Genomic DNA, 57,671 nt, shown 5'->3' with positions numbered 1-57,671 from the left:
AACTGTAAACCCCGCGTCGAGAGCACGGTGTGCACGCCGTCGGGCTAATAGGGTTGCACTTTATGACCACTCCTGCTGCCGATCCTGCGCCGCGTACCTCGAACATCGATGTCCGTCGCGGCGAGCCGCTCGTCGTCGTCTCGAACGTGCAGAAGCATTACGGCGACTTCCAGGCGCTCACGGACATCGATCTCACGGTCAACCGCGGCGAGGTGGTCGTGGTCGTCGGTCCGTCCGGCTCGGGCAAGTCGACGCTGTGCCGCACGATCAACCGTCTCGAGACGATCACCAGCGGATCGATCACGATCGACGGCGCGGAGCTGCCCAAGGAGGGCAAGGCGCTGGCCGACTTGCGCGCGGACGTCGGCATGGTCTTCCAGTCGTTCAACCTGTTCTCCCACCTGACGATCCTCGAGAACGTCACGCTGGGTCCGATCAAGGTCAAGGGCATGAAGAAGGCGGATGCCGAGAAGCTCGCGGGCGAGCTGCTCGACCGCGTCGGGGTCGGGCACCAGGCCTCGAAGCTGCCCGCCCAGCTCTCCGGCGGTCAGCAGCAGCGCGTCGCCATCGCCCGCGCGCTGGCGATGAAGCCGAAGGTCATGCTCTTCGACGAGCCGACGTCGGCGCTCGACCCCGAGATGATCAACGAGGTGCTCGATGTCATGGTCGGTCTCGCCCAGGAGGGCATGACGATGATCGTCGTCACCCACGAGATGGGCTTCGCTCGGAAGGCCGCCGATCGCGTGGTGTTCATGGCCGACGGGCAGATCGTCGAGCAGGCCGCTCCCGGCGAGTTCTTCACCAACCCGAAGAGCGACCGGGCCAAGGACTTCCTCTCCAAGCTCATCACTCACTGAGATGTCCGCGCCTGCACCGGCGCGGCGAACGAAGACAGATACGACACCAGGAGGATCACATGCGTATGACACGAGTGGCCGGCACGTTCGCCGGTATCGCGATCGCAGCGCTTGCGCTCGCGGGCTGCAACAGCGGGAGCCCCGCCAACCCCGGCGGCGACGGCGAAGACGGTGACGCGCTCTGGGAGGTCGCGAGCGACGTCTCCCTCGAGGGCAGCCCCACCTTCGACGACATGACCGAGCGCGATGGCGTGGTCGTCGGCGTGAAGAACGACCAGCCCGGCCTCGGTTACGAGGACGCCGCTTCCGGTGAGCGCACCGGTTTCGACGTCGACATCGCACGTTGGATCGCGGCATCCCTCGGGTTCGAAGAGGGAGACATCGAATACAAGACGATCCCCTCGGCGAACCGCGAGCAGGCGATCGTCAACGGTGACATCGACTACTACGTCGGCACCTACTCCATCACCGACGAGCGCAAGACCCAGATCGACTTCGCGGGACCCTACTTCATCACCGGACAGGGACTGCTGGTGGCTGCGGACAACGAGGACATCGCCGGTCCCGACGACCTCGCGGGCAAGGTGGTGTGCTCGGTCACCGGTTCGACGCCGCTGCAGCGTATCCGCGACGAGTACAACCCCGGCGACACCCGCGAGTACGACACCTACTCTCAGTGCATCGACCAGCTCCTCCAGGGTCAGGTCGACGCGATCACGACCGACGAGGCGATCCTCGCGGGCTACGTGGCCCAGCGCCCCGATGAGCTCAAGATCGCGGGCGAGCCCTTCAGCGAGGAGAAGTACGGCGTCGGTCTCCCGAAGGGCGACAGCGCGCTGAAGGACCACATCGACACCCTCTTCACCGACGGTGGCGACGTCTGGACGGCGCTGTTCGAGGAGCACCTCGCTCCCGCCGGCATCGAGGGCACCCAGCCCGCCGTCGAGGACTGACGGACTCGGGGGCGGCCTCGCGGTCGCCCCCGATCTCCGACCGATCTGACTGGAAGGAACGCCGATGGGCGTCATCACAGACAACCTCGACCTCTGGGGTGAGGCCCTGGTCGGCACGCTCATCCTCTTCGCGGGGGGTGGGCTGGTCGCCCTCGTGCTCGGCATCATCGTGGGCGCCATGCGCGTGTCGCCGGTGCCGATCGCTCGCGCGGTCGGCACGCTGTACGTCAACACGATCCGCAACACGCCCCTCACGCTCGTCTTCTTCGGGTTCGCGTTCGCACTGCCGCCGCTCTTGGATGCGCGCTTCAATCCGCTGCACCTCGGGATCGCGGCCCTCGGGATCTACACGGCCACCTATGTCGCCGAGACGATCCGGTCAGGGATCAACACGGTCCCGGTCGGGCAGGCCGAGGCTGCCCGCGCTCTGGGCCTCACATTCGGCCAGGTCATGAGCCTCGTCGTCATGCCTCAGGCATTCCGCTCGGTCATCCCGCCGATGATGAGCGTCTTCATCGCCCTCCTCAAGAACACGACCGTCGCCGCGGGTTTCTCGGTGGTCAACCTCGGCTCCATCCGCGCCTACCTCAGCGAGCGCGGTGAGAGTCAGATGCTCGTGATCCTCTGGGTGATGGTGATCTTCATCGCCCTCGTGCTCGTCCTCTCTTGGGTGCAGCGGCGACTCGAGCTGCGATGGAAGGTGGCACGATGACCAGCGTTCTTTATGACGTTCCGGGACCTCGCGCGATCGCGCGTAACCGGATCATCGGCGTCGTGACCGTCATCGCGGTCGCCGCCGTCATCGGATTCTTCGTGTGGCGGCTCATCGCCACCGGCCAGTTCACCGCCGAGAAGTGGTACGCCTTCACGTTCACCAACGTGTGGATCAGCGTCGGTGAAGCCGCATTGAACACGCTCCGCGCCTTCGCCGCCGCGGCGGTGGGAGCGCTGGTGCTGGGCTTCGTCCTGGCAATCGGACGTCTTTCCGATCATGCGTGGGTGCGTGCCCCCTTCACCGCCGTCATCGAGGTTCTCCGAGCAATCCCGGTCCTCGTCCTGATGTTCCTGCTCTATTACGGGATGCCGGTGGTCGGCGTCCGTGTGGAACCGTACTGGGCGGTCGTGGTGGCGCTCATCGCGTACAACGGCTCGGTCCTCGCGGAGGTCATCCGCGCCGGCGTCGAGTCTCTCCCGCGCGGGCAGAAGGAAGCTGGGTACGCCATCGGGCTGCGCAAGAGCGGCGTCATGCGGCTCGTCCTTCTTCCCCAGGCGATCCGCGCCATGATGCCCGTCATCATCGCTCAGCTCGTCGTCACGCTGAAGGACACGGCCCTCGGCTACATCATCACGTACGAGGAGCTCCTGTTCTACGCGCGGTTCATCGGGTCGCAGTCGACGTACGGATCGCCGATCGTGCCGGCGACCATCATCGTCGCCGTCATCTACATCGCGCTCTGCCTGCTGCTTTCACTTGTCGCCAACCGCGTCGAGAAGCGCCTCCGCCGATCGCCGAAGGAGCCCGGCGGCGGCGTCCATCACCCCGTTGCCCCGACGACCGACACCGAGCTCATCGCCGCTCAGCTGAAGGCGAGCTCGAAGGACGCTGGGACAGGCCGGGCGGTCTGACGCGTCACCGGCGGGCCGCACTCCGGCCCGCCGGTAGACTCGTCTCTCGTGTCTGACGCACCCTCGAACGATCCCGTAGAGATCACCGCCGACGCGGTGGATGCCGCCGTCGCCGAAGCCCTCGCAGCCTTCGCCGCGGCATCCGATACCGCTGAGCTCAAGGCCGCACGCAACGCGCACACGGCGGAAGGCTCGCCCCTGGCACGCCTGAACGCACAGCTGCGCAACGTCCCGAACGATCAGAAGGCGGCATTCGGCAAGCTCGTCGGCCAGGCTCGTGGCCGCGTGAACCAGGCGCTCGCGGCGCGTGAGACCGAGCTCGCCGAGGCCGAGACCGCCGCGAAGCTCGAGGCGGAGCGCGTGGACATCACGGCGCTCGCACCGCGGACGCGCGTGGGTGCGCGGCATCCGATCTCGCTTCTCCAGGAGGAGATCGCCGACCTGTTCGTCGGGATGGGCTGGGAGATCGCCGAGGGCCCCGAGCTCGAGCACGAGTGGTTCAACTTCGACGCGCTCAACTTCGCGCCGGATCACCCCGCGCGTCAGATGCAGGACACCTTCTTAGTCGACCCGGTCGCGCGTCACCTCGTGATGCGCACGCACACGAGCCCCGTCCAGGTGCGCTCGATGCTCGAGCGCGAGGTGCCGATCTACATCCTCTGCCCCGGCCGCGTGTACCGCACCGACGAGTTCGACGCGACGCACCTGCCCGCGTTCACGCAGTTCGAGGGCCTCGTGATCGATAAGGGCATCACGATGGCGAACCTCAAGGGCACGCTCGACCACGCCGCCAAGGTGCTCTTCGGGGCCGAAGCGAAGACGCGGTTCCGCACCAACTACTTCCCGTTCACCGAGCCCTCCGCCGAACTCGACCTCTGGCACCCCACCTTCCCCGGTGGTGCGCGCTGGATCGAGTGGGGCGGCTGCGGCATGGTGAACCCCAACGTCCTCCGCGCCGCGGGCATCGACCCCGAGGTGTACTCGGGCTTCGCCTTCGGCATGGGCATCGAGCGGACCCTGATGTTCCGCTCCGACGTCCAGGACATGCGCGACATGGCCGAAGGCGATGTCCGCTTCAGCGAGCAGTTCGGAATGGTGGTCTGATGCGCGTCCCGCTCTCCTGGTTGCGTGAGTACGTCGAGGTCGCGCCCGACGCGACTCCCGAGGACGTCCTCGCCTCCTTCGTCTCCGTCGGCTTCGAAGAGGAGGACGTGCACGCGTTCGACCTGACCGGTCCCATCGTCGTCGGCAGGGTCGTCTCGTTCGAGCCCGAACCGCAGTCCAACGGCAAGACGATCCGCTGGTGTCAGGTCGACGTGGGCGAGACGAACGGCGGCCTCCGCGGCATCGTCTGCGGTGCCGGCAACTTCTTCGAGGGCGACAAGGTCGTCGTGACGCTCCCCGGAGCCGTGCTGCCCGGCCCGTTCCCGATCGCCGCCCGCAAGACCTACGGCCACGTCTCGGACGGCATGATCGCCTCCGCGAAAGAGCTCGGCCTCGGCGACGAGCACTCCGGCATCCTCCGCCTGACCGAACTCGGCCTCGACCCCGAGGTCGGCACCGACGCCATCGCGCTCCTCGGCCTCGACGACGTCGCCGTCGACATCAACGTCACGCCCGACCGCGGTTACGCGCTCTCGCTCCGCGGCGCGGCGCGCGAGTACGCGCACGCCACCGGCGGCGCGTTCCGCGACCCCGGCCTGCGTCCCTTCGAGGAACTCGAGCAGCCGACCGGCGGCTTCGCCGTCACGGTGGACGACGCCGCCCCGATCCACGGCAATGTGGGGGCGAGCGAGTTCGTCGTGCGCATCGTCCGCGATGTCGACCCGAGCCGCCCGACGCCGCCCTGGATGACCGCGCGGCTCACGCTCGCCGGCATCCGCTCGCTCGGCATCCTCATCGACATCACCAACTACGTGATGCTCGAGCTCGGCAACCCGATCCACGGGTACGACCTCGACACGCTCGCCGGCGGAATCACCGTGCGCCGTGCGGGCGAGGGGGAGAAGCTCATCACGCTCGACGGCAAGGAGCGCACGCTCAGCGCCGAAGACCTCCTCATCACCGACGAGTCGGGTCCCATCGGCCTCGCGGGCGTGATGGGTGGCGGCAAGACCGAGATGGGGGATGCCACGCGCAACGTCCTCATCGAGGCGGCGATCTTCGACACCGTGTCGATTGCGCGCACCGCGCGCCGGCACAAGCTGCCCAGTGAGGCATCACGCCGCTTCGAGCGCGGTGTCGACCCGCTCATCCCGTTCGTCGCCGCTCGCCGTGTCGCCGACCTCATGGTCGAGCTCGCCGGCGGCACGCTCGATGTGACCACCGGCGGCGCGCTGTTCGCCGAGGTGTTCATCCCGCAGATCGCGCTGCCGAAGGCGTTCGCCTCCCAGCTCATCGGCGTCGAGTACACCGACGCCGAGGTCACCGGCGCCCTCGAGACCATCGGATGCGAGGTGACCGACTCAGGCGACGCCTGGGAGGTCATCCCGCCGTCCTGGCGCCCCGACCTCACCGACAAGTGGACGCTGACCGAAGAGGTCGCGCGCATCCACGGACTCGACCGCATCCCATCGATCCTGCCGACCCCGCCGTCCGGCCGCGGGCTCACCGCCGCCCAGCGCGGCCGTCGCCGCGTCGCGAACGCCCTGGCCGCCGCGGGCTTCGTCGAGGCTGTCGCGTTCCCGTTCACGACCGAGGCCCAGAACGACCTTCACGGCTCGCCCTCGGGGGAGCACCTGCCCTCGGTGAAGCTCGCGAACCCGCTCGACGGCCAGGCGCCGTTCCTGCGCCGTTCGTTGCTGCCCGGCCTCCTGCAGATCGCACACCGCAACGTGTCGCGCGGCTTCACCGACCTCGCGCTCTTCGAGACGGGATCGGTCTTCGCGCCCGAGCCGGGTGTGACCTACGGCACCGACACGGTTCCGCCGCTCGCGCAGCGTCCGAGCGATGACACGCTCGCCTCACTGGATGCCGCGATCCCCCCGCAGCCGCGCCACGTCGCCGTCCTGCTCCACGGGCACGCTTCTCCCAAGCAGTCGGGCCTCGCGGCCGTTCCATACGACCTGAGCGACGCCCTCGGTGCCGTTCGCGCGATCGCCGTCGCGGCCGGTGTCGGAATCGACGTCGTCCAGACCCAGCGGGCAGCGCTGCACCCCGGCCGCGCCGGCTCGCTCCGAGTCCGCGGTGTCGAGGTCGGGTACGTCGGGGAGCTCCTCCCCGCGGTCTCAGCGGCCGCCGACCTGCACGGACGCGTGTTCGTGGTCGAACTCGACCTCGACGCCGTCCTCGCGCTCGTCGCCGCGCCGGAAGCGGCGGCGTCCCTGTCGACCTTCCCCGCCGCGACGCAGGATGTGTCGCTCGTGGTGCCCTCCGACGTCCCGGCCGGCGAGGTGAAGCTCGCGCTGGTCGAGGGAGCCGGAAGCCTGCTCGAAGAGGCGCGTCTCGTCGACGACTACCGGGGCGCCGGCATCGAGGAAGGCCGCAAGAGCCTCACCTTCGCGCTCCGCTTCCGCGCGGACGACCGCACGCTCACCGCCGCAGAGGCGACCGAAGCGAAGCTCGCCGGCGTCGACGCCGCGGCGAGCCGGTTCGGCGCCACCATCCGCGACTGACCGCCACAACCCGTGCCTGGCCGCGGCGCTGTCCCCAGAAGAGGGGACAGCGCCTCGGCCACGTTCGGGAGTACCGTTCGGCTATGAGCACCCTGGAGACCACGATCGACGCGGCCCCGGCGGGCCCGCGTCGCGTCCCGAGGATCACGCCGTTCATCCGGGTTCTGGTCGGATTCAACGTCGCGACGATCGTGGCCAGCGTCGTCGGCTACGTGGCGAATCTGAACCTCCTCTCCTTCATGTTCCCGCAAGCGGCCGTTTTCTTCCCGGGCGCGTGGGCCTTGAACTCCTACTACGGCACCATCGGAATCTGGTTCTTCGTTATGGCCATCGCGTTCTTCGTCGCGGGCGTCGCCGCCCTGGCGGCGCCGGCCGGGCACCGTGGCGTGGCGGCCTTCCGGGCGGTCACGATCTGCGGGTTCGTGGTCGCGTGCATCGTGCTGGTCATCACCGGCGGACTGTCGCTGATCTCCTTCAGCTGAGGCCCGTGGTCAGCGGTTCCCCCAGTTCCACGCCGGCACGGACATGAAGCCCTGACCCTCGACGACCGTGCCGTCGAGGGTCTTTCGGAGTTCGACGCGTTCGGCATCGTCGAACCCGTCGACGAGTCTGCCGGCGTGCGAGACGAGCACGACCTGCGTGCGGCTGGATGCCGTCCGGACGAGCTCCGCGAGCGGTTCGAGGAGACTGACGTGCAGACTCGACTCGGGCTCGTTGAGCACGACGAGGGGAGCGGGTCGGGCCGGCAGGAGCGCTGCACACAGCAGCAGGTAGCGCAGCGTTCCGTCGGAGAGCTCGGAGGTGTCGAGGGGGCGCAGGAGACCGGGTTGGGTCAGCGTGAGGCGGAAGAGACCGTCGCCGCCCTCCACCCGCGCACGGCTGCCCGGGAAGGCGAGGTCGACGGCGCGGTCGAGCTCGTGGCCGAAGCCGGCATCGATGATGGTGGCCCACACCGCTGCGAGGTTCGCGCCGTCGTCGGCGAGCAGCTGTGAGCGGGTGCCGATCTGGGGGCGGCGGGCAGGGGCGTCGGCGTCGACGCGGAAGTGGTCGTAGAAGCGCCATCCGTTCATGACGCGTCGGATGCCGAGCAGTTCGGGGGCGGTGTCCCCATCGGCGAGATCGGTCACGATGCTCTCGAAGGGCGCGAGGGTCTGAGCGAGATCGGTCCACGATCCGTCACGTACGCGGGTGTGGGCGCGGGTGCGGTCGATGAGCAGCGTCGCCGGTTTCGCCAGGGCGCCGGCGAACACCTGCTCGCGTTTGATCTCGGGGTCGCGCGCGAACGGACTGTTCCCCGCGGTCTGAGGGATGCCGAGATCGACGAGGTATCCGAGTTCGTCGGAGGCGAACCCGAGCCTCACGGCGATGGGCCGGGTGCGCACGGTTCCCTGCCCGCCGCCGTTCTCGGGTCCCGCCCACAGCAGCGACGACAGTCCACCCTCTCGGGCGACGGCGCCGACGAGTTCGCCGCGCGCGGAGGAGGCGAGCAGGCGCAGCGCGCGGTACAGGTTCGACTTCCCCGAACCGTTCGGCCCGGTGACGATCGTCAGCGGCCCGAGAGGGACGACGACGTCGCGGAGAGAACGGTAACCGGACACGGCGAGCGTCGTGAGCATGCCGCCAGTATGTCCTGCGTCCCCGACACGGGTGCGCCACCAGCGGAACGGACTGTCGGTGGGCGAAGCGGTTTGGTGGGATGAAGAGATGACTCGCGTCCTCATCCTCGGCGGAACCGGTTGGCTCAGTTCCCGTGTCGCTCAGCAGTGGCTCGAACGCGGAGCCGAGGTCACGTGTCTCGCGCGGGGGACGAGTCCCGCGCCGACGGGCGCCGACCTGGTCGTCGCCGACCGGTCGACGGCCGGCGCCTACGCGGACGTCGCGTCCCAAGACTGGGACGAGGTCGTGGACGTGTCCTCCGATCCGGTCGCCGTGGCCGCCGCGTCCGAGGCTCTCGGCGGGCGCGCGGCGCACGCGACGTACATCTCGAGCGTCTCCGTCTATGCCGCCTCCGACGAAGTTGGTGCCGATGAGACGGCCGACCTGGCTGTCCCCTGGGAGCCGGGGGAGGAGTCCGACTACGCGCGAGCGAAGGCCGCGTGCGAGCGGTCCGCCCGGGCTTTCGCTGCGGGCGTGTCGATCGTTCGCGCTGGACTCATCGTGGGGCCCGGCGACCCGACGGATCGATTCGGATACTGGCCCGCTCGCTTTGCGGCTGCGGGGGCCGAGCCGGTGCTCGTGCCGGCGGCGCCGGGAGCGATGGCGCAGGTGATCGACGTGGACGACCTCGCCGACTACGTGGTCTCGGCCGGCGCCCGCGGTTTCGACGGCGTCGTCAACGCCGTCGGCGCCTCGCTTCCCCTCGCGGATCTCCTCACGCTGGTGCGCGAAGCCGCGGGGCATCGTGGCGACGTCGTCGTCGTCCCCGACGAGTGGCTGAGCCGCCACGGCGTCGCGCACTGGTCGGGTCCCCGCTCACTGCCGGTGTGGCTGCCGGGCGACATGCCGGGATTCGCAACGCGGGACGGTGCCGCCTACCGCGCCGCCGGCGGCGGCATCCGCTCCCTCGTCGAAACGATCGGGCGCACCCTGGCCGACGAGCGTGACCGGGGCGTGTCGCGTTCCCGCGGCGCGGGCCTCGACCGCGCCGATGAGCTCGCGCTCATCGAACAGTGGCGGGCCGAGGAGCGCTGACGCCGTCACGTGCGGCCGCCGTTTTGCGGTCACGCGATCGGCGGGGCTAGGGTGGCGGCATGTCTTCGGCCGCTCCCGTCACCGCTTCCGCGGTTTCGCGCGCGCGCCGACGTCTGGGCGACCGCCGACGCTAGGCGACCCTCCGCGCTCCCCGCACTCCGCGGGTCGAGCCGAAGGTGTCGCCGTCTCCGGCCCGTTCCCTTCAGACAATAAGGTTGAATCCATGACCTTCTCGGTCGCCGTCTCCGGCGCTTCCGGCTATGCGGGTGGCGAAATCCTCCGCCTCCTCGCCGCCCACCCCGATGTCGAGATCCGCACCGTCACCGCGCACTCCAACGCGGGTCAGCCGCTCATCGACCACCAGCCGCACCTCCGGTCGCTGGGTCACCTGACGCTGCAGGACACGACGCCCGACGTGCTCGCCGGTCATGATGTCGTCTTCCTCGCTCTGCCGCACGGGCAGTCCGCGCAGTACACCGAGCAGCTCACGAGCACGCCGCTGGTGATCGACGCCGGTGCCGATCACCGCCTCCGCTCGAAGGCGTCCTGGGACGCGTTCTACGGTGGAGAGTTCCCGGAGCCGTGGGCCTACGGCGTGCCCGAGCTCATCGTCGGGGAGGGTCGCAAGCAGCGAGAATCGCTCGTCGGCGCGCGTCGCATCGCGGCGCCGGGGTGCAACGCGTCCACTGTCGCCCTCAGCTTGGCGCCTGGGATCGCCGCGGGAGTCATCGACGCCGACGACATTGTCAGCGTCCTGGCCGTCGGCCCCTCCGGCGCGGGGAAGAGCCTGAAGACGAACCTGCTCGCGTCCGAGACCCTCGGCAGCGCGAACCCGTATGCCGTCGGCGGTTCGCACCGGCACATCCCCGAGATCCAGCAGGCCCTCACGGATGCCGGTGCCCCGGTGCCCCCGCGCATCTCCTTCACGCCGGTGCTCGTGCCGATGGCGCGCGGCATCCTCGCCACCTCGACGGCGCCCATCGCGGAGGGGGTCTCGGACGCGCAGATCCGGGACGCGTGGGAATCGGCCTACGCCGACGAGCCGTTCGTCCACCTGCTGCCCGAGGGTCGGTTCCCCCGAACCGCCGACGTCCTGGGTGCCAACACGGCGCTGCTGGGGCTGGCGATCGACCGCGCCGCGAACCGCGTCGTCGTCGTGGCGGCGGTCGACAACCTCGTGAAGGGCACCGCCGGTGCCGCCATCCAGTCGATGAACATCGCCCTGGGTCTCGCCGAGACCACGGGCCTGAGTGTGAACGGAGTCGCGCCGTGAGTGTGACCGCAGCGCAGGGATTCGAAGCGGCCGGCGTCGCCGTGGGGCTCAAGTCCACCGGCGCGAACGACGTTGCCGTCGTCGTGAACCGTGGGCCGAAGAAGGTCGGCGCGGCCGTGTTCACCTCGAACCGGGCCAAAGCGAACCCCATCATCTGGTCGCAGCAGGCCATCTCTGACGGCATTGTCGAAGCGGTCGTCCTGAACTCCGGCGGCGCGAACTGCTTCACCGGCTCGTTCGGATTCCAGACCACGCACCAGACCGCAGAGAAGGCAGCTGAGCTGCTCGGGGCGGGCGCGGGCGACGTCATCGTCTGCTCCACCGGACTCATCGGCACCGGAGACGAGGTCTTCCGCGCCAAGGTGCTCGACGGCGTCGCGAAGGGGATCGCCGAGCTCTCCACGGCGGGCGGCGAGGCGGCATCCCTCGCCATCATGACCACCGACTCACGACCCAAGACCGCCGCGATCACCCGCGACGGCTGGACGGTGGGCGGCATGGCGAAGGGGGCCGGCATGCTCGCGCCGGGCCTGGCCACCATGCTCGTCGTCGTGACCACCGACGCCGACCTGACGGCGGCCGAGGCCGACACGGCCCTGCGCGCGGCGACGCGGGTGAGCTTCGACAGGCTCGACTCCGACGGCTGCATGTCGACGAACGACCAGGTGACCCTGCTGGCCAGCGGCGCGAGCGGCATCCGTCCGGAGGGGGACGCCTTCGCGCAGGCCCTGGCCGACGTCTGCCGAGACCTCGCCGAGCAGCTGCAAGGCGATGCCGAAGGCGCGAGCCATGACATCGCCATCGAGGTGGTCGGCGCGGCATCCGAGGAGGACGCCGTCGTCGTCGGGCGGTCGGTCGCACGCAACAACCTCTTCAAGGCGGCGATCTTCGGCAACGATCCCAACTGGGGTCGCGTCCTCGCCGCCATCGGCACGACGGATGCCGCCTTCGACCCATACGACGTGGACGTGTCCTTCAACGGGGTCCGTGTCTGCACAGCCGGAGGCCCCGACCGCCCTCGCGAGGAGGTCGACCTGACCCCGCGTCGCACCCACATCCTCATCGACCTGCGCGTCGGCGACGCGGCGGCGACCATCCTCACCAACGACCTGACCCACGACTACGTCCACGAGAACAGCGCCTATTCGTCATGACCGATCTGCAGCAGACCACTCCGGAAGAAGCCGCCGGCAAGGCGGCGGTGCTCGTCGAGTCCCTGCCCTGGCTCAAGCGCTTCCGCGATCAGATCGTGGTCATCAAGTACGGCGGCAACGCCATGGTCAGCGAAGAGCTCCAGACCGCGTTCGCGGAGGACATCGCCTACCTTCATCACGTCGGGGTGAAGCCGGTCGTCGTCCACGGCGGCGGGCCGCAGATCTCGAAGATGCTCGATCGGCTCGACATCGAGAGCGAGTTCAAGGGCGGCTACCGCGTCACGAGCACCGAGGCCATCGGCGTCGTGCGGATGGTGCTCACGGGACAGATCAACCCCCAGCTCGTCTCGCGGATCAACGCGCACGGCTCGTTCGCGACGGGCCTGTCGGGAGAGGATGCGGGGCTGTTCCGCGGTCGCCGTCGCGGCGTGGTCGTCGACGGCGCCGAGCACGACCTCGGGCATGTCGGAGATGTCGTCGGCGTCGATCCACAGGCGGTCCTCGACCATCTCGCGGCCGATCGGGTGCCGGTCATCTCGTCGATCGCCCCGGATGCTGACGCGCCCGGGCAATCGTTGAACGTGAACGCGGATGCCGCGGCCGCGGCGCTCGCCGTCGCACTGGGCGCGACCAAGCTCGTCATCCTCACCGACGTCGCGGGTCTCTACGCCGACTGGCCGAACCGGGACTCGCTCGTCTCCCACCTCACGGCGGGGGAGCTGCGGGACATGCTCCCGTCGCTCGAGTCGGGCATGATCCCGAAGATGCAGGCGTGCCTCGATGCGGTCGACGGCGGCGTCGATCGCGCGGCGATCATCGACGGACGCCAGCCCCACTCGGTGCTGGTCGAACTTTTCACGGCAGAGGGAATCGGAACAGAGGTGGTGGCGCAGTGAGCGGCGCAGCAGGAGTGATCGCGACGAGCTGGAAGGACGATGCCGCACGCGACCTCGTCCTGAACGCGGGCGAGCGGTACGCGCTGCTCACCCGCGGCGAGGGAGCCTACCTCTGGGACGACGAGGGCACCCGCTACCTTGACTTCCTCGGCGGGATCGCCGTCGTCTCACTCGGGCACGCGCACCCGGTCTTCGTGCAGGCGGTGGCCGACCAGGCCGCGACGCTCGGGCACGTGTCCAATTACTTCGCGACCCCGCCCCAGCTGGGTCTTGCGGCCCGGCTCAAGCGGCTCGCGGGCACGGGGGATGCCGGCCGCGTCTACTTCGGGAACTCTGGCGCGGAGGCCAACGAAGCGGCCTTCAAGCTCGCGCGTCTGCACGGCGGCGCGGATCGGCCTCGGGTCCTCGCCCTCAAGCAGGCGTTCCACGGACGCACGATGGGGACGCTGGCACTCACCGGCAAGCCCGCCATGCAGGAGCCGTTCCAGCCGATGGTGCCGGGTGTGGAGTTCCTCGACACGACGGTGGCCGCGTTGGAAGCTGCGATCGACGATCGCGTCGCCGCCCTTTTCGTCGAGCCCATCAAGGGCGAGGCGGGCGTGCTCGAGCTGCCCGAGGGCTATCTGCAGGCGGCGCGGGAGATCACCGCGCGGCACGGCGCCCTGCTGATCGTCGACGAGATCCAGACCGGCGCCGGCCGCACCGGTGCCTGGTTCGCGTTCCAGCACGCCGGGATCACCCCCGATGCCATCACCGTCGCGAAGGGGATCGGCAACGGCATCCCCATCGGCGCTCTCGTCACCTTCGGTGCCGCCAGCGAGCTCTTCTACCCCGGCACGCACGGATCGACGTTCGGCGGGAACCCGCTCGCGACGGCGGTCGCCTCGGCGGTGCTCGACGAGATCGAGCGCGCGGGCCTCGTCGAGGCCGCGCGCGACCGCGGTGCGCAGATCCGTGGCGTCGTCGACCGGATCGGCTCGCCCTTGGTCGAGGGATGCCGCGGGCAGGGGCTGCTCATCGGGATCGCCCTCCACCACCCCGTCGCCGGCGCGGTCGTCGCGGCAGCGCAGCAGCACGGACTCATCATCAACGCCGCCAATGACTCGACGATCCGGCTCGCGCCCGCCCTCACCATCGGCGACGTCGAGATCGACGAGTTCGAGACACTGTTCGCCAAGGCCCTCGCCACCGTCGAGGACGCCCTGCTGCTGGACGCACCCACCGCCCACCACTCCACGGAGGCCCCCGCATGACCCGGCACCTGCTGCGCGACGACGACCTGACCCCCGCCGAGCAGAGCGAGATCCTCGACCTCGCACTCGAGCTCAAGCGCGACCGCTGGGCCCAGAAGCCCCTCGCCGGTCCCCAGACGGTGGCGGTCATCTTCGACAAGTCCTCCACGCGGACGCGTGTCTCCTTCGCGGTGGGCATCGCCGACCTCGGCGGCTCCCCGCTGATCATCTCCACGGCCAACAGCCAGCTGGGCGGCAAAGAGACCCCGTCTGACACGGCTCGCGTCCTCGAGCGGCAGGTCGCGGCGATCGTCTGGCGCACCTACGCACAGTCGGGGCTCGAGGAGATGGCCGCCGGAACGCGCGTGCCCGTCGTCAACGCACTGAGCGACGACTTCCACCCCTGCCAGCTCCTGGCCGACCTGCTCACAATCCGTGAGCACAAGGGCGAGCTCGCGGGACTCACGCTCACCTTCTTCGGCGACGGCAAGTCGAACATGGGTCACTCGTACGCCCTGGCCGGGGTCACCGCGGGCATGCACGTGCGGATCGCCTCTCCCGAGGCGTACGCGCCGCGGGAGGACGTCGTCGCCGATGCGGACCGCATCGCGGCCTCGACCGGGGGCTCCCTCACGCTCTACACCGATCCGAACGAGGCCGCCGTCGGTGCCGACGTGATCGCCACCGACACGTGGGTGTCGATGGGCAAGGAGGAGGAGAAGCTCGCGCGTCTGCGGGACCTCGGCGCGTACAAGGTGACCCGCGACATCATGGGTCTCGCCCAGGACGACGCCGTGTTCATCCACTGCCTCCCCGCCGATCGCGGTTACGAGGTCGACGCCGAGGTCATCGACGGGCCGCAGAGCGTCGTCTGGGACGAGGCGGAGAACCGGCTGCACGCGCAGAAAGCGCTCCTGGTGTGGCTGCTCCGGCAGCAGTGACGCAGGCCTGGCGGAGCTGGAACGGCCCCGCCCGGCTGCACGGCATCGACCTCGCCCGTGCGCTCGCGGTGCTCGGGATGCTCGCCGCGCACCTGATCACCATCGACGAGTCGTTCGAGCTCGGCAGGCCGGAGACGTGGATCGACCTCGTCAACGGTCGATCGTCCGTCCTCTTCGCCGTGCTTGCCGGGGTGTCGCTCGCGCTCGTCTCCGGCGGCATCCGTGGGCAGGAATCGGGGCGCCTGGCGACGACGAGGCGGCGGATCGCCGTTCGGGCGGCGGCGCTCTGGATCATCGGCGCCGCGCTGATCGCCACGGGTGTCCCCGTCTACGTGATCCTCCCCGCCTACGCGATTCTGTTCGTCCTCGCGCTCCCGGCGCTGCGGGTGCGTCCTGGCATCCTGTGGGCGATCGCCGCGGCGATCCTCGTCGGCGTCCCGTGGTTCCTCCCTGCGATCGATCTGCTGCCGGTGTGGGAATCCGACAGCGGTGAGACGGTCTTCCTGCTCCTCGGCTGGGCCTACCCCTTCCCGCTCTGGATCGGGTTCGTCCTCCTGGGAATGGCCATCGGCAGGTCCGACCTCCGACGTCCCACGATGCAGGTCCTCCTGCTGGCCGGCGGCGTCGCCGTCGCCGTCACCGCAGCGATCGCGGCGAGCGTGATCTCCGCATCCGCGGTGCTCGTCGACGCCCCCTACCTCGACGCGGTGTGGAGCGCCTCCCCGCACAGCAGCGGAATCCTCGATGCTGTGGGATCCGCCGGAGTTGCCCTCGCGGTGACGGGGGCATGCCTGCTGCTGTGCCGGACGCCGCTCACCTGGCTGCTCGCGCCGCTGCGCGCGGTCGGGTCGATGCCGCTCACCGCCTACGTCGGACAGATCGTCGCCTGGGCGATCGCCGCCGCGCTGCTCCTCGGCGACACGGGTGACCTCTACGCCTTCCGGGATCTTCAGCCGTTCTGGTGGTTCGTCGCGGGGGCGGTCCTCGCCTGCACGGCCTGGGCATCCATCATCGGCCAGGGGCCGCTCGAGTGGCTGCTCGCGCGTCTGGCGCGGGCGGTCGTGCCGGAAAGACAGCGGGATGCCGCGGATAGGGTGGACACGTGAGCGACAGCAAGAGCGAGGCAACGAATCAGGGCGCGCTGTGGGGCGGGCGGTTCGCTTCCGGCCCCTCTCCGGAGCTCGTCGCGTTGAGCCGTTCGACGCATTTCGACTGGGCGCTCGCCGCCTACGACCTCGCCGGATCGCACGCGCACGCCCGCGCCCTGGCCGCGGCGGGTTACCTCACCGCGGACGAGGAATCGCGGATGCATCGGGGGCTCGACGCGCTCGGTGCCGCGGTGCAGGATGGCACCCTCGTCGCCCAGCCGGGGGATGAGGACGTCCACGGCGCCCTGGAGGCTGCGCTCATCGCCGAGGTGGGCGCCGAGCTGGGCGGCAAGCTGCGCGCCGGACGCAGCCGAAACGATCAGATCGCCACCCTCGTGCGGATGTACCTGCTCGACCACGCGCGGGTCATCGCCCGCGATCTGCTTCGGGTGATCGATGCGATCGTCGCGCAGTCCGACGCTCACGCCGAGGCGATCATGCCCGGGCGCACCCACCTGCAGCACGCCCAGCCGGTACTCCTCGCCCATCACCTGCAGGCGCACGCGTGGCCGCTGGTGCGCGACCTCGAGCGCCTGCGCGACTGGAGCGCGCGTGCCTCGGTGTCGCCCTACGGCGGCGGAGCGCTGGCCGGGGCGACCCTGGGGCTCGACCCCGACCTGGTCGCCGCGGAGCTGGGCCTCGCACGGCCCGCCGAGAACTCCATCGACGGCACGTCCGCCCGCGATGTCGTCGCCGAGTTCGCGTTCATCGCCGCGATGATCGGCGTCGACATCTCCCGCTTCGCCGAGGACATCATCATCTGGAACACGCGGGAGTTCTCGTTCGTGCGTCTCGACGACGGATACTCGACCGGGTCGAGCATCATGCCGCAGAAGAAGAACCCCGACATCGCCGAGCTCGCGCGCGGCAAGGCGGGCCGGCTCGTCGGCAACCTCGCCGGACTCCTCGCCACGCTGAAGGCGCTCCCGCTGGCCTACAACCGCGACCTGCAGGAGGACAAGGAGCCCGTCTTCGACTCGGTGCTCACGCTGGAGACGGTGCTGCCCGCCTTCGCCGGGATGATCGCGACGCTCCGCTTCGACACGGAACGGATGGCGGTGCTCGCCCCCGAGGGCTTCTCCCTCGCCACGGACGTGGCCGAGTGGCTGGTCAAGCGCGGCGTTCCCTTCCGGGAGGCGCACGAGGTGTCCGGTGCGCTCGTCCAGGCGTGCGAGTCACGAGGGATCGGTCTCGAGGATGCCGACGACGCGCTGCTCGCGGAGGTCTCGCCGTATCTCGACCCGGCGGTACGCGAGGTGCTCACGATCGAGGGTTCCGTGGCCAGCCGGACGGGTGCCGGTGGCACAGCCCCGGTGCGCGTCGCGGAGCAGCGCGCCGCCCTCGTCGCGCGCACGCAGGAACTTGGGCACGCCCTCGGCCTCTGACCGACACCGGTAGAGCACGCGTTCGTCGCCGGGCGTTCATCTCCCGGACCGCCTGAGGTGACCTGAGCGCGCCATTCTTCCGAAGCACCCAGACCCGTACTCGGGTGCGTTCTGGGAGTTCTTCGCAATGGCTGCTCAACTCGTGTATGCCCGTTTCCCTGCCCGCGCGCACCGCGCGGCGCTGGATTGGATGCGTGCCGTCGACGACGTGCTCAGCGTCCACGCGCCCGATCTGGGCGTCGTGTCCATCGCCGAGCCCGTCGACGGTGCCGTCGTGGGCTGGCGACTCGTCAGCGACAACCACCGCGAGATCGCGCGTGGATGCCGCTTCTTCGCGAGCGAGCGAGCCGCGCGCTCCGAGACGGCGTCGCTGGTCTCGGCGGCCGCGGACCTCGTCGTGCACGCGGCGATCGAGCCGCGCCTGCGCACGACCGGATGGTTCGTGACCCGCGGTGATCAACTCGTCATGATCGGCGCCCGCCGGTACGAGAACCGCTCCGTCGCGCGAGGCTCGGGAGCCCTCGCCGTCCGTCTTCTGTCCGAGATGGCGGATGCGGCGAGCGGCGCCGCGGTGGCCGAGCGCGGTGCGCGCCTCCGGCCCGAGAAGCCGGGCGCCGTTCCCGCCGGTCTCGTCCGGTGACCGACGGGCTGGTCGCCGGCCGCTTCCGCATCACCTCGCTCCTCGGCAGCGGCGGAACGGCGGCGGTGTTCGCCGCGCACGACGTCGCGAGCGGCCTCGACGTCGCCGTGAAGCTCCTTCACCCGCATCTCGCGGGAGACGCCGCGGTCCGCGAAGCCTTCTTCGAAGAGGTGCGCGTCGCGCGGGCCATCGCACACCCCGGCATCCCCGCCGTCGTGGCATCCGGCGTGGAAGCCGGCGACCCCGCCGTCGTCTGGATCGCGATGGAGCGCGCCGCCGGCGTCACGCTCGCCGACCACGTGGCAGCTCACGGGGCGCGGCCTCCCGTCGAGGTGGCGACGATCGGCATCGCCCTCCTCGACGCGCTCGCCGCCGCCCACCAGGCGGGTGTCGTACACCGCGACGTGACACCCGCGAACGTCATGATCTCGCCCGATGCCGTGGACTCAGAGGCGCTCGCCGCCTCGGTGCGGCTGCTCGACTTCGGTCTCGCCGACATCCCGGGTCGGAGCACCTCCGGCAGCGACCCGCTGCTCAGCGCCGCCGACCCGGTGGGCGTCGTGGCGAGCGTCCCGTACGCCTCTCCCGAGCACCTCAGCGCACGGCCCGTCACCGAGACGAGCGACCTGTACCAGGCCGCTGCCACGCTCCTGTTCGCGCTGACCGGTGCGCCGCCCTTCGCGGGCGACAACGCCGCCGTCGTGCGCGCTCATCTGTCCGCGCCGCCGCCGGTGCCCTCGGTGCGGCGGCGCGGACTCCCTCGCGAGTGGGATCGCGTGGTGACGACAGCGCTGATGAAGGATCCCGACGCCCGCTACCCGGATGCCGCGTCGATGCGCGCCGCGCTCGCGTCGCTCGCCGCCGTGCTCGGTCCCGTCGGTGACGCGGCATCCGCCCCCGCATCGACAGGGGTGACGCGCGTCTACCGAACCGCGCTCCCGTCGGGCGCCGCGTCCGTGGCTCCGGCGGCCGCGTCGACCGGGGCGACCCCGACCGGGGAGCAACGGCACGGCGACCGCCGGTGGATCGGCTGGACCGTGGCCGCCGCCGGTGCGGTGGCAGGGGTCATCGTCGCCGTGTCCCTCTCTGCAGGTGCGGGCGGTGCCCCGCAGGTGCGGCCGACCGACGTCGTCGCCCGGGTGGTGACCCCGTCGCCGACTCCCACCCCGTCGACAGCCGACCCGACCCCCACCAGGGAGGTGTCCGCCACGCTTCCGGAGCTGGCCGGCCTCGGTCTCAGCGACGCGCGTGCGGTACTGAGCGATCGCGGACTCCTCGGCGGCGACGTGTCGCGGCGAAGCAGCACCGAGCCGGAGAACACGGTCATCGGATCCACGCCGGGAGCCGGCGCGGTCGTCCCGATTGGGTCCGCGGTCGACCTGGTGGTGGCATCCGGAGCCAACGAGGTCCCCGACGTCCGCGGGCTCGGCATCGATGAGGCCTCGGCCGCGATCCAGGCCGCCGGGTTCGCGGTGGCATCGGAGCGGCGGGGCACAGGGCCGGCCGGCATCGTGACCGAGAGCCGCCCGAGCGCAGGGACCGAGAACCGCCTCGGGACGACGGTCATGCTGGTGCTGCCTCGCCTCGACACCGCCTCGCCCACGCCGACACCGGCACCGTCGCCTCCGGCGACGCCTCAGCCGACTCCGACACCCACGCCGTCGCCCGAGCCCGACCTCGACCCGACCCCGCTGCCGACGCCGCGTCCGAGCGGGGCGGTGCTGCCGTGACGGGGGCGCGCAACCGGGCGATGCGGTTCCGGTCACTCGCCGGACACGCCTGCAGCATCCGTCGTTCACCCGCGCTGGCGATGCTGACGCACGACAACTGGGGACTGATTCGCGTGCCCGGAAACCGGAGGAACGCATGAGCGGCGCCGTCATCGAGGCAGCCGAGGACGAGGCACCGACCTCGGCCGCGCCCCGCCGATCGCTGAGATCGCTTCCGGTCTTCTCCGATCGTGTCTTCCGCGCCGTCTGCTACGCCGCCGGCGGGGTGACGGTCGCGATCATGCTCGCGGTCGGTCTCTTCCTCACCGCCCGCGGCGGCGATGCGCTCGGCACCGCGGGGTTCTCGTTCCTGTGGACGCAGGGCTGGGATCCGCAGGAGGGTGTGGCGGGCTCGTTCGGCATCGCCGCCGTCCTGTTCGGCACGGTCACGATCGCCCTCATCGCGCTCGCCGTCTCGTTCCCCCTCGCCCTCGGTACGGCGCTTCTGATCAGCGAAGTGCTCCCGGACCGCATCAAGCGGCCGATGATCACGATCGTCGACCTGATGGCTGCCGTGCCGTCCGTCGTCTTCGGGCTCTGGGGGGTGCAGTTTCTCCAGGAGAACGCGATCCCGGTGGCGCAGTGGATCTCGGTGTACTTCGGCTGGATCCCGATCTTCGCCGTCACCGATGAAGACGGCGCTCAGCTGACGGATGCCAGCGCGTTCACGTCTTCGGCGTTCATCGCCGGCATGGTGGTCGCACTCATGGTCCTGCCGACGCAGACGTCCATCATGAGGGAGGCGTTCTCGCAAGCCCCGATCGGGGAGCGCGAGGGAGCCCTGGCGCTCGGCTCGACGCGGTGGGGGATGATCCGCACCGTCGTGCTCCCCTTCGGCCGCGGCGGGATCATCGGTGGGACGATGCTGGGTCTTGGTCGCGCTTTGGGCGAGACGATCGCGGTGTACATGATCATCTCGCCGATCTTCACGATCAACTGGCAGGTGCTCGAGACCGGCTCCAACTCGGTGAGCGCTCTGATCGCCCTGCGCTACGGCGAGGCGAGCGAGTTCGGACTCTCCGCGCTGATGGCCGCGGGTCTCGCACTCTTCCTCATCACCCTGGTGATCAACTTCACCGCCTCGTCGATCGTCGCCCGCTCGCGGTCGGGTGCGGAGAGCAACTGATGACGATCCTCGACGAACCCGGACTGCCGCAGGACCCGAGCACGGCCCCCGCTCCGCGCACCGCGACGCCCGTACGCGGCACCGGACCCGCGCCGGTTCGCCGCCGGCCCGGACGTGCGGCGCTCGAGGACGGCTTCGACATCGTCGGAGCGCTCCTCGTCGGCGGCGCCGTCGCGGTGCTGCTCTTCGGCTTCCTCACACCCCTGTCGGGTGCCGTCGGCTGGGTCGTCGTCGCGTTCCTGACGTTCGTGGTGGCCTACGCCACTCTCGTCTCGATGAGATCCGACCGCCTCGCCGTGGTCGACCGCGTCGGCTCCGTCCTGCTCTACAGCGCCGGATTCGTCGTCGTCGTCGCCCTTCTGTTCGTGGTGACCTACACCGTCGTCCGCGGCATCCCGGCTCTCTCGCACGGCAACTTCTTCGTCGAGACGATGCGCTTCGCCGGGCCGCTCGACGAGCTCGACCTCGGCGGCATCGCCCACGCGATCGTGGGAACGCTCATCCAGATCGGCATCGCGCTCGCCATCACGATCCCGCTGGGCATCACGACCGCCGTGTTCCTCAACGAGATCGGCGGGCCGTTCGCGCGATTCGTGCGCACGGTGTCCGACGCGATGACCGCCCTTCCCTCGATCGTGGCCGGCCTTTTCGTGTACGCCGCGCTCATCACCCTCGTGACGAAGGAGCGATCGGGCTTCGCGGCATCGATCGCCATCACCGTCATGATGCTGCCGATCATCATCCGCTCCGCCGACGTCGTCCTCCGTCTCGTCCCGCACCAGCTCCGTGAGGCGTCGTACGCGCTCGGCTCCACCCGGTGGCGCACCGTCTGGCGCGTCGTGCTGCCGACCTCGCGGTCGGGCCTGGCGACCGCGGTGATCCTCGGTACGGCGCGCGGCATCGGCGAGACCTCGCCCGTGCTCCTCACCTCCGGTGTGACGGCGGAGATGAACACGAACCCGTTCGAGGGGCCGATGATCTCGCTCCCACTGCAGGTCTTCACGTTCGTGCAGTCGCCCGAGCCGAACATGATCGCCCGCGGGTTCGGGACGGCCGCCGTCCTGATCCTGCTCGTCCTGCTGCTCTTCCTGGCAGCTCGCCTGATCGGCGGTCGCGGCGCCGGGCAGCTCTCCGACGGCCAGCGCCGCCGCGCCGCGCGCCGTTCGCGCGACGACCTCATGCGCATCGTGCGCGCCCAGACTCTTCCCGACTACGCCGTGCCCGCGGCATCCCACCCGAACCGTTCGCAGGAGAATCCGTGATCCGTCGTCCCCGCCGCCTTCCCGTGCGCGGCGCCCTCGTCGCGCTGATCGTGGGGGTCATGGCCCTCATCGCCGCGGTCCCCGCTCAAGCCGTGGACTACGACCGCATCTCCGGTTCCGGCTCGACGTGGTCGCAGAACGCATTGGACCAGTGGCGTCGCAACGTCGCGAACAACTATGGCATGACGGTCAACTTCTCGGGTACGGGCTCGTCCGCCGGACGCCGCGATTTCATCAGCGGCACCGTCGACTACGCCGTCAGCGAGATCCCGTTCCAGCGCAAACCCGAAGACGGTTCAGCTCCCGAAGTGCCGGGGCGCGACTACGCGTACATGCCGATCGTCGCCGGTGGCACGGCGTTCATGTATCACCTGAAGATCAACGGCAAACGCGTGACCAACCTGCGCCTGTCGGGAGACGTCATCGCGAAGATCTTCGCCGGCGACATCAAGAACTGGAAGGACCCGGTCATCCAGGCGGACAACCCGGGCCTGGTGATGCCGGACAAGAAGATCACGCCGGTCGTGCGCTCGGACGGGTCCGGGTCGACCGCGCAGTTCACGAAGTGGATGTCGGAGCAGTACCCGAGCATCTGGTCGACGGGGATGACCTCGCAGTTCCCGACGCAGCGGGTCCCTGGCGCGAAGGGTCAGAACGGGTCGCTCGGTGTCGCCGGATACGTCAGCCAGAACTACGGCGAGGGCGCGATCACCTACGTCGAGTACTCCTACGCGCTGAAGTCGGGCTTCCCGGTCGCGAAGGTGCTCAACAAGGCCGGCTACTACGTCGAACCCACGGCGCAAGCCGTAGCCGTCGCGCTGCTGAAGGCGAAGATCAACACCGACGAGGGCTCTGCCGACTACCTGACCCAGATCCTCGACGGCGTGTACAACAACGGCGATGCGCGCAGCTACCCGCTCTCGAGCTACTCCTACATGATCGTGCCGACCGAGGTCGGCGGCGTCTTCACCGCGAAGAAGGGCTTTACTCTCGGTGAGTTCACGAAGTACGTGGTGTGCGACGGGCAGCAGCAGGCCGCGGCGCTCGGCTATTCGCCGCTTCCGATGAACCTCGTGATGGCCAGCTTCGATCAGATCAAGCGCATCCCGGGGGCGGATGCCGCGTCGCTCAATCTCTCCGCCTGCAAGAACCCCACCTTCAAGGCCGGCGACAGCCCGGCCACCAACCAGCTCGCTGTGAGCGCACCGCAGCCGGCGGCGTGCGACAAGAAGGGCGACACGCAGTGCGAGACCCCCACGGCCGGCGCTAACCCTGGTGCGGGCAATGGTGGCGGCAGGGGCGGGAGCGGTTCGGGCACCGGCGGCACCGGGTCGACCGGTGGTGGCACCGGAGGCACGGGCAGCGGCGCCGGGTCCGGATCCGGCTCGTCGTCGGGCGGATCGGATGCCGGCGGGAGTGGAACGTCGGGCTCGGGCACCGACACCTCGGGCGGCGACAGCGGTGCGGCGGGTGGTGAGGCCCCGGTGTACGACGCCAACGGCGGACTCGTCTCCGGTGGCGGTACCGGGGGAGAGGCGGCGGTATCCTCGCCGTTCACGCTCGCGTCCTCCGGATGGGGTCCCGCTCAGACGGGGATGCTGATCGCCGGCGGGATGCTGCTGGCCGTGGTCCTGCTGCCGCCGCTCGTCGCCGCGCGACGCCGCGCCGACCGCTGATCTCGTAACCGGCCGTTCACTCGGCCATCGTCGTCCGGTGCGCAGCGCGCCCCGGTCGTTCCCGGTGGAGACAGAGCCGATTCAGGTCTCGTCCCTACCGTTTAAGAGGCCGCTGGGGTGGCCGGAACTGGGGTGTGCAAGGTGGTCCGATCCGGGCGTGCAGCGACGTGGGTGCGCTCGGCCGCGGCAGGAGTCGTCGTCTTCGCGACGGTCCTCGCGGTCATGCTCACGACGGGCACTCAGGCGACGGCAGCCGAGGGGTCCGCGGTGACGGTCGCGGCGCGGGATCAGGACACCAACCTCGCCGAGGCGCCCCTGCCCGACCTGAAAGTCTCGGTCTCGCAGACCCGTGACCTCATCTCGCAGGCCGTCACCGTCTCGTGGACCGGCGGCAAGCCCTCCACTGCGCCGAGCGGCCAGAACGGCGGCGAGGACTACCTGCAGATCATGCAGTGCTGGGGTACCAAGACCGAAGCGGGCATCGCCGGCCCCGACCGTGAGACATGCCAGTTCGGCGGTTTCAACTCGCCGGGAGCATCCCGCGATCTCTACCTCGAGGGTGGAGCCGAGGTCGCCACACAGGACCGGGAGTACACCTACGAGGGCGAGAGCTTCTTCGATCCCTCCTACACCGGCATCCCGTTCCGTGCAGTGACGGGCGAAGAGGTGAAGCGTGTCGTGGACGGAAAGGTCGTGCCCGGCGTCGACCTCAACAACAACGCCTTCTTCACCCGTTACACGACCAACGAGATCCCCTGGGCGGGCTCCTCCCAGGGCGGCAGCGGCTCCGTCACCTTCGAGGTGCAGACGAGCCTCGCCTCACCTGGACTCGGGTGCGGACGCGTGTTGGCGGCGGGCGGCGACCCGCAGTCGTGCTGGCTCGTGATCGTTCCGCGTGGAGCCGGCCGCAATGTCGACTCGCCTCTGTTCTGGCAGCACTGGCAGCACCGCATCGCCGTGCCGTTGGAGTTCCAGCCGGTCGGACAGCACTGCCCTGTCGGTGCGGACGAGTTCCAGCTCGCCGGAACGGAACTCGCCTCCGACGCCGTCTCCTCCTGGCAGCCCGCGATGTGCCGTGCGGCGTCGGGTTCGGTCTACTCGCTGCTGACCATCACCGATGCGGACGCCGCGATGCAGGCGAACACGACCGCCGACGCGCCGCTCGCGCTCACCTCCGCGGCGATCGACACCTCCGAGGGGGCCCTCGACAACCTGACGTATGCGCCCGTCGCGATGACCGGGCTGAGCGTGACATTCGCGATCGACCGGTTCCCGTCAGCCACCGCCGATGACGAGGCGCAGGCGCGCGCGCGCCAGCCGTTCACGGAGATGAAGCTCACTCCGCGCCTCCTCGCGAAGCTCCTGACGTCCTCCTACACCGACGCGCTCCCCGCGGATGCCGACAAGGCGCATTTGGGGAAGAACCCGCGGAGTCTGCTGTTCGATCCCGAGTTCCGAGACCTGAACGACGCGGAATGGGCGAAGCAGGCCATCGTGAATCCCGCGGTCGCCGACCTCATGGTCCCGCAGGGCCGGTCGGCGTACGCACGAGCGCTGTGGAGCTACATCGTCGCGGACGAGGACGCCCGCGCATTCCTCTCCGGCACGCGCGACCCCTGGGGCATGGTCGTGAACCCGTACGCATCGACCGACGCGAGGAAGAACCCGACCGGCGCCGCGCTCGAGCTCCCTCGCGACGACTTCCCGAAGGTCGACCCGAGCGAGGCATACGCCGGCGAGGACCGGGTGCTCAACGCCGTCTCGTGGCGTCCGTTCACCTCCGACCTCGCCGCGGGGGCCTACTACGCACTCCGCGGCGACGGGTTGACGACGGGGGACTGGGATCCGCTGTCCATCCCCGCGAAGTGGAAGCGCAACGACCGCAGCCTCGTCGGCCAGCGCGCCGTGCTCGCCCTCACCGACAGCTCTGCGTCAGCGCGTTACGACACGGTGACTGCGTCGCTGCGGAACGCCGCCGGTCAGTTCGTGCGCCCCACCGACGACGCTCTCGCCGCCGCTGCTGCCGCCATGGTGCCCGTCGAGTCGCAGCCGCAGGTGCGTGTCCTCGACCATTCCAGCACTGCCGCCGTCGCCGCCCGCAGTGCCTACCCGCTGACTCTTCCCGTCTACGCCGCGACCAACATCACGCTGAACACCGCGCCCGCGCGCTCGGCGTATGCCGCCTTCGTCCGATACGCCATCGGCGGCGGCCAGGAGCCCGGTGTGCAGCAGGGCCAGCTGCCCCCCGGGTACGCGCCGCTTCCCGCAGGGTGGCGTGCTCAGGCGGAAGCCGCCGCCGCCCTCATCGCGGCGGGAAGTCGTCCTACTCCGACTCCGACTCCGACTCCCGCGCCCACCGGTGATCCCGATCCCGTCACGCCGCCGGCGAACGGTGGCTCCGCCGGCGGCGGAGCGGACGCCGGTGGCTCTGCCGCTCCTCCTGCCGCGCCCGTCGACGTGGCACCGCCCGCCGAGGGCGAGGATCCTTCGGCATCCGGGGCGATCTCTCCCGAACTCTCCGCCGGGGAGACCCCGGGAGACCCCGAGACGGGCGCGCTCGGAAGCGCCCTGCCGCTGAGCGCCCTCGCTGGCGCGCTCGCCGCCGCCGTGGTGCCGTTCATCCGGCGCCGACGGCCCCTCTGACTCACCCGTAGCACCTTCGCAGTACCTCCTTTCCTTGCCTGAAACCCTCCAGAAAGAGAACACAATGAAGCTCAAGCGGTTCGCCGCCGTCACGACGGCGCTCGGCGTCCTCGTGGCCGGTGGTTTCGCCGCGGGCGCGGCCTACGCCGAGCCCGTCTCGAACAGCTACTCCATCGTCGGCTCCGACACGCTGCAGGATGCGGTCAATGCCCTGACGAACGGCACCGGCGTCACCGGCTCCAACGTCCGCGTCACCGCAGGCGGCCTCAGTCTCGGAAACTTCGACGCCTTCCCGTCCACCGGCGCCGGCAGCCAGATCCAGACGAAGCCCGGCGGCACGTACTTCGCTCGTCCGTCCGGGTCCGGCAACGGTGTGACCGCGCTCCGCGCGTCCATCACCGGCAACGCCTGGCAGGGAAAGACGATCACCGGCCAAGTTGATATCGCGCGTTCGTCGAGCAGCCCGGGCGGAAACGTCAGCGCTGATGGCAAGCTCGCCTACGTCCCGTTCGGCCGCGACGCGGTCTCGTACATCTACAAGGGCGGCACAGCCGCCTGGGCGAACCTCACTGGGGCACAGCTGAAGCAGATCTACGAAGGCACGCTCACCTCGATCGACGGCGTCGCTGTCAACCCGCGTCTGCCGCAGTCGGGCTCGGGCACGCGCTCGTTCTTCCTGACCGCGATCGGCAACCCGACCCTCAAGGCCGGCATCGACACGAACAACACAACGGCGGAGAACGACGCCACCGTCCTCGCCGCGGGTGAGATCATCCCGTTCTCGGCCGCGAGCTGGGTCGCTCAGGTCACCGGCGCAGCCGGCGTCAACACCGTCGCCGCGTCGACCGGCGTCTCCCTCGGCAGCCCGATCGCCGGGACGCCCGCCGTCACGGGGGCCGGCGCCTCCACGGCCCCGAACGCCGCGTTCTACGCGAACTCGACCTTCGGCCGCGACACCTACCTCGTGGTCGAGCGTGCTCGCATCACGCCGAACGACGCCAAGTACGACGCCGCTCTCGCCGCTCTCGTGGACCCCACGCGTACGCAGAGCCTCACCAACTTCACCGGAGCGCTCTCGGGGACCCCCCGTCGCGTGAAGGAGAAGTTCGGATTCATGGTTCCGTCGCAGACGGCCCCGATCTACGCCTACCCGACGCTCTGATCCACATCTCAGAAAGCTGACAACGATCATGAAGATCTCGACCTCCAAGAAGGTCATCGCCGCCATCGCGACGGTGGGCCTGGGCCTCGGCGCCCTCGGCTTCTCCGCTTCCGCAGCCACTGCCGCCGAGGCAGATGTCTGCGCCACGGGCTGGACGCCCTCGGGGCTTCCCGAAGCGTTCTTCCCCTACTCGCTCGACACCGGTGAGGTGATCCCTGCCGGCACCGTTATCAAGTACGACGACGGTGTGGTGGGCGCCCCGAACCCGGTCGACCCCGAGATCCCGTACCTGGCCGCCCCCGACGACGCCTTCGAGCCGCGAATCTTCATCTCGCCGCGCGGCAAGGAGAACGTCATCAGCGAATGGCTGTCGGTCTACGCGGGGACGTTCATGCCGGGCACCAAGAAGGTCCTCCAGTCGCCGGCGAGCCTCGAGCGGTTCGACGCGGCGACCTTCGGCGCCGTGAAGGTCGCCGGTGGCGAGTACAGCCTCGGCTTCGCGTACACGAAGAACAACGGCGTCACCCTCGTCGGCCTCGGTGCCTACGCGCACGTCACGCTGACGCCGGGCACGGCGGCGTGGACGATCGACCTGCCGGAGTGCAAGAAGGTGGTCGAGGAGGCCGACGGATCGCCCGGTGACATCGGTGTCGAGGCTCCGGTCGTCGCGCCCGAGCCCCCCGTGGACGGCAAGTTCGAACTGTCGATCCCGGCAGGTGCGAAGGCGACCCTCTCCGGCGCGAAGCTCGTCGACGGCAAGTCGACGGCCACCGGTGTCCTCCCGACCTTCGATGTGATCGACGAGCGTGCGGTCTCGAAGAAGGGCTGGGATGCCACGGCATCCGTCACCGAGTTCGCCCGCACCAGCGGCACGGAGAAGATCGGCGCCGATGCGCTGACCATCGCGCCGAAGGTCGTCGCCGACGGCACGACCTCGACCGGCGTCGCGGCGCAGGCCGGCTTCCAGGGCTCGGCGACGGCGAAGCCCTTCGCCACGGCAGCCGCCGGCACCGGCGTCGGAACGACGAAGCTGAGCGCAGACCTCACCTTCGTCGCCCCGGCCGGTTCGGTCGAAGGCACGTACACCTCGAAGGTGACGGTCACCGTCGTCTCGAAGTGAGCCTGCGGGAGGGGCGGTGCCGAACGGTGCCGCCCCTTCCCCGCACCCTCTCCTCTGCAAGACGTTCCCCTCGCGTTCACTCCGCGTCACCCGCTCCGTAATCCCGATCTGGAGTAGATAGTCCGTGCACTCGCTTTCCTGGGTCGCGCCCGCCCGCCTGCTGCGGCGGGGCGCGCTCATCCTCCTCGCCGCGACACTGGTCGCCGGCATCTTCTCGATCGTCCCGGCAGCACCGGCCCACGCCGCTGACGACGAGGCAATCTCTGGCGCGCCGTGCGATGACGACGGTGAGCTCGATGACCGCTCGCGCTTCACCTACGACGCCGCCCCCGGCCAGAAGGTCTCAGACTGCTTCCGTGTCTCCAACACCGGCACGGTCGCCCAGCACGTGGTGATCTACGGCACCGACGCCTTCAACACCGAGGACGGCAGCTTCGGCCTCCTCGACGCCGCGGCCGAGCCGATCGACGCCGGTTCATGGGTCCGCTTCGCGGGCGGCGACCACCGGCTGGAGTTCGACCTGGCGCCCGGCCAATCCCGTGCGCTGCGATTCGCGGTGACGGTTCCCGACGACGCCACCCCCGGCGACCACGCCGCGGGCCTCATCGTCTCGGCGCAGACGCCGTCCGATCAGATCCTCATCGATCGGCGGATCGGCACGCGCCTGTACGTCCGCGTCCCCGGCGAGCTGCAGTCGCTTCTCGGGATCGCCGGCATGACGGGCTCGTACAGCTCGTCGGTCAACCCGTTCGAGGGAACCGCGACCGTGAACCTCACGGTCACCAACGAGGGCAATGTCGCTCTCGCACCGACGCTCGTCCTCTCGGTGAAGAGCTTCTTCGGAGCCGACCTCATCGAGCGTCGCCTGGAGAACCTCCCCGAGCTCCTGCCGGGTGCGTCGCGGTCGCTCACCTACGACCTGGGCCCCGTCGGTCAGTGGGGATTCGTCTCAGCGCAGGCTTCGCTGTTCTCTCGGGGCGACCAGACTGGCGCGACCGAACTCGCACCCCCGGCGCCGCAGATCGACCGCGAGGCCGGTATGTGGGCGGTGCCCTGGCTCCTCGTCGGTGTGCTCGTCCTGCTGGTGCTCTTCCTCCTCGTGCGCCGCTGGCGCCGCCGTCGCGACGACCGTCGCGCCGCGGAATGGATGGCGTTCACGCAGGCCGAGGCGCAGCGAGCGGCCGCCGAGCGCGTCGAGGTCGGCGCGGGGAAGGGTGCCTGAGATGCGTGCCACCGCTTTCCGAGTCACCGCCCTTCGAACCGCGGCGCGCGTGCTGACGGCGACCGCCGTGGCCTTCACCGTCGTCGGCGCACTCGCCCTCCCGGCCGCCGCGGCCGACGACGTCCCCACCGGGGGCACGGACTACAACATGTCCGTCCCGGTCATCGGCTCGGCGCCGCCGGCCCCGACACCGACCGACCCGGGCGGTGGGGCGTCCGGCGGCGGCTCCGACGGGAACGGGAGTGGCGGCAGTTCCTCCGGAGGCTCCGCGGGCGGCTCCGGCGGTGGGGGAGGCACCGGCTCCGACCCCGTCGACACGGGCGGATCGACGCCCCAGCCGGCGGCCGATGACGTCTTGATCGCCGGCGGTCTTTACCTGAGCGCCGTCGGTGGGACGGCGCGGCCGACGGTCAACCCGTTCGAGGGGACCACCGAGCTGTGGGTGACGCTGCGCAACCTCTCGACCGAGACGATCGACGCCACCGCCGACTTCTCGATCGCCACGGTCGCGGGTGCCCCGATCTCGGCGACCCAGGTCGCGATCGACGACCTGAAGCCCGCCGAGTCGCGCGTCGTGGGGACGACGCTGCGGGGCAGCGGGCAGTGGCCCTTCGTCGCGGGTTCGGTCACGATCACGCCTCCCGACAAGATCGATGATCAGGATGCCGCGCCGGTCACCCGTGCGACCCTCGTCTTCGTCTTCCCGTGGCTGCTCGTGATCGCGCTGATCCTCGTCGCGCTCGCCGTCGTCCTGCAGCGCCTGTCGGCGCGGGTGACGCGTCCCGCCCTCGAGCCGGTGGCCAGCCCGGCATGACGGTCGTCGAAGAAGCCCCCGCGGCGCCCGAGGCCGTCCCGGCAGCCCGCCGGATGCGGCCGCGGCGCGTCCGCGGCGAGCGCCCGCCTCGTCCGCCGCGGCGCCCGCCGAGCGACGAGCCCGAACCCCTCACCCTCGGTCAGGCGACGGCCCGCGGCATCCTGCTCATGCTGTCGGCGCTCGTCGCGATGTTCCTCCTCTCCGTCCTCGTATTCGGCCAGATCGGATACCTCGCAGCGCAGCAGCAGCGCACGGACACCTTCCAGGCCGAACTGGCCGCCGGTACGGCGCCGGTGAGCGAGGGCGACTTCGAGGATGTCCTGCTGGCCGACGGCGATCCGGTCGCGGTGATCGACATCCCGGCGATGGGGCTCACCGCCACGGTCGCCGAGGGCACCTCTTCGGCGGTCCTCGTGGGTGGACCGGGCCACCGACGCGACACGGTCCTTCCCGGACAGGTCGGGGTGAGCGTCCTGATGGGCCGCGCGACGGCCTTCGGCGGACCCTTCGGCGGCATCGGACAGCTGACACCGGGCGAGCGTTTCGCGGTCACCACCGGCCAGGGCGAGCACGTGTTCGAGGTGATGGGCACCCGGTACGCCGGCGACCCGGCTCCCGCCAATCCGCGTGCGGGCGAGAGTCGACTCATCCTGATGACGGCGCGCGGTGGTCCACTGGCTCCCACGGGCGTCGAGTACGTCGATGCGACCCTGGTGGGCGAAGGGATGCCGAGCGGTGCGAGGCAGACGATCACCGCGACACTTCCGCCGCAGGATGCCGCGCTGGCCACCGACACCCGCACCGTGTGGGCCCTGGTGTTTGCGCTCCAGTTCCTCTTGGCCGCGGAGATCGGCGCCATCTGGGCGATGCGCCGGTTCGGGTGGCGCAAGGCCTGGATCGTCTTCGTCCCCGTCCTGCTTCTCGCGAGCCTGCTGACGGCCGGCCAGCTCGCGCTCCTCCTCCCGAATCTGATCTGACCGGAGTACGTCATGTCCCTCACTCCCGATACCGGCGACGCGGTCCCCGCGGCGGCCGACGAAGTCGCGGCATCCCCCGATGCCCGCACCGAGCTTCTCCCTGCGGGCGAGTTCGCGGTCGGTACGCGACGCGCGCAGCGGACGCCGTTCCTGGGGCGCGCCCTCGGGCGCCCGCAGAGCGACGCCGCTCCCACCGTGCCGCTCATCGCGGGGGTGGATGCCGCTTCGTCCGGTATCGGACCGGTCGCCGCGACCCCCGCGCCGTCAGGCCCGGTGTTCGCGGGTGCGTCCGCGGAGACGCCGTCGGACCTCGAGGCGCGGCTGATCTCCGCCTGGTTCGGTGACCACCAGGTGCTCCAGGATGTCTCGCTGACGATGCCCGCCGGCCAGGTCACCGCGCTCATCGGGCCATCCGGCTGCGGGAAGTCCACCTTCCTGCGCATCCTCAACCGGATGCACGAGCTCGTCCCGTCGGCGACGCTGGCGGGGGAGGTGCTCCTCGACGGCGGCGACATCTACGACACCTCGCTGTCGGTGGTGGAGGCGCGCAAGCGCATCGGGATGGTGTTCCAGAAGCCCAACCCGTTCCCGGCGATGTCGATCTACGACAACGTCCTCGCGGGGCTCGCGCTGACGGGCGTCCGCGCCGACCGTGACCGGAAGGACTTCCTCGTCGAGACGTGCCTGACCAAGGCGGGGCTCTGGAACGAGCTGAAGGATCGCCTTCGGGCTCCGGGCGGCGGGCTGTCGGGCGGCCAGCAGCAGCGACTGTGCATCGCTCGTTCGCTCGCGGTGCGTCCGCGGGTCCTCCTCATGGACGAGCCGTGCTCGGCTCTCGACCCGACCTCGACGCGCGTCATCGAGGAAACCATGACCGAGCTCGCACGCGAGGTGACGATCGTGATCGTCACGCACAACATGCAGCAGGCACAGCGCGTCTCGCAGCAGTGCGCGTTCTTCCTCGCCTCGCAGGGTCAGCCGGGCCACATCGTCGAGTACGGAGACACGGATGCCATGTTCTCCGAGCCGATCGACGCTCGGACCTTCGATTATGTGAACGGTCGATTCGGATAAATATCAGGATATCGCTGATGATCTTGTGAAATCAGCTATCCACTTATATTCTGTGGACATGAGTGTCGTCATCACCGCAGACATCATCGCGTCACGAGAGCTCACCGACCGTGCGCGAGCACAGCGGCTCATCGACGACGCGGTCGCACGCGTCGACCACGACCTGCCCGGCGCCGATCGAGTCCTCACGCCGACCGTCGGCGACGAGCTGCAGGGCGTGTACCCCGGCCTCGCCGATGCTCTCGCCGCGGTGACCCTCCTGCGCCTGCGCCTTCCCGACGAGGTCGACCTCCGCTTCGGCATCGGTGTGGGGGAGATCGGGGTGATCCCCTCGGCAGCCGGCGACATCGCCGAGGGCCCGGGCTGGTGGGCGGCGCGCGAAGCGATCGACACGCTCCACGCGAAGCAGGTCCGCGCGCTGCCGCGAGCACGCACCTGGGTCGTCGCAGCTGAGGGGGCGGGCGACGCGGCATCCATCGCCCTCGCCAACGCCTATGCCTGGGCGCGCGACGAACTCATCTCGGCCATGACCGAACGCACGCGCCGCCTCGCCTACGGCAGATGCCTCGGCGCGACACAGGCGAGCCTTGCCGAGCAGGAGGGCATCACCCAGTCCGCTGTCTCGCAGGCGCTCAACTCGGCGGGAGCGGCCGCCGTCGTCGAGGGCTTCAGAGTGCTCCGGATGCCACGCTGAGCCCGTTCACCAGATCGCGAGGCGCACGAGGGCGCCGGCGAGGGCTGCCCACACCAGACTCGTGAACGTTCCGACGATGAAGCGCTCCCGGGCCTCGGCGGCGGCGAGCTCCGAGAAGCGTCCGATGCCCTTGATGGCCACGACCACGGCGATCGCCTCGGGGAACCCGGCCATGATCGTCATCGCGACCGCGATGCGCTCGAGGTAGCCGATCGTCGTTCCTCCGCGCAGCAGCGGCTCGAGGGCGTCCGTCGAGGCGGAGGGGCGGGGCGGCGCGATGAGGATGCCGCCGTCTGCGGTCTCCCGCACGCGACCCCCCGTCGCGAGGGTGAGGACGACGCGGGTGGCGGGGTTGCCGCCGAGCACCGCGACGGCGATGCCGAGCAGGGCGACGACCAGCGCGATGACGGCGGGCACGCCGACGGGGGACACGGCGGACACCACTGTCGCGAGGAGGAGGATGCCGGCGGCCGCCGTCATCAGGCCGGTGCGGGGTGTCCGCAGGCTCAACACCGAGAGGACGAGGACCCCGCACAGGCACAGCAGCAGGAGGATCGACAGCCCGGCGGCGAGGAAGGGCTCGGCGGAGAGGGCGTCCATGCGGTCAGTCTGGCACGGGCCTCCGACGACGCGTCCGCACGGGGTCTTGCGCACTCGGGGCGTGGCGGCCACGGTGGACGCATGGCTAAGGTCGAGCACTTCGAGATCCCGGTCGACGACATCGCGCGCGCCCAGAGCTTCTACCGGGAGGTCCTCGGCTTCGAGTACTCCCCGTGGGGCGACGAGATGGGCATGATCGAGCAGCCCGAGGGGGAGGGGATCAACGGCGATCTCCACCTCCGCGGTGCGACGCCCCATCCGACCGTCGTCTTCACCGTCGACCGGATAGAGGACACCGTCGCGCTGGCGGTCGCCCGTGGCGGAGAGCAGCTCGGTGAGATCCAGCCCCTCGGCGACGACTCCCGCTGGGTCTACATCCGCGACTCGGAGGGCAACATCATCGGGCTGTACGACGAGGTCGCTGCGGCCTGAGCGCGTGCGGCCGCGCTGATAGCCTGAAAGGCGTGTCTGAAACCGTCGTGAGCTCCGATGTGAGAGCGCTGACGCCCGCCAATGATCCCCGTTTCGACAATGTCTGGGATGAGATCGTCTGGCGCGGCCTGGTGCATGTGTCCACCGACAAGGAGGCGCTGCGTGCGCTCCTGTCCGAGGGGTCCATCACGTATTACTGCGGGTTCGACCCCACGGCGGCGTCGCTTCACCTCGGGCACCTCGTCCAACTGCTCACACTCCGCCGCCTGCAGCTCGCCGGGCACAAGCCCCTCGGGCTGGTCGGGGGGTCCACGGGATTGATCGGAGACCCCCGTCCGACGGCCGAGCGCACGCTCAACTCGCGTGAGACCGTGTCGGACTGGGTCGGCCGACTCCGTGCCCAGATCGAGCGCTACCTCGACTTCGAGGGCGAGAATCAAGCGCGGATGGTGAACAACCTCGACTGGACCGCCCCGCTGTCGGCGATCGACTTCCTGCGCGAGATCGGCAAGCACTACCGCGTGGGCACCATGATCAAGAAGGATGCCGTCGCGGCGCGCCTCAACTCGGATGCGGGCATCAGCTACACGGAGTTCAGCTACCAGATCCTTCAGGGGCTCGATTTCCTAGAGCTGTACCGCCAGTACGGCTGCGTCCTGCAGACCGGCGGGTCGGACCAGTGGGGGAACCTCACCAGCGGGACCGACCTCATCCACCGTGTCGAAGGTGTCTCCGTGCACGCGTTCGGGACGCCCCTGATCACCAACAGCGACGGCACGAAGTTCGGCAAGAGTGAAGGCAACGCGATCTGGATCGATCCGGAGCTGACGAGCCCGTACGCGTTCTACCAGTTCTGGCTATCGACGGCCGATGCGGATGTCCTCGAGCGGCTCAAGGTGTTCACGTTCCTCACCCGTGACGAGATCGAGGCCTACGGGCGCATGGTCGAGGAGGAGCCGTTCCGTCGGGCTGCGCAGAAGCGGCTGGCGCTCGAGGTGTGCACGACGGTGCACGGCTCCGAGGCGACCGCCGCGGCGATCGCCGCCACCGAGGCCCTTTTCGGCCAGGGTGATCTGACGGCGCTGGATGCCGACACCCTCCGGGCTGCGCTGAGCGAATTGCCGCACATCGTCGTCGACGCCGAGGTGCCGATCGTGCAGGCCCTGGTGGACACCGGTCTCGTGGCGAGCGCGAGCGAAGCGCGGCGAGCGATCGGCCAGGGCGGCGTCAGCGTCGATGGAGCGAAGGTCGCCGACGAGACGGCCACTGTGCGGGGGACACTGCCCGGCGGGGTCTCGGTGATCCGCCGGGGCAAGAAGACGCTCGCAGGCGTTTTCCTCACCTGATCCGACCCTTTCCGACAGGGCCGTTCGCCTCCGCACCTGGAGACGGACGGCCCTTCGCCGTTACGACTGCGAGGCGGCAGGGGGAGCGGAGGAGCGCGACACGCCCGGGATGCGCGCCTGATTTGCCGGACCCCCGAGCCCCGCGTAACTTATTACTTGTTCGCCCCACAGGGAAGAGCGAGAGCCGGAAGGCGACGCCCCCTCAAGCGGAGAACGAAATCCATCCCAAACCTCTCCTAGAGAGAACAGGACCTCATGGTCTAGGATGGGAACTCCACCTCGAAGCCCCGTGGTGATCGCCGTGAAGGTCCATGACTTTCACGCGGATCTCGTTCGGCCTTCACGGTGGAGAGCGAGAAGTTGCCTCACTACGAAGCCCCGGTGTGGGTGGTGTGGGAGCATCCGATCCTTGAGAACTCAACAGCGTGCACTTGTCAAATGCCAAATAACCTCGTCCCAGTTTTGGCTGGGTGAGATTCCTTTGGATCAAGTCCAATCCTCTTTGTTGGGGGTTGGCGTTATGGATTGTCAGTTTTGACATCCTTTTGGTCAGTTCAAACTCGCTGCTTCGGCCTTTTTCCGGTCGTTGTCAGTATTTTTCTTTTACGGAGAGTTTGATCCTGGCTCAGGATGAACGCTGGCGGCGTGCTTAACACATGCAAGTCGAACGGTGAAGCAGAGCTTGCTCTGTGGATCAGTGGCGAACGGGTGAGTAACACGTGAGCAACCTGCCCCGGACTCTGGGATAAGCGCTGGAAACGGCGTCTAATACCGGATACGAGATTCCACCGCATGGTGAGTTTCTGGAAAGATTTTTTGGTCTGGGATGGGCTCACGGCCTATCAGCTTGTTGGTGAGGTAATGGCTCACCAAGGCGTCGACGGGTAGCCGGCCTGAGAGGGTGACCGGCCACACTGGGACTGAGACACGGCCCAGACTCCTACGGGAGGCAGCAGTGGGGAATATTGCACAATGGGCGGAAGCCTGATGCAGCAACGCCGCGTGAGGGATGACGGCCTTCGGGTTGTAAACCTCTTTTAGCAGGGAAGAAGCGAAAGTGACGGTACCTGCAGAAAAAGCGCCGGCTAACTACGTGCCAGCAGCCGCGGTAATACGTAGGGCGCAAGCGTTATCCGGAATTATTGGGCGTAAAGAGCTCGTAGGCGGTTTGTCGCGTCTGCTGTGAAATCCCGAGGCTCAACCTCGGGTCTGCAGTGGGTACGGGCAGACTAGAGTGCGGTAGGGGAGATTGGAATTCCTGGTGTAGCGGTGGAATGCGCAGATATCAGGAGGAACACCGATGGCGAAGGCAGATCTCTGGGCCGTTACTGACGCTGAGGAGCGAAAGGGTGGGGAGCAAACAGGCTTAGATACCCTGGTAGTCCACCCCGTAAACGTTGGGAACTAGTTGTGGGGTCCATTCCACGGATTCCGTGACGCAGCTAACGCATTAAGTTCCCCGCCTGGGGAGTACGGCCGCAAGGCTAAAACTCAAAGGAATTGACGGGGACCCGCACAAGCGGCGGAGCATGCGGATTAATTCGATGCAACGCGAAGAACCTTACCAAGGCTTGACATACACCAGAACGCCCTAGAAATAGGGAACTCTTTGGACACTGGTGAACAGGTGGTGCATGGTTGTCGTCAGCTCGTGTCGTGAGATGTTGGGTTAAGTCCCGCAACGAGCGCAACCCTCGTTCTATGTTGCCAGCACGTAATGGTGGGAACTCATGGGATACTGCCGGGGTCAACTCGGAGGAAGGTGGGGATGACGTCAAATCATCATGCCCCTTATGTCTTGGGCTTCACGCATGCTACAATGGCCGGTACAAAGGGCTGCAATACCGTGAGGTGGAGCGAATCCCAAAAAGCCGGTCCCAGTTCGGATTGAGGTCTGCAACTCGACCTCATGAAGTCGGAGTCGCTAGTAATCGCAGATCAGCAACGCTGCGGTGAATACGTTCCCGGGTCTTGTACACACCGCCCGTCAAGTCATGAAAGTCGGTAACACCTGAAGCCGGTGGCCCAACCCTTGTGGAGGGAGCTGTCGAAGGTGGGATCGGTAATTAGGACTAAGTCGTAACAAGGTAGCCGTACCGGAAGGTGCGGCTGGATCACCTCCTTTCTAAGGAGCATCTGGCAGCTTCGGCTGTCCAGGCCCCCGATCAGAGCGAATGTCTCTGCGGGGAGCTCATGGGTGGAACATTTGATGAGGTGTCGGAGGGTGACTTCCGGATTCAGTACGGCCTTCGGGTCTGGAACGGTTCGGGGTGAGGCTTCTGGCACATGCACGCTGTTGGGTCCTGAGGGACCGGATGGGTTGGGTCTTCGAATCTGATGCTGACGAACCTCAGGGCCTTTCCTTTTGCCGGCAGTGCCGGTGCGGGGGAGGTACCGCCCGTACTTTGAGAACTACACAGTGGACGCGAGCATCTTTGTTTCGACTTCGGTCGGAACAGAAAGATGATCTTAAAGATCATTAGTCAATTTCGATTGACGATTCGAACTCATGTGATTTCAAGTCTTTAAGAGCAAACGGTGGATGCCTTGGCATCTGGAGCCGAAGAAGGACGTAGCAATCTGCGATAAGCCTCGGGGAACTGATAAGCAAGTTTTGATCCGAGGATGTCCGAATGGGGAAACCCCGCCAGGGCGCGTGCGTACCTGGTGACTCCCGCCTGAATATATAGGGCGGGTAGAGGGAACGTGGGGAAGTGAAACATCTCAGTACCCACAGGAAGAGAAAGCAACCGCGATTCCGTTAGTAGTGGCGAGCGAAACCGGATCAGGCTAAACCTAGCGTGTGTGATAGCCGGCAGGCGTTGCACGTTGGGGGTTGTGGGACTTTTCAGACATCACTGCCGTGGTGTCGGCGTTACAAGAAGGTATAGACGAACCGCATTGAAAGGCGGGTCATAGAGGGTGCCAACCCCGTAGTCGAAATGCTTCTCTTGACGCGAAGAGTATCCCAAGTAGCACGGGGCCCGAGAAATCCCGTGTGAATCTGTCAGGACCACCTGATAAGCCTAAATACTCCCAGATGACCGATAGCGGACAAGTACCGTGAGGGAAAGGTGAAAAGTACCCCGGGAGGGGAGTGAAATAGTACCTGAAACCGTTTGCTTACAAACCGTTGGAGCCTCCTTAGCAGGGGTGACAGCGTGCCTTTTGAAGAATGAGCCTGCGAGTTAGCGATATGTGGCGAGGTTAACCCGAGTGGGGTAGCCGTAGCGAAAGCGAGTCTGAATAGGGCGATTCAGTCGCATGTCCTAGACCCGAAGCGAAGTGATCTATCCATGGCCAGGTTGAAGCGACGGTAAGACGTCGTGGAGGACCGAACCCACTTAGGTTGAAAACTGAGGGGATGAGCTGTGGATAGGGGTGAAAGGCCAATCAAACTTCGTGATAGCTGGTTCTCTCCGAAATGCATTTAGGTGCAGCGTTGCGTGTTTCTTGCCGGAGGTAGAGCTACTGGATGGCCGATGGGCCCTACAAGGTTACTGACGTCAGCCAAACTCCGAATGCCGGTAAGTGAGAGCGCAGCAGTGAGACTGTGGGGGATAAGCTTCATAGTCGAGAGGGAAACAACCCAGACCACCAACTAAGGTCCCAAAGCGCGTGCTAAGTGGGAAAGGATGTGGAGTTGCTCTGACAACCAGGAGGTTGGCTTAGAAGCAGCCACCCTTGAAAGAGTGCGTAATAGCTCACTGGTCAAGTGATTCCGCGCCGACAATGTAACGGGGCTCAAGCACGCCACCGAAGTTGTGGCATTGACATTATTGGTAGGCCTTCGTGGTCCAGCCGTGTTGATGGGTAGGAGAGCGTCGTGTGGCCAGCGAAGCGGCGGTGTGAACCAGCCGTGGAGGCTACACGAGTGAGAATGCAGGCATGAGTAGCGAAAGACGTGTGAGAAACACGTCCTCCGAAAGACCAAGGGTTCCAGGGTCAAGCTAATCTTCCCTGGGTAAGTCGGGACCTAAGGCGAGGCCGACAGGCGTAGTCGATGGACAACGGGTTGATATTCCCGTACCGGCGAAGAACCGCCCAAGCTAATCCAGTGGTGCTAAGAGTCCTAACCCGGACGAGTGGATCCCTTCGGGGTGAGACCGTCCGGTCTAACGCTCGACCCCATGCTGGTGCGGCTAGCGTATTAACAGGTGTGACGCAGGAAGGTAGCCCAACCCGGGCGATGGTTGTCCCGGGGCAAGTGCGTAGGCCGAGTCATAGGCAAATCCGTGACTCATACAGGCTGAGACACGATGCGGATAAAAAGTGGGTGATCCTATGCTGCCGAGAAAAGCATCGACGCGAGGTTCTAGCTGCCCGTACCCCAAACCGACTCAGGTGGTCAGGTAGAGAATACTAAGGAGATCGAGAGAATCGTGGTTAAGGAACTCGGCAAAATGCCCCCGTAACTTCGGGAGAAGGGGGGCCATCCACTTATTAGGACTTGCTCCGAAAGGGTGTGGTGGCCGCAGAGACTAGTGGGTAGCGACTGTTTACTAAAAACACAGGTCCGTGCCAAGTCGCAAGACGATGTATACGGACTGACGCCTGCCCGGTGCTGGAAGGTTAAGAGGACCGGTTAGCCGCAAGGCGAAGCTGAGAATTTAAGCCCCAGTAAACGGCGGTGGTAACTATAACCATCCTAAGGTAGCGAAATTCCTTGTCGGGTAAGTTCCGACCTGCACGAATGGCGTAACGACTTCCCAACTGTCTCAACCGCGAACTCGGCGAAATTGCACTACGAGTAAAGATGCTCGTTACGCGCAGCAGGACGGAAAGACCCCGTGACCTTTACTACAGCTTGGTATTGGTGTTCGGTGTGGCTTGTGTAGGATAGGTGGGAGACTTTGAAGCGGTGACGCCAGTTACCGTGGAGTCATTGTTGAAATACCACTCTGGTCACTCTGGATATCTAACTTCGAACCGTAATCCGGTTCAGGGACAGTGCCTGGTGGGTAGTTTAACTGGGGCGGTTGCCTCCCAAAAAGTAACGGAGGCGCCCAAAGGTTCCCTCAACCTGGTTGGCAATCAGGTGGCGAGTGTAAGTGCACAAGGGAGCTTGACTGTGAGACTGACAGGTCGAGCAGGGACGAAAGTCGGGACTAGTGATCCGGCAGTGGCTTGTGGAAGCGCTGTCGCTCAACGGATAAAAGGTACCTCGGGGATAACAGGCTGATCTTGCCCAAGAGTCCATATCGACGGCATGGTTTGGCACCTCGATGTCGGCTCGTCGCATCCTGGGGCTGGAGTAGGTCCCAAGGGTTGGGCTGTTCGCCCATTAAAGCGGTACGCGAGCTGGGTTTAGAACGTCGTGAGACAGTTCGGTCCCTATCCGCTGCGCGCGTAGGAAATTTGAGAGGATCTGACCCTAGTACGAGAGGACCGGGTTGGACGAACCTCTGGTGTGCCAGTTGTTCTGCCAAGAGCACCGCTGGTTAGCTACGTTCGGGATGGATAACCGCTGAAAGCATCTAAGCGGGAAGCCGGCCTCAAGATGAGATTTCCATACCTTCGGGTGAGAGGCTCCCAGCCAGACTACTGGGTTGATAGGCCAGATGTGGAAGCGTGGTAACACGTGCAGCTGACTGGTACTAATAAGCCGATGACTTGATAACACACCGTTCTAGGTGCTTGCGTCCACTGAGTGGTTCTCGATGTACGGTCGAGAACCACACAACACATGAACATTCATGCTGTTGTGTCGATTTTGAAACATCAATAGTGTTTCGGCGGCCATAGCGTGAGGGAAACGCCCGGTCACATTCCGAACCCGGAAGCTAAGCCTCACAGCGCCGATGGTACTGCAGGGGGGACCCTGTGGGAGAGTAGGACACCGCCGGACTTCTTTCGTGAAATGGCCACCCAAAGCTGGGTGGCCATTTCTCGTTAACACACCACAACGCAGGGAGAGGGAAACGATGACTGAGGACGATCGTCCGCGCCGCGAGGGCGGGAAGCGCAAGTTCAGCCCGGCATCTCCCGACTCCCGATCCGATCGCCCTCGCGGCCCTCGGGGCGATGCTCGACCGTATGCGAAGCGTGACGGAGACCGTCCTCGACGCGATGGCGATGCGCGTCCGCACGCGAAGCGTGACGGAGACCGCCCCTACGGACAGCGCGACGCTGATCGTCCCCACCGCGAGGGGGACAGTCCCTACGCGAAGCGTGACGGGGACCGTCCGTACGCGAAGCGTGACGGAGATCGTCCCTACGCGCAGCGTGACGCTGGTCGCCCCCGCCGCGACGGAGATCGTCCGTACGCGAAGCGTGAGGGCGACCGTCCTCGCCGCGATGGCGATGCGCGTCCGTACGCGAAGCGGGATGGGGATCGTCCGTACGTGAAGCGTGAGGGCGACCGTCCTCGCCGCGATGGCGATGCGCGTCCGTACGCGAAGCGGGATGGGGATCGTCCGTACGCGAAGCGTGACGGGGACCGTCCGTACGCGAAGCGTGACGGGGACCGTCCGTACGCGAAGCGTGACGGAGATCGTCCCCGCCGCGACGGAGATCGTCCCTTCGAACGTCGCGCGTCGCGTCCGCCGCAGGATTCAGACCGGCGGCAGGTTCCCGCCGGTCCGACCGTCCCGGACGACGTGACCGCCCGCGACCTCAACGGCCCGGCTCGCAACGAACTCAAGACCCTCAGCAAGGACAACGCCGAACAGGTGGCTCGCCACCTCGCGATGGCGGCGCGCCTCATCGACGACGATCCCGCGCTCGCGCACGAACACGCCCTCGCGGCATCCCGCAGCGCCGGCAGGATCGCGGTCGTGCGGGAAACCGTTGCGGTGACCGCCTACACGATCGGGGACTTCGCCCTCGCCCTCCGTGAGTTGCGCACCTACCGCCGCATCTCCGGCAAGGACGACCAGATCGCGCTCATGGTCGACAGTGAGCGCGGTGTCGGTCGACCCGACCGCGCCCTCGAGGTGGGCCGTGCTGTCGACCGCTCGACGCTCCCCGTCGACGTCCGGGTCGAACTCGCGATCGCCATGTCGGGCGCGCGTCTCGACCTGGGCGAGACCGACCGGGCGTTGCAGGAACTCGACATCCCCGAGCTCGACCCCGATCGCGCGTTCTCGTGGAGTCCTGCACTCTTCGCCGCGCGTGCCGCGGTCCTCGAGGAGTTGGGCCGCGACGAGGAGGCAGCGCAGTGGCAGCACCGCGCCGACGTCGCCGCGGCTGCCATCGGCGAGCAGGACGCCGACAGCGAGACGATGGAGATCGACGAAATCGACGAGATCGAGCTCGACGACGATGCGGAAGAGGACCTCGCGCCTGACGCCAGTGCCGAAACGGCCACGGCCGACTCCGCGCCGGACGGCGACGCGGACCGCGCCTGATGGGGCTGTTCTCCCGGTCGCGGCCCACGCCACTGGCCGACGTCGACGTCATCCTCGCCGACCTCGACGGAGTGGTCTACGCCGGTGACGGTCCCATCCCGCACGCCATCGAGAGCCTCACACGTGCGGGTTCGGGTCGACGGCTGGGCTACATCACCAACAACGCGTCGCGCCGGGACAGTGTCGTCGCCGCGCACCTGAGCGACCTCGGGCTGCCTACCCAGGCAGACGAGATCGTGACGAGCCCGCAGGCAGCGATGCGACTGCTGCGCGAGCGCGTGGCGCCCGGAGCGACGATCCTCGTCGTCGGCGGTGACGGGCTCGTCTTCGAACTCGAGAAAGCCGGTTACGTCGTCACCCGCAGCGCCGACGACGCCCCGGCCGCCGTCCTGCAGGGATTCGCGCCGGAGGTGGGCTGGACCCACCTCGCGGAAGCGGCGTACGCGCTGGCGACGCCGGAAGAAGACGGCGGCATCCCCTGGATCGCCACGAACACCGACTGGACGATCCCGCAGGGCAGGGGCATCGCCCCCGGCAACGGCACGCTGGTGTCTGCCGTGCACACTGCGGTCGGACGGCTGGCGACGGTGGCGGGTAAGCCCGAGCGGCCGATCTTCGACGAAGCGGTCGCGCGATTCGGGGCGCGGCATCCGCTGTTCATCGGAGACCGCCTCGACACCGACATCGCGGGCGCACAGAGCGCGGGCATCGATTCCGTGCTCGTCCTCACCGGTATCGACCGCCCGAAGCACGTCCTCGCGGCTCCGCTCTCCTCGCGTCCGACGTTCATCGTGGGCGACCTGCGCGAGCTCCACGAGCCCTATCCCGAGGTGGTCGTGCAGAACGACGTCACCACCGTTGGCAAGGCGTCCGTGCGGATCGAAGGGCCCGACGTGCGGATCCTCAGCGAGGGCGACCGGCCGATCGACCTGGTCCGGGCCGGCGCTGCCGCGATCTGGGCGACGGGCCGGGCGATCTACGGGTTCCGCGTTCCCGAGCGTCTCTACGCCGATCCGTTCCACCGCCGCTGAGCTCCCGCCTCCGCGCGGTGCGGCGGCGTATCGTGGAGGCATGTCGATGGATGCCGCTGACGCCGATGCCCGCCGCGAGGATCTGGTCTCGACGCTCGACGTCATCGAGGACCAGCCGCTGAGCGAGCGAGCCGCCGCCTATGCGCTGCTGCACGATGACCTCGCTCGGCGCCTCGAGTCCGGTCCCCGCGACCGGCTCGCATGACGTCCCGGCTCGACGCTGCGGTGGCCGCGCGGGGCCTCGCGCGCTCCCGCACGCACGCCGCGGCGCTCATCGATGCCGGGCTCGTGAGCGTCGACGGACGCCCCGTGGTGAAGGCGTCGATCAAGGTCGGTGACGACGCCGTCATCACCGTCGCGGCATCCGATCACTACGTCAGTCGAGCGGCGCACAAACTGATCGCCGGTCTCGACGCGTTCGGGATCGACGTCGATGGCCGAACAGCGCTCGACATGGGCGCGTCGACCGGAGGGTTCACTCAGGTGTTGCGCGAGCGCGGGGCGAGCTCGGTCATCGCCGTCGACGTCGGTCACGGTCAGCTCAGCCCGCAGGTGGCGGCGGACAGCGGCGTGATCTCGGTCGAGGGCTTCAACGTGCGGCACATGACGGCCGCCTCGCTCGCGGAGGCCAGTGGCCTCTCCGCAGCGCCCTCGATCGTCACGGGAGACCTCTCCTTCATCTCGCTCGCCCACATCCTCCCAGCTGTGGCGGACGTCGTCCCCGCAGAGGCCGACATCGTCCTACTGGTGAAGCCGCAGTTCGAGGTGGGGCGGACGGGGGTGCGCGAAGGGCTCGTGACGGAGCCCGGTCGTCGGGCCGACGCCGTCGCCGGCGTCCTGTGGCAGGCCTGGGATGCCGGGCTCGGCACGCATGGGGTGATCGCCTCGCCCATCGCGGGAACGCACGGCAATCAGGAGTACGTCGTCCACTTCAGGCCCGGGACGGACGACGAGAGCAATCCGACACAATGGTTGGACACCGTGAACCGACTGGCGGGAGCCGTATGACCGAGCCCACGCGCAACATCCTCGTGGTCGCGCATGCGCGACGCGAGAACACGGTGACGGGTGCCCGGCGGGTCATCGCCGCCCTCCATGCCGCGGGTGCCCGCGCCGTGCTGCCCGGCGACGATCCCGATCTGGTCGCCGTGGTCGCCGACGTCGACACAGCCGTCCTCGGCGAAGGGATCGACGTGGCGGATCTGGAGGTCGCCATCGTCCTCGGCGGTGACGGCACCATCCTGCGCGCGGCCGAACTCGTCCGCAGTGCCTCGGTGCCGATCCTCGGCATCAACATGGGCCACGTCGGGTTCCTCGCCGAGCTCGAGGCGGACGACATCGACGAAGCGATCGGACGGGTCGTCGCGCGCGACTACGACATCCACGAGCGCATGGCGCTCGCGGTGCAGGTGCGGGATGCCGACGGCAGAGTCGTCTACGAGACCTGGGCGCTCAACGAAGCGACGGTCGAGAAGGCATCGCGGGAGCGCATGATCGAGGTCATGATCGAGATCGACGGGAGGCCCCTGTCGAGTTTCGGATGCGACGGTGTCGTCGTGGCGACCCCGACGGGATCGACGGCCTACAACTTCTCGGCGGGCGGACCGGTCGTGTGGCCCTCGGTGCAGGCGCTGTGCCTCGTGCCGCTGTCGGCGCATGCGCTCTTCGCCCGCCCGCTCGTCCTCGGCCCCGAGACCTCGGTGACGATCGATGTGCTCCGGCGCAATCAGGGGACCGGTGTGCTCTGGTGCGACGGTCGGCGCTCCCACGATCTCCCTCCCGGCGCGTCCGTCGTCGTACGTCGGTCGTCCCGCGCGGTGCGGCTGGCGCGGCTGCACCCCTCGGTCTTCACCGACCGGCTGGTGCGGAAGTTCCAGCTGCCCGTCGCCGGCTGGCGCGGCGACGCGGGGGTCACGTCGTGATCGAGGAGATCCGCCTGCGCGATCTCGGTGTCATCGCCGGCGCGAGCCTGCCCATCGGCCCCGGCTTCACCGCGATCACCGGTGAGACGGGCGCCGGCAAGACGATGGTGGTGACCGGGCTGGGGCTTCTCCTCGGCCAGCGTGCCGACTCGGGTGCCGTGCGCTCAGGGGCCGACCAGGCCGTCGTCGACGGCGTGTGGATCGTGCCCGAATCCGGGCCCGTCGTCGACCGCGTCCGCGAGAGCGGGGGAGACGTCGAACCCCTCGGGAACGGACGCGCTGAGCTCTATCTGGGGCGCACCCTCTCAGCGGAGGGTCGCAGTCGCGCAACCGTCGGCGGACGCACCGCGCCCGCCGGAGTGCTCGCCGACCTCGCCGACCATCTCGTGGTCGTGCACGGACAGTCGGATCAGCTGCGGCTGAAGTCCGCTGCCGCGCAGCGTGACGCGCTCGATCGCTTCGGTGGGGCGGCCATCACGGAGGCCCTCGCCGCCTACCGCTCCGTCTTCGAGGCGTGGCGGCGGGCGAGCGCGGATCTCGAGATGCTGACGACGGAGCAGGACGCGCGGGCGCGCGAAGCCGAAGAGCTGCGGGCGGCGATCGCCGCGATCGAGGCCGTCGATCCGACCCCGGGGGAGGACGTCGAACTCGCTCAGCGTGCCGAGCGCCTGGCGAACGTGGAAGAGCTGCGGAGGGCCGCGGCGACCGCGCATACCGCTCTCTCGAACGAAGACGACGCCCCCGACGCGCAGACCCTGATCGCCGAGGCGCGGCGCGAGCTCGATCGCGCGTCCGCGTCCGATGACGCGCTGCGCGCGCACGCCGCGACCCTCGAGGAGATCGGATACCGCGTCGCTGACGTTGCCGCCGAGCTCAGCGGCTACCTCGCCGACCTCGACGAGACGGGACCCCACGAGCTCGCACTCGTCGAGGAGCGTCGCGCGACGCTGGCCGACCTGGTTCGCGCGCACGGTTCGCTCGCGGAGGCACTCGAGATGCTGTCCACGGGGTCGGCGCGGCTCGTCGAGCTCGATGATGACTCCGACCGGATCGACCGGCTGACCGCCGACCGCGATCGCCTGCGCGGCGAGGTCGACGACGCTGCCGACGCTCTCACGGCCGCCCGGACCGCCGCGGCCGCGCGCCTGGCGGACGCCGTCACCGAGGAGCTCCGCCACCTCGCGCTGCCGGACGCGCGGCTGACCGTCGCGGTCGAACCGGGCGCCGAGACGGTGTCGGGCCGCGACGACGTCACGATCCTCCTGGCACCTCACCCGGGAGCGGACCCGCGACCCGTCGCCCGAGGGGCGTCGGGCGGTGAGCTCAGCCGGGTCATGCTCGCGATCGAGGTCGTCATCGCCGCCACCGATCCCGTGCCGACGTTCGTCTTCGATGAGGTGGATGCCGGTATCGGCGGCGCCGCGGCGATCGAGGTCGGGCGCCGCCTGGCACAGCTCGCCGAGAGCAGTCAGGTGATCGCCGTCACGCACCTCGCGCAGGTCGCCGCGTTCGCCAACAACCACCTCACCGTGGTGAAGGCGGGTGACGGCTCGGTGACGGCGTCGAGTGTCCGCCGCCTGGAGGGTGATGAGCGCGCGGCAGAGATGGCCAGGCTGCTGTCGGGCATGGCCGATTCGGATGCCGCCCTCGGCCACGCGCGCGAGTTGCTCCAGCTCGGCTCACGGGCCTGATCGGCGCGATCGAGGCGACACCCTGGGTTCATTCAGGGCCGGTTTCCGTCCAAGGCTGATAGGGTGAAAGCCCGTGACGGACACTTCGGGCGCGGGACGCAACAACGACATCACCAAGCACATTTTCGTGACGGGTGGTGTCGTTTCTTCGTTGGGGAAGGGCCTGACGGCGGCCAGCCTCGGCAACCTCCTGACTGCTCGTGGGCTCCGCGTGGTCATGCAGAAGCTCGACCCGTACCTGAACGTCGACCCCGGAACGATGAACCCGTTCCAGCACGGCGAGGTCTTCGTGACTGACGACGGCGCCGAGACCGACCTCGACATCGGCCACTACGAGCGCTTCCTCGACATCGAGCTCAGCCAGGCGGCCAACGTCACGACCGGTCAGATCTACTCCGAGGTCATCGCAAAGGAGCGCCGCGGCGAGTACCTCGGCGACACGGTGCAGGTCATCCCGCACATCTCCGACGAGATCAAGCGACGGATGCGGCTGCAGGCGAGCGAGGAGCCCCGGCCCGACGTGATCATCACCGAGGTCGGCGGGACGGTCGGCGACATCGAGTCGCAGCCGTTCATCGAGTCCGCCCGGCAGATCCGCCACGAGCTCGGCCGCGACAACGTGTTCTTCGTCCACGTCTCGCTGGTCCCGTTCATGGGCGCCTCGGGGGAGCAGAAGACGAAGCCGACGCAGCACTCGGTCGCGATGCTGCGTTCCATCGGCATCCAGCCCGATGCACTCGTCCTCCGCAGCGACCGACCGGTCACCGAGTCGAACAAGCGCAAGATCGCGCTCATGTGCGACGTCGACGAGGACGCCGTCATCAACACGGTCGACCTGCCGAGCATCTACGACATCCCCTCGACGCTGAGCGAGCAGGGCCTGGACTCGTACATCGTGCGCCGCCTCGGGCTGAGCGCGAAGGCGGGGGAGACCGACTGGACCCGCTGGAACAAGGTCCTCAACGCGGTCCACAACCCCAAGCACGAAGTCACGATCGGTCTCGTCGGCAAATACATCGATCTGCCCGACGCCTATCTTTCGGTCACCGAGGCGCTGAAGGCCGGCGGCTTCGCCCATGAGACGAAGGTCCAGATCACGTGGATCCCGTCCGACCTGTGCGAGACGCCCGAGGGCGCGGCGAAGGCGCTCTCCGCAGTCGACGGCATCGTCGTGCCCGGCGGCTTCGGCATCCGCGGCATCGAGGGCAAGCTCGGCGCGCTGAAGTTCGCGCGCGAGCAGGGCCTTCCGACGCTCGGCATCTGCCTTGGCCTGCAGTGCATGGTCATCGAGTACGCGCGTCACGTCGCCGGGATCGAGGGTGCGTCGTCGAGCGAGTTCGACCCCGAGACCCCGCACCCCGTCATCGCGACGATGGCGGAGCAGGTGGACATCCTCGACCGCGGCGACCTGGGCGGCACGATGCGCCTGGGGCTGTACGAGGCGGAGCTCGCCGAGGGCTCGGTCGCGGCCGAGGTCTACGGCTCGAACCGCGCCACCGAGCGCCATCGCCACCGCTACGAGGTCAACAACTCGTACCGCGCCCAGATCGCCGAGGCGGGTCTCGTGTTCTCGGGCCTCAACCCCGAGCTCGACCTCGTCGAGTACGTCGAGCTGCCCCGTGACGTGCACCCGTACTACATCGCGACGCAGGCGCATCCCGAGCTCCGCTCGCGGCCGACCGAGGCGAACCCGCTGTTCCGCGGGCTCATCGCGGCGGCGCTCGATCGGCACCGCGCGAGCGAGCTGTTCGACGTCGAGAACGAGGGCTGACTCGCTATGACCGCGAGCGACCTCCGCGACGAGCCGGCGCCGGTCACCGTCACCGAATCGACCACGGTCTACGAGGGACGGGTCTGGAACCTCCGCCGTGACGAGTTCGCATACGGCGACGGGTCGATCGTCCGCGAGTACGTCGATCACAGCGGCGCGGTCGCGGTCTTGGCGCTCGACGAGCAGGATCGTGCCCTGCTGATCCAGCAGTACCGGCATCCCGTGCGCATGCGCGAGTGGGAGATCCCCGCAGGGCTCCTCGACGTGCCGGGGGAGGATCCGCTCGAAGCGGCGAAGCGCGAGCTCGCCGAGGAGGCCGACCTCACCGCGGCGCGGTGGGACGTGCTGTCAGACTTCTTCACGAGCCCCGGCGGCAGCGACGAGGCGATCCGCATCTACCTCGCACGCGAGCTGGCGCCCGCAGCCGAGACGTTCGCCCGCACCGAGGAGGAAGCCGACATCGAGGTGCGCTGGGTTCCGCTCGACGAGCTCGTCGGCGCCGTCCTGGCGCGCCGAGTGCAGAACCCGTCGCTCGTGATCGCCGCACTTGCTGCGGACGCGGCGCGGAGCCGGCGCTGGTCGACCCTCGGTGCTCCGGATGCCGCGTGGCCGGGCCGGTCACGACCGGTGGGGGCGCCGGCGGAATGAGCCGGGCGTGAACCTCGAGCGTGCCGTCGACGCTTTCGTGCGTCACATCACGATCGAGCGCGGCCTGTCCGAGCACACCGTCGCGGCCTATCGACGTGACCTCGCCGCGTACCGCGCGTGGCTCGAATCGCACGGCATCCGCGATACCGGGGAGATCACCCCCGAGCGCGTCGCCGAGTTCGCAGCGGAACGCGCGGCCGCGGAGCCTCCGCCCGCCGCGACGTCGCTCGCGCGTCTGCAGTCGTCGGTCCGAAGCCTCCACCGCTTCCTGGCGCGGGAGGGGATCGCCGAGTCCGACCCCACCGGGCGGCTCCGCCCGCCGAAAGCTCCGATGCGGCTACCCAAGGCACTGTCGGTCGATGACGTCTCGCGATTGCTCGACGGTGCCGGGCCCGAGCCGGCGGGTGCCGCGCCAGGCGATCTCGTCGGCGTCCGAGACCGGGCGCTGCTCGAACTCCTCTACGCGACGGGCGCGCGGGTGAGCGAGATCGTCGAGCTCGACGTCGACGACCTCGGCCACGGCGACGTCCTCCGCGTCCGCGGAAAGGGCGCGAAGGAGCGCATCGTCCCGGTCGGGTCCTACGCACGCGCCGCGGTCGACGCGTACCTGACGAGGGTGCGTCCGGAGCTCTCCACGCGTGGACGCGCGACGCCGCGGGCCTTTCTCGGCGCGCGCGGCGCTCCGCTCTCGCGACAGAGCGCGTGGCTCGTCATCCAGCAGGCCGCGGAGCGTGCCGGGATCTCCGCGCACGTTTCGCCGCACACGCTGCGTCACTCGTTCGCGACCCACCTTCTCCAGGGCGGCGCCGATGTCCGCGTCGTCCAGGAGCTGCTCGGACACGCGTCAGTCGCGACGACGCAGATCTACACGCACGTCACCGTGGACGCGCTCCGCGACGTCTACCTCACGTCGCACCCGCGGGCGCGCTGAACAGGTCAGGACTCGGCGGGCGTCATTCCGGGCGTGGTGCCCGGCGGTGATTAGACTCGGGGGAGCACGGCGAAGGCGGGAGATCAGTGGCGAGCAAGCGGAGCACGGCGGAAGCCGAAGCGGCGGTGTCCGGCGACACCCCCATCGGCCCGACCGGTCGTCCCTACCACGGGTTCCCCACGCCTCCGAAGCTCGACGGGCACGGCCCGGCACGGATCATCTCGCTGTGCAACCAGAAGGGCGGCGTCGGCAAGACGACGACGACCATCAACCTGGCCGCAGGTCTCGCGTCGTACGGCCGTCGGGTGCTCGCGGTCGACTTCGACCCGCAGGGCGCGCTGTCGGCAGGCCTCGGCATCCAGACGCACGACACCCCGACGATCTACGACCTCCTGCTCGACCCGAAGCGCGACCCGAACGAGGTCATCGTGCCGACGGCGGTGGAGAACCTCGATGTCATCCCGGCCAACATCGATCTCTCCGCGGCGGAGGTCCACCTCGTCAACGAGGTCGCGCGGGAGACCATCCTCGCGCGCGTGCTCCGTAAGGTCGCCGGCGACTACGACGTCATCCTCGTCGACTGCCAGCCCTCGCTGGGCCTCCTCACCGTCAACGCGCTCACCGCGAGCCACGGGGTGCTCATCCCGCTGGAGTGCGAGTTCTTCGCGCTGCGCGGTGTGGCGCTCCTCATCGAGACCATCGACAAGGTCCGCGACCGCCTCAACCCGTCGATCACCCTCGACGGCGTGCTGGCAACAATGTACGACCCGCGCACCCTCCACTCCCGCGAGGTGCTCGAGCGGGTCGTCGACGCCTTCGGAGACGACGTGCTCGAGACGGTCATCGGGCGCACGGTCAAGTTCCCCGACGCGTCCGTGGCCGGTGTGCCGATCACCAAGTTCGCGCCGGAGCACTCCGCGGCCCAGGCCTACCTGCGGCTGGCCCGGGAGCTGGTGTCCCGTGGCGCCGTCGCCTGAGGACGCCGCGCGAGAGCTCGACCCGGCGGCATCCGCCGATGCGACCGAGACGGCCCCGGCCGGTGACGGTTTCCGGGTGTCGCTGGGCAACTTCGATGGGCCGTTCGACCTCCTTCTCACGCTCATCTCGAAGCATGAGATGGATATCACCGAGGTGTCGCTCAGCAAAGTCACCGATGAGTTCCTCGCCTACCTTCGCGGGCTCTCGGGTGAGGCCGACCTCGAGCAGGCGTCGGAGTTCCTCGTGGTGGCGGCGACCCTGCTCGACATGAAGGTGGCGGGGCTCCTCCCGCAGGGCGAGCTGGTGGATGCCGAGTCGGTGGCCCTCCTCGAGGCGCGCGACCTCCTGTTCGCCCGACTGCTGCAGTATCGCGCGTTCAAGGAGGTCTCGGCGTGGTTCTCGCGGTGCCTCGAACGGGAAGGCAAGCGCCATGTCCGCGCCGTTCGCCTCGACGAGAAGCACCGCCGCGCCGTCCCGGAGCTGGTGTGGACCCTCACGCCGAATGATTTCGCCGCCATCGCGATGTTCGCCTTCGCGCCGAAGGAGATCCCGCACGTCGGCCTCGACCATCTGCACGCGCCGCTCGTCTCGATCCGAGAGCAGGCCGCGATCGTGGTCACCCTGCTTCGGGATGCCGGGCAGTTGAACTTCCGCGAGCTCGTCGCGGGCGTCGACCAGGCCGGCATCGTCGTCGCCCGATTCATCGCCGTGCTCGAGCTCTACCGCCACGCCGCCCTCTCGTTCGAGCAGCTCGAACCGCTGGGTGAGCTCACGCTCCGGTGGACCGCCGAACGCTGGTCGACCGAGAACCTCGCCACGTTGGGAGCCGACTATGACCGATGACGCCGCACTCGAACCGCCGCAGCGCTCACAGGACCCCGCCGACGTCGCCGAGCGGGTCGAAGCGATCCTGCTGATCGTCGACGAGCCACAGAGCCTCGTTGCCCTCGCCGCCGCAGTCGGCTCGCCCGTGCCCGCTGTCAGGAAGGCCGTGGAGACGATCGTCGCGGACTACGACGGCGAGAGTGGCTCGCGCCGCCGCGGCTTCGAGCTGCGCGAGGTCGGCGGGGGCTGGCGCTTCTACGTCCGCGAGGAACACGACGAGCTCGTCGCCGAGTTCGTCAACGGGCAGGCGCCGTCACGGCTCTCGCAGGCAGCGCTCGAGACGCTCGCGGTCATCGCGTACAAGCAGCCCGTGTCGCGCAGTCAGGTGGCATCCATCCGCGCCGTGAACGTCGACTCCGTTGTCCGCACGCTGCTCGCGCGCGGCCTCATCACCGAGGCGTTCACCGACCCCGAAACCGGGGCGATCAACTACCGGACCACCGACGCCCTGCTCGGCCACCTCGGGATCAACTCGCTCGACGAGCTGCCACCGATCTCGCCGCTGCTGGACGACGGCTCGGCCGGATTCGAGGGAGAGGTGCTCCGATGACCGAGCCCGAAGGTGTCCGTCTGCAGAAGGTGCTCGCGAACGCGGGCGTTGCGTCGCGCCGCGTCTGCGAGGAGTACATCGTCCAGGGCCGCGTGCGCGTCAACGGCCGCGTCGTCACCGAGCTCGGGTCGCGCATCGATCCCGAGAACGACCTCGTCGACGTCGACGGCACCGCGATCCAGCTCGACACGAGCAAGCGGTACGTCGTCCTCAACAAGCCGACCGGCGTCGTCTCGACGATGAAGGATGAGCAGGGTCGACCCGACCTCCGCCGCTTCACGAAAGACTGGCCCGAGCGCCTCTACAACGTCGGTCGATTGGATGCCGAGACGAGTGGCCTTCTCATCCTCACGAACGACGGCGACCTCGCGCACGTCCTCGCGCATCCCTCGTTCGGTGTCACGAAGGTCTACATCGCGAAGGTGGAGGGACGCGTCAGCCCGCAGACGATCGCCGCGCTGACGCGAGGCGTCGACCTCGAGGACGGGCCGATCGCGGCCGACAAGGCGCGTCTGCTCGACTCCCGCGGCGACACGAGCCTCGTCGAGCTGACGCTACACTCGGGGCGCAACCGGATCGTCCGCCGGATGATGGCGGCGGTCGGTCACCCCGTCATCGACCTGGTGCGCCGGCAGTTCGGGCCGCTCCACCTGGGGACGCTCCCAGCGGGCCGGGCGCGCGAGTTGACTACAGTGGAACGTGGCGCGCTGCTGACGTTGGCGCGCCAGGCGGACACTCCGCCCGGGGACCCCACTCAGGAGCAGTTGTGACCGACGCGACAGACGCGCGCTCCCGCGCCGTCCGAACGAGCGGCACGGTCCGCATCGTCGGCGCCGGTCTGCTGGGATCGAGCATCGGCCACGCCCTCACCGCCCTCGGCGTCGACGTGGTGCTGGCCGACGCGTCACCCGCGCAGCTGCGTCTCGCGGTGGACTACGGCGCGGGCAGACTTCCCGCCGAGACCGACGCCCCGGGGCTCGTCGTCGTCGCGGTGCCGCCCGACGTGACCGCCGACGTCATCGCCCGCGAGCTCGCGGCGTACCCCGACGCCGTCGTGACAGACGTCGCGAGCGTCAAGCTCGAGCCGCTGCAGGAACTCCGCTCGCGCGGCGTCGACCTCACGCGGTACATCGGCTCTCACCCCATGGCGGGTCGTGAGCGCGGCGGCGCGATCTCCGCGCGCGCAGACATCTTCCTGGGCCGCCCGTGGGTCATCTGCCGCGACGAGGAGACTTCCGCGCGCGATCTCACCGTCGTCGAGGGACTCGCACTCGACCTGGGCGCCACTCCCATCGAGATGACACCCGTCGAACACGACCGGTCGGTCGCGCTCGTTTCGCACGTCCCGCAGCTGGTTGCATCGCTCCTGGCGGGCCGGTTCGTCGGTGCGCAGGAGGGTGCGTTGCGCCTCGCCGGTCAGGGCGTCCGCGACACGACGCGCATCGCGGCATCCGCCCCCGAGCTGTGGGTGCAGATCCTCGGCGCCAACGCGCAGCCCGTCGTCGACGTGCTGGACGCGCTGGCCGACGACCTGCGGTCGGTGTCGTCCGCGCTTCGTGCCCCCGACCGCCCGGGCTCGCGTCGCGCGGTCGCCGACACGATCCGGCGCGGCAACGAGGGCGTGGAGCGGCTGCCGGGCAAGCACGGTCAGAACCGCCGGTTCGAGACGGTCGTGGTGATCGTCGACGACACGCCGGGACAGCTGGGACGCCTGTTCGGCGACCTCGGCGAGCTGGAGGTCAACGTCGAGGACTTCCGCCTGGAGCACTCCCCGGGTGCCTTGTTCGGTCTCGGCGAGATCAGCGTCGTGCCCTCGGCCGCCACGGTCGCGACCGAAGGCCTCATGAGCCGTGGATGGAAGATTGCGAGCCTCAATGACTGACACCGTGACGATCGCCGTCGACGGCCCGGCCGGCAGCGGCAAGTCCAGCGTCTCGAAAGAGGTCGCGCGCCGGCTCGGGTTCGGATACCTCGACACCGGTGCCGCCTACCGTGCGCTCGCCTGGCACGTGCTGGAGCATCACGCCGACACCTCCGACGCCGCCGCCGTCGTCGATGCCGCCGGCGACTTCGACTACGCCATCTCGCTCGACCCCGACGAGTACTGGGTCCGGGTGGGGGAGACCTCGGTCACCGAGGCGATCCGCGAGCCGCGTGTGAGTTCGGCCGTCAGCGGCGTCGCGCGCGTCCCCGTGATCCGCGAGCACGTGAACACCATGTTCCGGCGGCTGGTGGCCGACTCGGGGCTGCCGGGCGTCATCGTCGAAGGGCGCGATATCACCACCGTCGTCGCCCCCGACGCACCTGTGCGCATCCTGCTCACGGCGGCGCCGGACGTGCGCGCTGCCCGACGGAGCGCAGAATTGACCACACAGGATGCCGCGGCCGTCGCCGCCGCGCTGCACAAGCGCGATGCATCCGACTCCCAGGTCGTCGACTTCCTCACCGCCGCCCCCGGCGTGACGGTCGTCGACTCGACCGACCTGGATTTCGCACAGACCGTCGATGCCGTCCTGGACGTCATCCGGTCGGGAACGGGAGGCTCACGATGAGCGCCGAAGACGAATACGAAGCCGGCCCCGATCAGCTCGAGGAGAAGCTCGCGAATCTCGATGAGCAGCTCGCCGATCAGCGGGCCGCGGCCCTGCGCGCCTCGCTCGCCGACTACGAGCTGGATGATGAGGACGCCGATCTGCTGGCCGGGTTCACCGCCGGCGGCGAGGTCGTCGAGATGCTCCCGGCGCTGCCCGTCGTGGCGATCGTCGGTCGACCGAACGTCGGCAAGTCCGCGCTCGTGAACCGCATCCTCGGCCGGCGCGAGGCCGTCGTGGAGGACACCCCCGGGGTCACCCGCGACCGGGTGAGCTACAAGGCCGAGTGGATGGATCGCCGCTTCACCCTCGTCGACACCGGCGGGTGGGAGCCCGACGCGCGCGGCATCGACCGTTCGGTGGCCGCTCAGGCTGAGGTCGCGATCGAGCTCTGCGACGTCGTCCTGTTCGTCGTGGACGCGATGGTGGGAGCCACCGCGACCGACGAGCAGGTCGTGCGGATGCTGCGCAAGACGGACAAGCCGGTCTTCCTCATTGCGAACAAGATCGACGACGCTCGCCAGGAGCCCGAGGCCGCAGCCCTCTGGAACCTCGGTCTCGGTGAGCCGCACCCGGTGTCCGCGATCCACGGGCGCGGGGTGGCCGATCTCCTCGACGAGGTCATGAAGGTCCTCCCTGAGGTGTCGGCCGTCGCGAAGAACGAACTCGGCGGGCCGCGCCGCGTCGCGATCCTGGGGCGTCCGAATGTCGGCAAGTCGTCGCTGCTCAACAAGGCGGCGGGTGAGGAGCGGGTCGTCGTGAACGATCTCGCCGGCACCACCCGTGACCCGGTCGACGAGGTCGTCGAGCTCGGCGGCAAACTGTGGCGTCTGGTCGACACCGCCGGCATCCGTCGTCGTGTCCACCTGTCGCAGGGCGCCGATTTCTACGCGTCGCTGCGTACGAGTGCCGCGCTCGAGAAGGCAGAGGTCGCTGTCGTCGTCCTCGATGTCACCGAGTCGATCAGTGTGCAGGACCTCAACATCATCGACCTCGT

Annotated in this window: 48 protein-coding genes and 3 rRNA genes (1 of these 51 running past the window's edge); 49 read left to right on the top strand and 2 right to left on the bottom strand. The window is 68.6% G+C overall.

What is annotated here, in order from left to right; translation table 11 throughout:
* Nucleotides 1–62 precede the first annotated feature (62 nt).
* The 7 genes from BKA24_RS12205 (at nucleotide 63) to BKA24_RS12175 (ending at nucleotide 7,532) form a co-directional block, all read left to right on the top strand.
* Nucleotides 63–857, top strand: coding sequence for an amino acid ABC transporter ATP-binding protein (locus tag BKA24_RS12205; protein WP_221417321.1), 795 nt, complete (start codon nucleotides 63–65; stop codon nucleotides 855–857).
* Between the two features lie 59 nt (nucleotides 858–916).
* The gene (locus tag BKA24_RS12200; RefSeq protein ID WP_184218542.1) at nucleotides 917–1,810 is read left to right on the top strand and encodes a glutamate ABC transporter substrate-binding protein; all 894 of its coding nucleotides are present in this window, start codon (nucleotides 917–919) and stop codon (nucleotides 1,808–1,810) included.
* Nucleotides 1,811–1,874: 64 nt separating this feature from the next.
* A complete protein-coding gene (locus tag BKA24_RS12195) occupies nucleotides 1,875–2,522 on the top strand; it encodes an amino acid ABC transporter permease (protein ID WP_184218540.1) in 648 nt (215 codons plus the stop codon).
* Complete coding sequence (locus tag BKA24_RS12190; RefSeq protein WP_184218538.1) at nucleotides 2,519–3,436, top strand: amino acid ABC transporter permease; 918 nt, start codon at nucleotides 2,519–2,521, stop codon at nucleotides 3,434–3,436. The genes BKA24_RS12195 and BKA24_RS12190 overlap by 4 nt, the downstream gene beginning before the upstream one ends.
* A 48-nt stretch (nucleotides 3,437–3,484) precedes the next feature.
* The gene (gene pheS, locus BKA24_RS12185) at nucleotides 3,485–4,540 is read left to right on the top strand and encodes a phenylalanine--tRNA ligase subunit alpha (RefSeq protein ID WP_184218536.1); all 1,056 of its coding nucleotides are present in this window, start codon (nucleotides 3,485–3,487) and stop codon (nucleotides 4,538–4,540) included.
* Complete coding sequence (gene pheT, locus BKA24_RS12180; RefSeq protein ID WP_184218534.1) at nucleotides 4,540–7,050, top strand: phenylalanine--tRNA ligase subunit beta; 2,511 nt, start codon at nucleotides 4,540–4,542, stop codon at nucleotides 7,048–7,050. Before pheS ends, pheT begins: the two co-directional genes overlap by 1 nt.
* An 83-nt stretch (nucleotides 7,051–7,133) precedes the next feature.
* A complete protein-coding gene (locus BKA24_RS12175) occupies nucleotides 7,134–7,532 on the top strand; it encodes a hypothetical protein (RefSeq protein WP_184218532.1) in 399 nt (132 codons plus the stop codon).
* 9 nt (nucleotides 7,533–7,541) lie between these two features.
* Here BKA24_RS12175 and BKA24_RS12170 read toward each other — a convergent pair whose 3' ends face one another.
* Nucleotides 7,542–8,666 carry an AAA family ATPase gene (locus BKA24_RS12170; RefSeq protein WP_184218530.1) on the bottom strand — a complete coding sequence of 375 codons (1,125 nt, stop codon included), beginning with the start codon at nucleotides 8,664–8,666 and terminating at the stop codon, nucleotides 7,542–7,544.
* Between the two features lie 88 nt (nucleotides 8,667–8,754).
* Here BKA24_RS12170 and BKA24_RS12165 point away from each other — a divergent pair, with 88 nt between their 5' ends.
* From BKA24_RS12165 to BKA24_RS12065, 21 genes are all read left to right on the top strand, one after another.
* Nucleotides 8,755–9,741, top strand: coding sequence for an NAD-dependent epimerase/dehydratase family protein (locus tag BKA24_RS12165; protein ID WP_184218529.1), 987 nt, complete (start codon nucleotides 8,755–8,757; stop codon nucleotides 9,739–9,741).
* Between the two features lie 223 nt (nucleotides 9,742–9,964).
* Complete coding sequence (gene argC, locus BKA24_RS12160; protein ID WP_184218526.1) at nucleotides 9,965–11,014, top strand: N-acetyl-gamma-glutamyl-phosphate reductase; 1,050 nt, start codon at nucleotides 9,965–9,967, stop codon at nucleotides 11,012–11,014.
* Nucleotides 11,011–12,168 (top strand): bifunctional glutamate N-acetyltransferase/amino-acid acetyltransferase ArgJ, encoded by a 1,158-nt coding sequence (argJ, locus tag BKA24_RS12155; protein WP_184218523.1) that lies wholly within the window; start codon nucleotides 11,011–11,013, stop codon nucleotides 12,166–12,168. Before argC ends, argJ begins: the two co-directional genes overlap by 4 nt.
* Nucleotides 12,165–13,064: an acetylglutamate kinase gene (gene argB, locus BKA24_RS12150; RefSeq protein WP_184218520.1), complete on the top strand. Its 900-nt coding sequence runs from the start codon at nucleotides 12,165–12,167 to the stop codon at nucleotides 13,062–13,064. Before argJ ends, argB begins: the two co-directional genes overlap by 4 nt.
* The gene (locus BKA24_RS12145; protein ID WP_343066117.1) at nucleotides 13,061–14,317 is read left to right on the top strand and encodes an acetylornithine transaminase; all 1,257 of its coding nucleotides are present in this window, start codon (nucleotides 13,061–13,063) and stop codon (nucleotides 14,315–14,317) included. The genes argB and BKA24_RS12145 overlap by 4 nt, the downstream gene beginning before the upstream one ends.
* Nucleotides 14,314–15,237, top strand: coding sequence for an ornithine carbamoyltransferase (gene argF / locus BKA24_RS12140; protein WP_184218517.1), 924 nt, complete (start codon nucleotides 14,314–14,316; stop codon nucleotides 15,235–15,237). The genes BKA24_RS12145 and argF overlap by 4 nt, the downstream gene beginning before the upstream one ends.
* Nucleotides 15,216–16,343 (top strand): heparan-alpha-glucosaminide N-acetyltransferase domain-containing protein, encoded by a 1,128-nt coding sequence (locus BKA24_RS12135; protein WP_343066116.1) that lies wholly within the window; start codon nucleotides 15,216–15,218, stop codon nucleotides 16,341–16,343. Before argF ends, BKA24_RS12135 begins: the two co-directional genes overlap by 22 nt.
* The gene (gene argH / locus BKA24_RS12130; protein ID WP_184218514.1) at nucleotides 16,340–17,770 is read left to right on the top strand and encodes an argininosuccinate lyase; all 1,431 of its coding nucleotides are present in this window, start codon (nucleotides 16,340–16,342) and stop codon (nucleotides 17,768–17,770) included. The genes BKA24_RS12135 and argH overlap by 4 nt, the downstream gene beginning before the upstream one ends.
* A 127-nt stretch (nucleotides 17,771–17,897) precedes the next feature.
* Nucleotides 17,898–18,410: a hypothetical protein gene (locus BKA24_RS12125; RefSeq protein WP_184218511.1), complete on the top strand. Its 513-nt coding sequence runs from the start codon at nucleotides 17,898–17,900 to the stop codon at nucleotides 18,408–18,410.
* Complete coding sequence (locus BKA24_RS12120; RefSeq protein WP_184218508.1) at nucleotides 18,407–20,140, top strand: protein kinase domain-containing protein; 1,734 nt, start codon at nucleotides 18,407–18,409, stop codon at nucleotides 20,138–20,140. Before BKA24_RS12125 ends, BKA24_RS12120 begins: the two co-directional genes overlap by 4 nt.
* 136 nt (nucleotides 20,141–20,276) lie before the next feature.
* A complete protein-coding gene (gene pstC, locus BKA24_RS12115) occupies nucleotides 20,277–21,305 on the top strand; it encodes a phosphate ABC transporter permease subunit PstC (RefSeq protein WP_184218505.1) in 1,029 nt (342 codons plus the stop codon).
* Nucleotides 21,305–22,567 (top strand): phosphate ABC transporter permease PstA, encoded by a 1,263-nt coding sequence (gene pstA, locus BKA24_RS12110; RefSeq protein WP_184218502.1) that lies wholly within the window; start codon nucleotides 21,305–21,307, stop codon nucleotides 22,565–22,567. The genes pstC and pstA overlap by 1 nt, the downstream gene beginning before the upstream one ends.
* Nucleotides 22,564–24,243 (top strand): phosphate ABC transporter substrate-binding protein PstS, encoded by a 1,680-nt coding sequence (pstS, locus tag BKA24_RS12105; RefSeq protein ID WP_343066115.1) that lies wholly within the window; start codon nucleotides 22,564–22,566, stop codon nucleotides 24,241–24,243. The genes pstA and pstS overlap by 4 nt, the downstream gene beginning before the upstream one ends.
* Nucleotides 24,244–24,384: 141 nt before the next feature.
* Nucleotides 24,385–26,886, top strand: a complete 2,502-nt coding sequence (locus BKA24_RS12100) for a hypothetical protein (RefSeq protein ID WP_184218499.1) — start codon at nucleotides 24,385–24,387, stop codon at nucleotides 26,884–26,886.
* 64 nt (nucleotides 26,887–26,950) lie between these two features.
* Nucleotides 26,951–28,048, top strand: a complete 1,098-nt coding sequence (locus BKA24_RS12095; protein WP_184218497.1) for a hypothetical protein — start codon at nucleotides 26,951–26,953, stop codon at nucleotides 28,046–28,048.
* Nucleotides 28,049–28,076: 28 nt separating this feature from the next.
* On the top strand, nucleotides 28,077–29,168 hold the full coding sequence (locus BKA24_RS12090) for a WxL domain-containing protein (protein WP_184218493.1): 1,092 nt from the start codon (nucleotides 28,077–28,079) through the stop codon (nucleotides 29,166–29,168).
* Between the two features lie 124 nt (nucleotides 29,169–29,292).
* Complete coding sequence (locus BKA24_RS12085) at nucleotides 29,293–30,390, top strand: COG1470 family protein (protein WP_184218491.1); 1,098 nt, start codon at nucleotides 29,293–29,295, stop codon at nucleotides 30,388–30,390.
* A 1-nt stretch (nucleotide 30,391) separates the two neighbouring features.
* Nucleotides 30,392–31,204: a hypothetical protein gene (locus BKA24_RS12080; RefSeq protein ID WP_184218488.1), complete on the top strand. Its 813-nt coding sequence runs from the start codon at nucleotides 30,392–30,394 to the stop codon at nucleotides 31,202–31,204.
* Nucleotides 31,201–32,181: a sortase gene (locus tag BKA24_RS12075; RefSeq protein ID WP_246367093.1), complete on the top strand. Its 981-nt coding sequence runs from the start codon at nucleotides 31,201–31,203 to the stop codon at nucleotides 32,179–32,181. Before BKA24_RS12080 ends, BKA24_RS12075 begins: the two co-directional genes overlap by 4 nt.
* A 273-nt stretch (nucleotides 32,182–32,454) precedes the next feature.
* A complete protein-coding gene (locus BKA24_RS12070; RefSeq protein WP_425488719.1) occupies nucleotides 32,455–33,255 on the top strand; it encodes a phosphate ABC transporter ATP-binding protein in 801 nt (266 codons plus the stop codon).
* Between the two features lie 58 nt (nucleotides 33,256–33,313).
* The gene (locus BKA24_RS12065; protein WP_184218484.1) at nucleotides 33,314–33,949 is read left to right on the top strand and encodes a SatD family protein; all 636 of its coding nucleotides are present in this window, start codon (nucleotides 33,314–33,316) and stop codon (nucleotides 33,947–33,949) included.
* Nucleotides 33,950–33,955: 6 nt separating this feature from the next.
* Here the strand turns inward: BKA24_RS12065 and BKA24_RS12060 are convergent, their stop codons facing one another.
* Nucleotides 33,956–34,549, bottom strand: a complete 594-nt coding sequence (locus BKA24_RS12060) for a hypothetical protein (RefSeq protein WP_184218481.1) — start codon at nucleotides 34,547–34,549, stop codon at nucleotides 33,956–33,958.
* Between the two features lie 81 nt (nucleotides 34,550–34,630).
* Here BKA24_RS12060 and BKA24_RS12055 point away from each other — a divergent pair, with 81 nt between their 5' ends.
* The 21 genes from BKA24_RS12055 to der all read left to right on the top strand — a co-directional run.
* On the top strand, nucleotides 34,631–34,981 hold the full coding sequence (locus tag BKA24_RS12055) for a VOC family protein (protein WP_184218478.1): 351 nt from the start codon (nucleotides 34,631–34,633) through the stop codon (nucleotides 34,979–34,981).
* Nucleotides 34,982–35,013: 32 nt separating this feature from the next.
* The gene (tyrS, locus tag BKA24_RS12050) at nucleotides 35,014–36,327 is read left to right on the top strand and encodes a tyrosine--tRNA ligase (protein WP_184218475.1); all 1,314 of its coding nucleotides are present in this window, start codon (nucleotides 35,014–35,016) and stop codon (nucleotides 36,325–36,327) included.
* A 602-nt stretch (nucleotides 36,328–36,929) separates the two neighbouring features.
* Nucleotides 36,930–38,452, top strand: a 16S ribosomal RNA gene (locus tag BKA24_RS12045).
* Between the two features lie 390 nt (nucleotides 38,453–38,842).
* Nucleotides 38,843–41,948: ribosomal RNA gene (locus BKA24_RS12040) — 23S ribosomal RNA — on the top strand.
* Between the two features lie 110 nt (nucleotides 41,949–42,058).
* Nucleotides 42,059–42,175 (top strand): 5S ribosomal RNA (gene rrf / locus BKA24_RS12035).
* Together the 16S, 23S and 5S rRNA genes form the textbook arrangement of a ribosomal RNA operon.
* 751 nt (nucleotides 42,176–42,926) lie before the next feature.
* Nucleotides 42,927–43,676: a hypothetical protein gene (locus BKA24_RS15415; RefSeq protein WP_343066114.1), complete on the top strand. Its 750-nt coding sequence runs from the start codon at nucleotides 42,927–42,929 to the stop codon at nucleotides 43,674–43,676.
* Entirely contained in the window at nucleotides 43,676–44,707 is a 1,032-nt protein-coding gene (locus BKA24_RS12025; RefSeq protein ID WP_184218472.1) for an HAD-IIA family hydrolase, read from the top strand. Before BKA24_RS15415 ends, BKA24_RS12025 begins: the two co-directional genes overlap by 1 nt.
* Nucleotides 44,708–44,747: 40 nt before the next feature.
* Entirely contained in the window at nucleotides 44,748–44,912 is a 165-nt protein-coding gene (locus BKA24_RS12020) for a hypothetical protein (protein WP_184220933.1), read from the top strand.
* Nucleotides 44,909–45,715: a TlyA family RNA methyltransferase gene (locus BKA24_RS12015; RefSeq protein ID WP_184218469.1), complete on the top strand. Its 807-nt coding sequence runs from the start codon at nucleotides 44,909–44,911 to the stop codon at nucleotides 45,713–45,715. The genes BKA24_RS12020 and BKA24_RS12015 overlap by 4 nt, the downstream gene beginning before the upstream one ends.
* The gene (locus BKA24_RS12010) at nucleotides 45,712–46,629 is read left to right on the top strand and encodes an NAD kinase (RefSeq protein WP_184218466.1); all 918 of its coding nucleotides are present in this window, start codon (nucleotides 45,712–45,714) and stop codon (nucleotides 46,627–46,629) included. The genes BKA24_RS12015 and BKA24_RS12010 overlap by 4 nt, the downstream gene beginning before the upstream one ends.
* Nucleotides 46,626–48,320 carry a DNA repair protein RecN gene (gene recN, locus BKA24_RS12005; RefSeq protein WP_184218463.1) on the top strand — a complete coding sequence of 565 codons (1,695 nt, stop codon included), beginning with the start codon at nucleotides 46,626–46,628 and terminating at the stop codon, nucleotides 48,318–48,320. Before BKA24_RS12010 ends, recN begins: the two co-directional genes overlap by 4 nt.
* A 73-nt stretch (nucleotides 48,321–48,393) precedes the next feature.
* The gene (gene pyrG, locus BKA24_RS12000) at nucleotides 48,394–50,091 is read left to right on the top strand and encodes a CTP synthase (protein WP_184218460.1); all 1,698 of its coding nucleotides are present in this window, start codon (nucleotides 48,394–48,396) and stop codon (nucleotides 50,089–50,091) included.
* A 6-nt stretch (nucleotides 50,092–50,097) separates the two neighbouring features.
* Complete coding sequence (locus BKA24_RS11995) at nucleotides 50,098–50,739, top strand: NUDIX domain-containing protein (protein ID WP_184218458.1); 642 nt, start codon at nucleotides 50,098–50,100, stop codon at nucleotides 50,737–50,739.
* Nucleotides 50,740–50,746: 7 nt separating this feature from the next.
* Nucleotides 50,747–51,670, top strand: a complete 924-nt coding sequence (xerD, locus tag BKA24_RS11990; protein ID WP_184218455.1) for a site-specific tyrosine recombinase XerD — start codon at nucleotides 50,747–50,749, stop codon at nucleotides 51,668–51,670.
* Nucleotides 51,671–51,756: 86 nt separating this feature from the next.
* On the top strand, nucleotides 51,757–52,647 hold the full coding sequence (locus BKA24_RS11985; RefSeq protein WP_184218452.1) for an AAA family ATPase: 891 nt from the start codon (nucleotides 51,757–51,759) through the stop codon (nucleotides 52,645–52,647).
* Complete coding sequence (locus tag BKA24_RS11980; protein ID WP_184218449.1) at nucleotides 52,631–53,491, top strand: segregation/condensation protein A; 861 nt, start codon at nucleotides 52,631–52,633, stop codon at nucleotides 53,489–53,491. Before BKA24_RS11985 ends, BKA24_RS11980 begins: the two co-directional genes overlap by 17 nt.
* The gene (scpB, locus tag BKA24_RS11975) at nucleotides 53,481–54,083 is read left to right on the top strand and encodes an SMC-Scp complex subunit ScpB (protein ID WP_184218445.1); all 603 of its coding nucleotides are present in this window, start codon (nucleotides 53,481–53,483) and stop codon (nucleotides 54,081–54,083) included. Before BKA24_RS11980 ends, scpB begins: the two co-directional genes overlap by 11 nt.
* Nucleotides 54,080–54,853 carry a pseudouridine synthase gene (locus BKA24_RS11970; protein ID WP_184218442.1) on the top strand — a complete coding sequence of 258 codons (774 nt, stop codon included), beginning with the start codon at nucleotides 54,080–54,082 and terminating at the stop codon, nucleotides 54,851–54,853. The genes scpB and BKA24_RS11970 overlap by 4 nt, the downstream gene beginning before the upstream one ends.
* Nucleotides 54,850–55,965 (top strand): prephenate dehydrogenase, encoded by a 1,116-nt coding sequence (locus BKA24_RS11965; RefSeq protein ID WP_184218439.1) that lies wholly within the window; start codon nucleotides 54,850–54,852, stop codon nucleotides 55,963–55,965. Before BKA24_RS11970 ends, BKA24_RS11965 begins: the two co-directional genes overlap by 4 nt.
* Nucleotides 55,958–56,635: a (d)CMP kinase gene (gene cmk / locus BKA24_RS11960; RefSeq protein WP_184218436.1), complete on the top strand. Its 678-nt coding sequence runs from the start codon at nucleotides 55,958–55,960 to the stop codon at nucleotides 56,633–56,635. Before BKA24_RS11965 ends, cmk begins: the two co-directional genes overlap by 8 nt.
* Nucleotides 56,632–57,671 carry the 5' portion of a ribosome biogenesis GTPase Der gene (gene der, locus BKA24_RS11955; protein ID WP_184218433.1) on the top strand. The gene runs 484 nt beyond the window's last position, so the window shows 1,040 of its 1,524 coding nt (coding positions 1–1,040); its start codon is at nucleotides 56,632–56,634; its stop codon lies beyond the right edge, outside the window. Before cmk ends, der begins: the two co-directional genes overlap by 4 nt.

The sequence above is a fragment of the Microbacterium marinum genome (genome assembly GCF_014204835.1).
Classification (GTDB): Bacteria; Actinomycetota; Actinomycetes; order Actinomycetales; family Microbacteriaceae; genus Microbacterium; species Microbacterium marinum.
The sequence above is the reverse complement of the archived record's forward strand: the minus strand, read 5'-3'. Positions and strand labels throughout refer to the sequence as shown.

What these genes read in the sequence shown, in the direction of transcription:
- BKA24_RS12205 (WP_221417321.1), top strand. Translation starts at nt 63, where the DNA reads ATGACCACTCCTGCTGCCGATCCTGCGCCGCGTACCTCGAACATCGAT.
- BKA24_RS12200 (WP_184218542.1), top strand. Translation starts at nt 917, where the DNA reads ATGCGTATGACACGAGTGGCCGGCACGTTCGCCGGTATCGCGATCGCA.
- BKA24_RS12195 (WP_184218540.1), top strand. Translation starts at nt 1,875, where the DNA reads ATGGGCGTCATCACAGACAACCTCGACCTCTGGGGTGAGGCCCTGGTC.
- BKA24_RS12190 (WP_184218538.1), top strand. Translation starts at nt 2,519, where the DNA reads ATGACCAGCGTTCTTTATGACGTTCCGGGACCTCGCGCGATCGCGCGT.
- pheT (WP_184218534.1), top strand. Translation starts at nt 4,540, where the DNA reads ATGCGCGTCCCGCTCTCCTGGTTGCGTGAGTACGTCGAGGTCGCGCCC.
- BKA24_RS12175 (WP_184218532.1), top strand. Translation starts at nt 7,134, where the DNA reads ATGAGCACCCTGGAGACCACGATCGACGCGGCCCCGGCGGGCCCGCGT.
- BKA24_RS12170 (WP_184218530.1), bottom strand. Translation starts at nt 8,666, where the DNA reads ATGCTCACGACGCTCGCCGTGTCCGGTTACCGTTCTCTCCGCGACGTC.
- BKA24_RS12165 (WP_184218529.1), top strand. Translation starts at nt 8,755, where the DNA reads ATGACTCGCGTCCTCATCCTCGGCGGAACCGGTTGGCTCAGTTCCCGT.
- argC (WP_184218526.1), top strand. Translation starts at nt 9,965, where the DNA reads ATGACCTTCTCGGTCGCCGTCTCCGGCGCTTCCGGCTATGCGGGTGGC.
- argB (WP_184218520.1), top strand. Translation starts at nt 12,165, where the DNA reads ATGACCGATCTGCAGCAGACCACTCCGGAAGAAGCCGCCGGCAAGGCG.
- argF (WP_184218517.1), top strand. Translation starts at nt 14,314, where the DNA reads ATGACCCGGCACCTGCTGCGCGACGACGACCTGACCCCCGCCGAGCAG.
- BKA24_RS12125 (WP_184218511.1), top strand. Translation starts at nt 17,898, where the DNA reads ATGGCTGCTCAACTCGTGTATGCCCGTTTCCCTGCCCGCGCGCACCGC.
- pstC (WP_184218505.1), top strand. Translation starts at nt 20,277, where the DNA reads ATGAGCGGCGCCGTCATCGAGGCAGCCGAGGACGAGGCACCGACCTCG.
- pstA (WP_184218502.1), top strand. Translation starts at nt 21,305, where the DNA reads ATGACGATCCTCGACGAACCCGGACTGCCGCAGGACCCGAGCACGGCC.
- BKA24_RS12095 (WP_184218497.1), top strand. Translation starts at nt 26,951, where the DNA reads ATGAAGCTCAAGCGGTTCGCCGCCGTCACGACGGCGCTCGGCGTCCTC.
- BKA24_RS12090 (WP_184218493.1), top strand. Translation starts at nt 28,077, where the DNA reads ATGAAGATCTCGACCTCCAAGAAGGTCATCGCCGCCATCGCGACGGTG.
- BKA24_RS12080 (WP_184218488.1), top strand. Translation starts at nt 30,392, where the DNA reads ATGCGTGCCACCGCTTTCCGAGTCACCGCCCTTCGAACCGCGGCGCGC.
- BKA24_RS12075 (WP_246367093.1), top strand. Translation starts at nt 31,201, where the DNA reads ATGACGGTCGTCGAAGAAGCCCCCGCGGCGCCCGAGGCCGTCCCGGCA.
- BKA24_RS12065 (WP_184218484.1), top strand. Translation starts at nt 33,314, where the DNA reads ATGAGTGTCGTCATCACCGCAGACATCATCGCGTCACGAGAGCTCACC.
- BKA24_RS12060 (WP_184218481.1), bottom strand. Translation starts at nt 34,549, where the DNA reads ATGGACGCCCTCTCCGCCGAGCCCTTCCTCGCCGCCGGGCTGTCGATC.
- BKA24_RS12055 (WP_184218478.1), top strand. Translation starts at nt 34,631, where the DNA reads ATGGCTAAGGTCGAGCACTTCGAGATCCCGGTCGACGACATCGCGCGC.
- BKA24_RS12025 (WP_184218472.1), top strand. Translation starts at nt 43,676, where the DNA reads ATGGGGCTGTTCTCCCGGTCGCGGCCCACGCCACTGGCCGACGTCGAC.
- BKA24_RS12020 (WP_184220933.1), top strand. Translation starts at nt 44,748, where the DNA reads ATGTCGATGGATGCCGCTGACGCCGATGCCCGCCGCGAGGATCTGGTC.
- BKA24_RS12015 (WP_184218469.1), top strand. Translation starts at nt 44,909, where the DNA reads ATGACGTCCCGGCTCGACGCTGCGGTGGCCGCGCGGGGCCTCGCGCGC.
- BKA24_RS12010 (WP_184218466.1), top strand. Translation starts at nt 45,712, where the DNA reads ATGACCGAGCCCACGCGCAACATCCTCGTGGTCGCGCATGCGCGACGC.
- BKA24_RS11995 (WP_184218458.1), top strand. Translation starts at nt 50,098, where the DNA reads ATGACCGCGAGCGACCTCCGCGACGAGCCGGCGCCGGTCACCGTCACC.
- scpB (WP_184218445.1), top strand. Translation starts at nt 53,481, where the DNA reads ATGACCGATGACGCCGCACTCGAACCGCCGCAGCGCTCACAGGACCCC.
- BKA24_RS11970 (WP_184218442.1), top strand. Translation starts at nt 54,080, where the DNA reads ATGACCGAGCCCGAAGGTGTCCGTCTGCAGAAGGTGCTCGCGAACGCG.
- cmk (WP_184218436.1), top strand. Translation starts at nt 55,958, where the DNA reads ATGACTGACACCGTGACGATCGCCGTCGACGGCCCGGCCGGCAGCGGC.